The organism is Lactobacillus delbrueckii subsp. bulgaricus (genome assembly GCF_046938665.1).
Taxonomy (GTDB): Bacteria; Bacillota; Bacilli; order Lactobacillales; family Lactobacillaceae; genus Lactobacillus; species Lactobacillus delbrueckii_C.
This window is the reverse complement of the sequence record NZ_JBKZCD010000004.1, coordinates 56,936-114,127: the sequence shown is the minus strand read 5'-3', so window position 1 is coordinate 114,127 and position 57,192 is coordinate 56,936. Positions and strand designations below refer to the sequence as shown.

General features: G+C 48.9%; 51 protein-coding genes, 1 pseudogene and 2 other annotated features (2 of these 54 only partly in view). Of the genes and pseudogenes, 37 read left to right on the top strand and 15 right to left on the bottom strand.

Annotation, left to right across the window (positions count from 1 at the left end):
* The 3 genes and pseudogenes from ACLUXO_RS04320 to ACLUXO_RS04310 form a co-directional block, all read left to right on the top strand.
* Positions 1-385 carry the 3' end of an energy-coupling factor transporter transmembrane component T family protein gene (locus tag ACLUXO_RS04320; RefSeq protein WP_412136460.1) on the top strand. It extends 443 nt beyond the left edge of the window, so 385 of the gene's 828 nt are visible here — the last part of the coding sequence; the start codon falls outside the window, past its left edge; it ends in the stop codon at positions 383-385.
* Positions 386-820: 435 nt separating this feature from the next.
* Positions 821-2,200 (top strand): annotated as a pseudogene (locus tag ACLUXO_RS04315) (aldehyde dehydrogenase family protein); the annotation flags it as partial.
* Positions 2,201-2,377: 177 nt separating this feature from the next.
* A complete protein-coding gene (locus tag ACLUXO_RS04310; protein ID WP_191669224.1) occupies positions 2,378-2,881 on the top strand; it encodes an ECF transporter S component in 504 nt (167 codons plus the stop codon).
* Between the two features lie 91 nt (positions 2,882-2,972).
* Here the strand turns inward: ACLUXO_RS04310 and ACLUXO_RS04305 are convergent, their stop codons facing one another.
* The 4 genes from ACLUXO_RS04305 to ACLUXO_RS04290 form a co-directional block, all read right to left on the bottom strand.
* Entirely contained in the window at positions 2,973-5,951 is a 2,979-nt protein-coding gene (locus ACLUXO_RS04305) for an EAL domain-containing protein (RefSeq protein WP_412136459.1), read from the bottom strand.
* 194 nt (positions 5,952-6,145) lie between these two features.
* Entirely contained in the window at positions 6,146-7,525 is a 1,380-nt protein-coding gene (locus ACLUXO_RS04300) for an IS3 family transposase (RefSeq protein WP_412136458.1), read from the bottom strand.
* Between the two features lie 43 nt (positions 7,526-7,568).
* Positions 7,569-8,750: an MFS transporter gene (locus ACLUXO_RS04295; protein WP_412136457.1), complete on the bottom strand. Its 1,182-nt coding sequence runs from the start codon at positions 8,748-8,750 to the stop codon at positions 7,569-7,571.
* 166 nt (positions 8,751-8,916) lie between these two features.
* Positions 8,917-10,110, bottom strand: a complete 1,194-nt coding sequence (locus ACLUXO_RS04290) for an MFS transporter (RefSeq protein WP_412136456.1) — start codon at positions 10,108-10,110, stop codon at positions 8,917-8,919.
* Positions 10,111-10,321: 211 nt separating this feature from the next.
* Between ACLUXO_RS04290 and ACLUXO_RS04285 the strand changes: the two genes are divergently transcribed.
* From ACLUXO_RS04285 to ACLUXO_RS04255, 7 genes are all read left to right on the top strand, one after another.
* On the top strand, positions 10,322-11,443 hold the full coding sequence (locus ACLUXO_RS04285; protein WP_412136455.1) for an aminopeptidase P family protein: 1,122 nt from the start codon (positions 10,322-10,324) through the stop codon (positions 11,441-11,443).
* A gap of 293 nt (positions 11,444-11,736) precedes the next feature.
* Positions 11,737-12,939, top strand: coding sequence for an MFS transporter (locus tag ACLUXO_RS04280; protein ID WP_412136454.1), 1,203 nt, complete (start codon positions 11,737-11,739; stop codon positions 12,937-12,939).
* A gap of 19 nt (positions 12,940-12,958) precedes the next feature.
* Positions 12,959-13,828 carry a carbohydrate kinase family protein gene (locus tag ACLUXO_RS04275; protein WP_412136453.1) on the top strand — a complete coding sequence of 290 codons (870 nt, stop codon included), beginning with the start codon at positions 12,959-12,961 and terminating at the stop codon, positions 13,826-13,828.
* 1 nt (position 13,829) lies between these two features.
* Entirely contained in the window at positions 13,830-14,897 is a 1,068-nt protein-coding gene (locus ACLUXO_RS04270; protein ID WP_412136452.1) for a hypothetical protein, read from the top strand.
* 15 nt (positions 14,898-14,912) lie between these two features.
* On the top strand, positions 14,913-15,770 hold the full coding sequence (locus tag ACLUXO_RS04265; protein ID WP_412136451.1) for a sugar phosphate nucleotidyltransferase: 858 nt from the start codon (positions 14,913-14,915) through the stop codon (positions 15,768-15,770).
* Positions 15,767-16,948, top strand: coding sequence for an ATP-grasp domain-containing protein (locus tag ACLUXO_RS04260; protein ID WP_412136450.1), 1,182 nt, complete (start codon positions 15,767-15,769; stop codon positions 16,946-16,948). Before ACLUXO_RS04265 ends, ACLUXO_RS04260 begins: the two co-directional genes overlap by 4 nt.
* Entirely contained in the window at positions 16,945-18,165 is a 1,221-nt protein-coding gene (locus ACLUXO_RS04255; protein WP_412136449.1) for an ATP-grasp domain-containing protein, read from the top strand. The genes ACLUXO_RS04260 and ACLUXO_RS04255 overlap by 4 nt, the downstream gene beginning before the upstream one ends.
* Positions 18,166-18,205: 40 nt before the next feature.
* On the opposite strand, the gene ACLUXO_RS04250 is transcribed toward ACLUXO_RS04255, so the two are convergent.
* On the bottom strand, positions 18,206-18,730 hold the full coding sequence (locus tag ACLUXO_RS04250; protein ID WP_412136448.1) for an NUDIX domain-containing protein: 525 nt from the start codon (positions 18,728-18,730) through the stop codon (positions 18,206-18,208).
* 131 nt (positions 18,731-18,861) lie between these two features.
* Positions 18,862-20,481 (bottom strand): peptide ABC transporter substrate-binding protein, encoded by a 1,620-nt coding sequence (locus ACLUXO_RS04245; protein WP_412136447.1) that lies wholly within the window; start codon positions 20,479-20,481, stop codon positions 18,862-18,864.
* Positions 20,482-20,854: 373 nt separating this feature from the next.
* On the opposite strand from ACLUXO_RS04245, the gene ACLUXO_RS04240 reads away from it, so the two are divergent.
* From ACLUXO_RS04240 to gltX, 4 genes are all read left to right on the top strand, one after another.
* Complete coding sequence (locus ACLUXO_RS04240) at positions 20,855-21,223, top strand: GntR family transcriptional regulator (protein WP_412136446.1); 369 nt, start codon at positions 20,855-20,857, stop codon at positions 21,221-21,223.
* Position 21,224: 1 nt separating this feature from the next.
* Complete coding sequence (locus tag ACLUXO_RS04235) at positions 21,225-21,923, top strand: ATP-binding cassette domain-containing protein (RefSeq protein WP_412136445.1); 699 nt, start codon at positions 21,225-21,227, stop codon at positions 21,921-21,923.
* The gene (locus ACLUXO_RS04230; RefSeq protein WP_412136444.1) at positions 21,923-22,759 is read left to right on the top strand and encodes an ABC transporter permease; all 837 of its coding nucleotides are present in this window, start codon (positions 21,923-21,925) and stop codon (positions 22,757-22,759) included. The genes ACLUXO_RS04235 and ACLUXO_RS04230 overlap by 1 nt, the downstream gene beginning before the upstream one ends.
* Positions 22,760-22,903: 144 nt before the next feature.
* Complete coding sequence (gene gltX / locus ACLUXO_RS04225) at positions 22,904-24,406, top strand: glutamate--tRNA ligase (RefSeq protein ID WP_412136443.1); 1,503 nt, start codon at positions 22,904-22,906, stop codon at positions 24,404-24,406.
* 82 nt (positions 24,407-24,488) lie between these two features.
* Here gltX and ACLUXO_RS04220 read toward each other — a convergent pair whose 3' ends face one another.
* Positions 24,489-25,514, bottom strand: coding sequence for a YeiH family protein (locus ACLUXO_RS04220; RefSeq protein WP_412136442.1), 1,026 nt, complete (start codon positions 25,512-25,514; stop codon positions 24,489-24,491).
* 117 nt (positions 25,515-25,631) lie between these two features.
* Here ACLUXO_RS04220 and ACLUXO_RS04215 point away from each other — a divergent pair, with 117 nt between their 5' ends.
* Entirely contained in the window at positions 25,632-26,507 is an 876-nt protein-coding gene (locus ACLUXO_RS04215) for a LysR family transcriptional regulator (RefSeq protein WP_270449158.1), read from the top strand.
* 45 nt (positions 26,508-26,552) lie between these two features.
* On the opposite strand, the gene pepV is transcribed toward ACLUXO_RS04215, so the two are convergent.
* The 3 genes from pepV to ACLUXO_RS04200 form a co-directional block, all read right to left on the bottom strand.
* Positions 26,553-27,971, bottom strand: coding sequence for a dipeptidase PepV (pepV, locus tag ACLUXO_RS04210; protein WP_412136441.1), 1,419 nt, complete (start codon positions 27,969-27,971; stop codon positions 26,553-26,555).
* A 21-nt stretch (positions 27,972-27,992) separates the two neighbouring features.
* Complete coding sequence (locus tag ACLUXO_RS04205; RefSeq protein WP_412136440.1) at positions 27,993-29,612, bottom strand: peptide ABC transporter substrate-binding protein; 1,620 nt, start codon at positions 29,610-29,612, stop codon at positions 27,993-27,995.
* Positions 29,613-29,849: 237 nt separating this feature from the next.
* Positions 29,850-30,129, bottom strand: a binding site (T-box leader).
* A gap of 101 nt (positions 30,130-30,230) precedes the next feature.
* On the bottom strand, positions 30,231-30,797 hold the full coding sequence (locus ACLUXO_RS04200; RefSeq protein ID WP_412136439.1) for an NUDIX hydrolase: 567 nt from the start codon (positions 30,795-30,797) through the stop codon (positions 30,231-30,233).
* A gap of 143 nt (positions 30,798-30,940) precedes the next feature.
* Between ACLUXO_RS04200 and cysS the strand changes: the two genes are divergently transcribed.
* The 6 genes from cysS to ACLUXO_RS04170 all read left to right on the top strand — a co-directional run bounded on the left by cysS (position 30,941) and on the right by ACLUXO_RS04170 (position 35,421).
* Positions 30,941-32,365 carry a cysteine--tRNA ligase gene (gene cysS / locus ACLUXO_RS04195; protein WP_412136438.1) on the top strand — a complete coding sequence of 475 codons (1,425 nt, stop codon included), beginning with the start codon at positions 30,941-30,943 and terminating at the stop codon, positions 32,363-32,365.
* The gene (locus ACLUXO_RS04190; protein ID WP_003612316.1) at positions 32,358-32,801 is read left to right on the top strand and encodes a Mini-ribonuclease 3; all 444 of its coding nucleotides are present in this window, start codon (positions 32,358-32,360) and stop codon (positions 32,799-32,801) included. Before cysS ends, ACLUXO_RS04190 begins: the two co-directional genes overlap by 8 nt.
* Positions 32,788-33,537, top strand: a complete 750-nt coding sequence (gene rlmB / locus ACLUXO_RS04185; RefSeq protein WP_412136437.1) for a 23S rRNA (guanosine(2251)-2'-O)-methyltransferase RlmB — start codon at positions 32,788-32,790, stop codon at positions 33,535-33,537. The genes ACLUXO_RS04190 and rlmB overlap by 14 nt, the downstream gene beginning before the upstream one ends.
* Before the next feature lie 111 nt (positions 33,538-33,648).
* Complete coding sequence (locus ACLUXO_RS04180) at positions 33,649-34,218, top strand: sigma-70 RNA polymerase sigma factor region 4 domain-containing protein (protein ID WP_412136436.1); 570 nt, start codon at positions 33,649-33,651, stop codon at positions 34,216-34,218.
* 67 nt (positions 34,219-34,285) lie between these two features.
* A complete protein-coding gene (locus ACLUXO_RS04175) occupies positions 34,286-34,501 on the top strand; it encodes a P8 family protein (RefSeq protein ID WP_270449146.1) in 216 nt (71 codons plus the stop codon).
* A 137-nt stretch (positions 34,502-34,638) separates the two neighbouring features.
* The gene (locus ACLUXO_RS04170) at positions 34,639-35,421 is read left to right on the top strand and encodes an alpha/beta hydrolase (protein ID WP_412136435.1); all 783 of its coding nucleotides are present in this window, start codon (positions 34,639-34,641) and stop codon (positions 35,419-35,421) included.
* Positions 35,422-35,530: 109 nt separating this feature from the next.
* Here the strand turns inward: ACLUXO_RS04170 and ACLUXO_RS04165 are convergent, their stop codons facing one another.
* On the bottom strand, positions 35,531-37,282 hold the full coding sequence (locus ACLUXO_RS04165; RefSeq protein ID WP_412136434.1) for a 1-deoxy-D-xylulose-5-phosphate synthase: 1,752 nt from the start codon (positions 37,280-37,282) through the stop codon (positions 35,531-35,533).
* 175 nt (positions 37,283-37,457) lie between these two features.
* Between ACLUXO_RS04165 and rpmG the strand changes: the two genes are divergently transcribed.
* The 7 genes from rpmG (at position 37,458) to ACLUXO_RS04130 (ending at position 42,132) form a co-directional block, all read left to right on the top strand.
* Positions 37,458-37,607, top strand: a complete 150-nt coding sequence (gene rpmG, locus ACLUXO_RS04160; protein ID WP_002876495.1) for a 50S ribosomal protein L33 — start codon at positions 37,458-37,460, stop codon at positions 37,605-37,607.
* 6 nt (positions 37,608-37,613) lie between these two features.
* The gene (gene secE / locus ACLUXO_RS04155) at positions 37,614-37,784 is read left to right on the top strand and encodes a preprotein translocase subunit SecE (protein ID WP_412136433.1); all 171 of its coding nucleotides are present in this window, start codon (positions 37,614-37,616) and stop codon (positions 37,782-37,784) included.
* 91 nt (positions 37,785-37,875) lie between these two features.
* Complete coding sequence (gene nusG / locus ACLUXO_RS04150; RefSeq protein WP_270449138.1) at positions 37,876-38,430, top strand: transcription termination/antitermination protein NusG; 555 nt, start codon at positions 37,876-37,878, stop codon at positions 38,428-38,430.
* Positions 38,431-38,635: 205 nt separating this feature from the next.
* Positions 38,636-39,613, top strand: coding sequence for a hypothetical protein (locus tag ACLUXO_RS04145; RefSeq protein ID WP_412136432.1), 978 nt, complete (start codon positions 38,636-38,638; stop codon positions 39,611-39,613).
* Between the two features lie 147 nt (positions 39,614-39,760).
* Positions 39,761-40,186 (top strand): 50S ribosomal protein L11, encoded by a 426-nt coding sequence (rplK, locus tag ACLUXO_RS04140; RefSeq protein WP_002876501.1) that lies wholly within the window; start codon positions 39,761-39,763, stop codon positions 40,184-40,186.
* Between the two features lie 83 nt (positions 40,187-40,269).
* On the top strand, positions 40,270-40,965 hold the full coding sequence (rplA, locus tag ACLUXO_RS04135; RefSeq protein WP_050890514.1) for a 50S ribosomal protein L1: 696 nt from the start codon (positions 40,270-40,272) through the stop codon (positions 40,963-40,965).
* Positions 40,966-41,127: 162 nt separating this feature from the next.
* The gene (locus tag ACLUXO_RS04130; protein ID WP_412136431.1) at positions 41,128-42,132 is read left to right on the top strand and encodes a glycosyltransferase family 2 protein; all 1,005 of its coding nucleotides are present in this window, start codon (positions 41,128-41,130) and stop codon (positions 42,130-42,132) included.
* Between the two features lie 94 nt (positions 42,133-42,226).
* On the opposite strand, the gene ACLUXO_RS04125 is transcribed toward ACLUXO_RS04130, so the two are convergent.
* Positions 42,227-43,477, bottom strand: a complete 1,251-nt coding sequence (locus tag ACLUXO_RS04125) for an ammonium transporter (protein ID WP_412136430.1) — start codon at positions 43,475-43,477, stop codon at positions 42,227-42,229.
* A 224-nt stretch (positions 43,478-43,701) separates the two neighbouring features.
* Complete coding sequence (locus ACLUXO_RS04120; protein ID WP_279189315.1) at positions 43,702-44,103, bottom strand: hypothetical protein; 402 nt, start codon at positions 44,101-44,103, stop codon at positions 43,702-43,704.
* Positions 44,104-44,200: 97 nt separating this feature from the next.
* Positions 44,201-44,330: a sequence feature (ribosomal protein L10 leader region), on the top strand.
* A 33-nt stretch (positions 44,331-44,363) separates the two neighbouring features.
* Between ACLUXO_RS04120 and rplJ the strand changes: the two genes are divergently transcribed.
* Both rplJ and rplL read left to right on the top strand, forming a co-directional pair.
* On the top strand, positions 44,364-44,873 hold the full coding sequence (gene rplJ, locus ACLUXO_RS04115) for a 50S ribosomal protein L10 (RefSeq protein ID WP_270449132.1): 510 nt from the start codon (positions 44,364-44,366) through the stop codon (positions 44,871-44,873).
* A 52-nt stretch (positions 44,874-44,925) separates the two neighbouring features.
* The gene (gene rplL / locus ACLUXO_RS04110; RefSeq protein ID WP_002876509.1) at positions 44,926-45,291 is read left to right on the top strand and encodes a 50S ribosomal protein L7/L12; all 366 of its coding nucleotides are present in this window, start codon (positions 44,926-44,928) and stop codon (positions 45,289-45,291) included.
* Between the two features lie 168 nt (positions 45,292-45,459).
* On the opposite strand, the gene ACLUXO_RS04105 is transcribed toward rplL, so the two are convergent.
* A complete protein-coding gene (locus tag ACLUXO_RS04105) occupies positions 45,460-45,987 on the bottom strand; it encodes a hypothetical protein (RefSeq protein WP_412136429.1) in 528 nt (175 codons plus the stop codon).
* Between the two features lie 285 nt (positions 45,988-46,272).
* Between ACLUXO_RS04105 and ACLUXO_RS04100 the strand changes: the two genes are divergently transcribed.
* The 6 genes from ACLUXO_RS04100 (at position 46,273) to ACLUXO_RS04075 (ending at position 52,388) form a co-directional block, all read left to right on the top strand.
* On the top strand, positions 46,273-46,821 hold the full coding sequence (locus ACLUXO_RS04100) for a hypothetical protein (protein ID WP_412136428.1): 549 nt from the start codon (positions 46,273-46,275) through the stop codon (positions 46,819-46,821).
* A 447-nt stretch (positions 46,822-47,268) separates the two neighbouring features.
* Positions 47,269-48,894, top strand: a complete 1,626-nt coding sequence (locus ACLUXO_RS04095; protein ID WP_412136427.1) for a peptide ABC transporter substrate-binding protein — start codon at positions 47,269-47,271, stop codon at positions 48,892-48,894.
* A 104-nt stretch (positions 48,895-48,998) separates the two neighbouring features.
* On the top strand, positions 48,999-49,460 hold the full coding sequence (locus tag ACLUXO_RS04090) for an RpiB/LacA/LacB family sugar-phosphate isomerase (protein WP_412136426.1): 462 nt from the start codon (positions 48,999-49,001) through the stop codon (positions 49,458-49,460).
* Between the two features lie 153 nt (positions 49,461-49,613).
* Positions 49,614-49,886, top strand: coding sequence for an HU family DNA-binding protein (locus ACLUXO_RS04085; protein ID WP_002876514.1), 273 nt, complete (start codon positions 49,614-49,616; stop codon positions 49,884-49,886).
* 157 nt (positions 49,887-50,043) lie between these two features.
* Complete coding sequence (locus tag ACLUXO_RS04080) at positions 50,044-51,171, top strand: serine hydrolase domain-containing protein (RefSeq protein ID WP_412136425.1); 1,128 nt, start codon at positions 50,044-50,046, stop codon at positions 51,169-51,171.
* A gap of 98 nt (positions 51,172-51,269) precedes the next feature.
* Positions 51,270-52,388, top strand: a complete 1,119-nt coding sequence (locus ACLUXO_RS04075) for a serine hydrolase domain-containing protein (protein WP_412136424.1) — start codon at positions 51,270-51,272, stop codon at positions 52,386-52,388.
* Positions 52,389-52,517: 129 nt separating this feature from the next.
* Here ACLUXO_RS04075 and ACLUXO_RS04070 read toward each other — a convergent pair whose 3' ends face one another.
* On the bottom strand, positions 52,518-53,465 hold the full coding sequence (locus ACLUXO_RS04070) for a glycoside hydrolase family 3 N-terminal domain-containing protein (RefSeq protein ID WP_412136423.1): 948 nt from the start codon (positions 53,463-53,465) through the stop codon (positions 52,518-52,520).
* Positions 53,466-53,714: 249 nt separating this feature from the next.
* Between ACLUXO_RS04070 and ACLUXO_RS04065 the strand changes: the two genes are divergently transcribed.
* Positions 53,715-57,192, top strand: partial view of a glycosyl hydrolase 53 family protein gene (locus tag ACLUXO_RS04065; RefSeq protein ID WP_412136422.1) — the 5' portion only. The gene runs 95 nt beyond the window's last position; the window shows 3,478 of its 3,573 coding nt (coding positions 1-3,478); the start codon lies at positions 53,715-53,717; its stop codon lies beyond the right edge, outside the window.

Below are 57,192 nucleotides of genomic sequence, written 5' to 3'. Positions count from 1 at the left end.
GATCGGGATCAGCTACCGCTTCTCTTATGCCTTTTCCCTGGCCCTGCGCTATATTCCAGACATCCAGGAAAGCTACTGGGCGATTTCCCATGCCCAGCAGGCCCGGGGCAATGAGATTTCCAAGAAGGCCAAGCTGGCTGACCGGGCCAAGGGGACGGTCAATATTGTCATGCCTTTGATTCTGTCCAGTTTAGACCGGATCACGGTGATCTCCACGGCCATGGAACTGCGCCGGTTTGGCTCTAAGAAGAAGCGGACCTGGTACACTTCCCAAAAGCTTAAAGGCAGCGACTGGCTGAGCTTGGGGGTGGCAGTTTTGCTGGTTCTCTTGATGCTCTACTTCTGGCAGCTGAACCAGGGCCGCTTTTACAACCCTTTTAAGTAGCAGATAAATTTTAGGACTCGGTTGAGTCCTTTTTATTTGGCAAAAATTAGCTAAAAAACAGAGACTAAGTGAAAAAGTTACTGAACTGCTAAAAGATAAAATGGCTTTTACCCAGTCTTTTTTAGTGAAAAAAGTAAAATACTTAAGGCAAAATCCTGCTCTTGCAGGATAAATGGCCTAAAAATTGCCTTTTAACTTTTGTGATAGAAATCGCTATCTTTTGCAATAGTTCAAAAGGTAAACAAAATAATTATTTCACAATATCGAAAAGAGGTTACCGCTTACATTGCTAATAGGGCAAAATATAAGGAAGATCTGGCTTCTTGTGTCATTAAAAAAGGGGGATTTTATCCTCTTTTCTTTTTGCCAAATGCTGTTATAGTAGTAATTGAGAAATGGATCACAAGAAATAAACAAGAAGCAGGAGACGAGAGAATGCCTAAGCAAAGCACCACTGAAGTGGAAAAGTCAGTTCAAACTGAAGACGAAATCTACCACAATATCGATATTTTGGCTAATAAATCACATGAAGCCTTAGCCCAAATGGACGACTTCAGCCAGGAAGACGTGGACAAGCTTTGCCAAGTCATTGAAAAAGTCGGTGAAGACAATGCCCGCTACCTGGCCCAAATGGCAGTTGACGAAACTGGCCGGGGCAAGGTCGAAGATAAGGTGACCAAGAACACCTACGCTGCCCAGACCATCTGGGAAAGCATGAAGGACATGAAGACGGTCGGGGTGATCGAAGAAAACAAGCAGGAAGGCTTGATGAAGATTGCTGAACCGATCGGGGTCATCGCCGGGGTAACGCCAGTCACCAACCCGACTTCCACGGTTATCTTCAAGGCTATGATCGCCATGAAGAGCAAGAACACCATCATCTTCGGCTTCCACCCGCAAGCCCAAAAGTGCTGCGTGGAAACAGCCAAGCTGATTAAGAAAGCCACGGTTGCCGCTGGGGCACCGGAAAACTGGATCCAATGGATTGAACACCCAAGCCTCACGGCCACGACTGCTTTGATGAACAACCCAAAGGTCCAGATGGTTCTGGCTACTGGTGGCCCAGGCATGGTCAAGGCCGCCTACTCAACTGGCAAGCCGGCCCTGGGCGTGGGCCCAGGCAACGGCCCGTCCTACATCGAAAAGACAGCGGACATTGAACAGTCAGTTAACGACATCGTCTTGTCCAAGACTTTTGACAACGGGATGATCTGTGCCTCAGAAAACTCCGTCGTCGTTGACAAGGAGGTCTATGACCAAGTCAAGGAAGCCTTCTTAAAGCGCCACTGCTACTTCTTAAAGGCTGACGAAATCAAGCTCTTTGAAGAACACTTCATCGACCCCCGCCGGGGGACAGTCGCTGGCCCGATGGCCGGCAAGAGCGCGGTCAAGATCGCTGAAATGTGCGGAGTGACCGTACCTGCCGACACCCAAGTTATTGTGGCAGAATACAGCGGGGTTGGCCCGAAGTACCCATTGTCAGCTGAAAAGCTGTCCCCGGTCTTCACCCTCTACAAGGCGGAAAACAGTGCCCAGGCCTTCAAGATCTGCACCGACCTCTTGAACTACGGTGGCCGGGGCCACACTGCCGGCATCCACACCCAAAACAGCAAGGTCATCCGCAAGTTTGCCTTCGCCATGTCTGCCTGCCGCATCCTGGTCAACAGCCCGGCTGCCCTTGGCGGGATCGGCGGGGTCTACAACAACATGATGCCATCCTTGACCCTGGGGACCGGTTCATACGGGGCTAACTCAGTTTCCCACAACATCACCGCCAAGGACCTCTTGAATATCAAGACCGTGGCCATGAGAAGAAAGCCAATCTTATAAAAAATACCGTCATTAAAAATCAAGAATCCACGTCTTAAATTAGTTAAGCTGAGGCTATTGCCTTAGCTTTTTCTTTCTTCTTTTTTGTAAGAAAAAATGCCTTAAAAAATACTGAAAAAGTGCTAAAATAGAAGGCATAGTTACAAGCTGGAGGAAAATTACATGCAAAAATCATGGTCAGTCAAAAGAACCGCCGTCGTCGCCGTCTTGATGGCAATGAACGTTGCCTTGTCTTCATTCAGCATCCCTGTCCCGGGCGGCCACCTCTACTTCAATGATGTGGTCATCGTGGCGGCAGCCTTGCTGCTGTCCCCATCAGAGGCCTTCGTGGTCGGCGGGGTAGGGGCCTTCTTGGGCGACTTCCTTTTCTACCCGGCGCCCATGTTCGTCAGCCTCTTCTCCCACGGCTTTGAAGCCCTAATCATCTCTTACTTTGCCCACAAGTTTGCTGGTGAGCAAAAGAAGGTCATCTTGGGCATCTTTATCGGCGCTGCCGTGATGGTAACTGGCTACACTTTAGGCCGGGCCTTCATTTACGCGACCCCGGCCATCTCCCTGGTCAAGTTTCCTTTTGAATGCCTGCAGGCAGCCGTTGGGGCGGGCTTAGGCTACAACCTGGTCTACCACGCTGGCATTGAAAAGCAGTTCCAACACCGCTTGCGGTAAACAGAAAACAGCAAGAAATACAGAAGTCATTGCAAGCAAAAATCCACCCGCGAGGGTGGATTTTTTATGTTCATTCAGTTAAAGAAAAGTGCTAATTATAGCGCGACGGCCCGCCGCTGATCTGGTTGCGGCCATTCTCCTTGCTCTTGTAGAGCATGTGGTCGGCTTCCCGGATCATCTCGTAGACCTCATCTGGAGTCTGGGCCTGGCCATAGACATAGCCGGCAGAAATATGGATGTCAAACTTCAAGTCTAGAATCTTGACTTGCTCTAAGTGTTTCCGCACCTTTTGGTCGTTTTTACGGAGCCGGTCTTTGGATTCAAAGTCCTCAATGACCAAAAATTCGTCGCCCCCGTAGCGGTAGCAGTGACCGATCCCGTAAACGTGCAGGAGGGCCTCGCTGATCTTCTTTAAGACCGCGTCCCCGTATAAGTGGCCGAACTTGTCGTTAAAAGTCTTGAAGTAGTCAATATCAATCATCATGACTGAGATGTCCCTTTGAGTCAAGTAGCCGAAGTCCCGGTCAAAGCTGCGCCGGTTCTTCAAGGTAGTCAAAGGATCCCGGGCCGCTTCAACCCGCAGCTGGGTCAACTCGTCCATCTGGCTGGTAACATCCATGATAAAGCCCAGGAGGCCACAGATGGAATTGCCGTCATAGATGGGGGAGAGGAAGTAGTGGAAGGTCCGGTGTTTGTCCTTGTCCGTATCGGTCATGTAGTCGTCCAGGGCAACCCCGTCTTTTAATAGCTGCTCTTCTTGCCCCTGGATTGTCTGCAGTCCATCAGTTGGATCGGGGCAACTGACCTCACCTAGGATGTCCTTCAGTTGTAAGCCAAAGTAATCCAAGAAACGCTGGTTGGCTCCCAGGTATTCAAGCTTGGCGTTCTTCCAGAAAAGACCGACATTGCTGTTTTCTAAGAGGGCCAGGCGAAGCTTCCCCGGACCCAGCCCCCCGCCGTCCTTGATTAATTGCTGGTAGTCCTTTTGCGGTGTCCGGTTCTTGACCTTGTAGCCATCAGAGAGGAAGGCGGTCAAGTTGTCGGTCTTGGAGATCAGCTGCAGGCGGACTTTAAACTGTTCTTGATCGGTAATCCAGTCAAACTGGGCGATCTCGTTAACCTGCTTGCACTGGCCAATGGCGGTCCAAAGACGGCTGTAGTTGCCAGTCGCAGCCCCGTTGCAGGTCTTAACAAAAGCCTCCGTGTCATTATAGCCCAAGCGGCTGGTCCAGGAGCGGAAGGCGCTGTTGCAGTAGACAAGTTTGCCCTGCCGGCTTTGGATGATGAAGATGGAACTAGGCCGGGGATTTTCAAAGTTATTGTCCAGCCGGTCCTGGGTTTCCAAGTAGGGATCCAGGACGTTGATGTGGCTGAAGCCGGAGAAAAGGGCCCTTTCTTCAGCGATTTCAAAGTTATCTCTTTCCTGGCTTAGTTTTTCTTCTGGCATTTCTTTAGCTAAAAGCCGCCCTTGAGTCAGCATGATTCCTAAGGACCGGATGAAGTTGAGCATGGCCCGGTCCTCAACCCCCTTGACGACCGGGACGATCTTGAGCAGGCGAGACATGTTGATGACGGAAGCCAGGATAATCTTGGCCCTTTGCCGGTTGGTATTAAAGCTGCGGACGTCGACTTTGAGATAGTCGAAATTGTATTCCAGTAAAGTTTCAGTCGATAAGTCGCTGTTGTCGTTGCCATAGCGGTCCAGGCAGATCTGAAAGCCCTGCTTTTGCAGGCTGGCCGCCGCGTCTTTCAAGCGCTGCTGGTCACTGGCCATCGGCTGGGCAATCAAGTCAAAATGGATCATCTTATGGGGGATCTGGTATTTCTGGGTGATCCCGACAACCTGGTCGGTGAAGCCATCAATATTGAAGTCGCTAGGCGAGAGGTTGATGGAGACCGGAACGGTTGGCAGGTTGTCTGCCCGGCTTTGGTTCAGCAAGCGGCAGACATGGTCCAGGACATGGAGGTCCAGCTGGTAGACCAGGCCGCTTCTTTCCAGAACTGGGATAAAGTGGCTGGCCTTTAAGGCCGGCTTGCCTGGTTCCTGCCAGCGGGAGACGGCTTCGAAGCTGCAGATTTTCTTAGAATAGAGGTTGAAAATCGGCTGGTAGTAGACCTTGAGCCAGTTCTGGCTGAGGGCTTCCTCAAAGTGGCCCATCAAGTAGTCCTGCATCTCAAAGCGCTTCTTGACAGAAGTATTGTAGACCTGGTAGGCCTTGTGCCGGTCATCGCCCATGTAGCGTAGGGCCAGGTAGGCCTTGTCGACGGCGCTGGTGGCTGATTCCATTTCTTTGACCTGGTAGACGCCGGCTCTGACGGTCGTGACCTTGTCAGCGGAAAAATCCGCGACTTTCTTCTGGATCTCCGGCAGCAGCTTCTTAAGCTGGCTGGGAGCAGTGATGGTCAAGAAGGAGTCGTCGACATAGCGCAGGGTCAGCCCTTCCTGGAAGCTGGCCCGGATGATTTCCCCGCACTTCTTGATGAGCTGGTTCCCCTGCAAGAAGCCAAAGTGGTCGTTGTAAGAGTGCAGGGAGGAGATATCGAAGTAGATCACGTCAACTTGCCCGGCCTGCTTTAAGAGCTTTCTTAAAAAGTCATCCCCAAACTTGCTAAAGTAGCTGACATTGGGCATGCCTGTCAGCAGGTCTATGTTGGGGGACTCACTTTGTTCCTTGCTCTGCTGGCTTTGGTCGTTGCCCAGGTCAAAATAGGAGACCAGCAAAAGGATCGTGCCGTCCTCAGTCTTGATCCGTTTTGAGTGGGCAAAAAGGGTGTGGTATTCTCCCTTGATGGACAGGCGGTAGGTTAGGTGGCACTCCGGATACTTGATTGCTGAAGCTGAAAAAGTTGCCAGGCGGACAACGTCAGCCGGGTGGACCCGGCCAAAGCTGTGGTGGTTGAGGTATTCCAGCATGGACTCCCGGTCAGAGCCCACCATCTTGCAGTATTCGTCAGAAGCCAGCAAGACATGGTACTCCCCGTCGATGACCTGCAGCACTAAAAGCGGCAGGGGGGTAGTCTCATATTGGACGCGTTCTTGGTCGGTAAATTGGTAAAGGGCTTCTGCCATAGTTCTTCCTTAATTGATTGAACGATAATCAAGTGGGTGATTATCAGCTTAAATTAATAGTACTTTCGTGAAAATTATAACACTGATTGTTTCTTGCAAGGGACGATGAAAAAACTTTCAAGCAAGGGAAGTTCTTAAAAAAGTATATTAACTTACTTACTTGATGTGACCCCAAAAATTGGGACAAATTAGTATTACGCCGTTAAAGTTGTTAAAACATGATTCCGATATTCAATCGGGGTCATGTTTTTTCGTCCTGTTTTGATTCGTACGTTGTTGTAGTAATCGATATATTTGTGAATAGCTTGTTCAAGCTCATTTAGGTCCTTGTATTTATGTTCTTGACCGTAGAACATCTCCCGCTTAAGAATGCCGAAGAAGCCTTCCATTAAGCCGTCATCTAGAGAATTACCTAGTCTGGACATACTCTGATCGATCCCTCTGTTAGCCAGAGCGGCTTGATATGCATAGTGCTGATATTGCCAGCCACGGTCTGAGTGGAAAATAAGCCCATTAAGAGCCGGATGTTTCTCAAATGCATCATCTAGCATGGTCATCACTTGCTTAAGGTCTGGGTGCCTAGAAATGTTGTAGGAGATGATTTCTTGGGTACAACCATCGATAATTGGAGAGAGGTAGAGCTTTTGATCTTTAAGATGGAATTCTGTCACGTCGGTAAACCAATGTCTGTCGGGAATAATTGCGTAGAAATTGCGCTTGATTAAGTCTGGCTTGATCTTGCCTTGAACGCCGTAATAGCTGCTATATTTGCGTTTCTTGCGGATTGAGATAGCGAATAAGCCCATCTTTTGCATGAGCCTCTGCACCTTCTTATGATTGATCTCATAGCCTTCACGGCGAAGTTGTCCATAGATTCGCCGGTACCCATAGCGCTGGCTGTGTTCATGATAGATCTCTTTGATTCTATCCATCAGCTTCCGGTTACCAGAATCCTTATCTGGCTTATGGGTCTGATAGTAGTAGTTACTTCTTGAGATATGAGGCAATCCAGGATTGGCATTGATAACGTCGATAATGTACTTAACGCTAAGCCGCAATTCTTGCCTTAATTCAGTGATTGCACGAGCTAATTCTTCTTTTCTTGGCTCTTCCGTTCTTGAATTAAGGCCTCCAATTTTTTTATGTATGCAAGCTCGACTGTAAGCCTCTTTACCTGCTCTTCCAGCTCTTTGATCCGTTGTTTGTCCTTGCTTTTGGGCATTCTTGGGTGGTCTACCTTTCTTCTTGGTAATGACAGTATACCCGTTTTCTTTGAAAGAGCGAAGCCAATTTGCAAGAATTCCTTGATTCGTAAGCCCTAAGTCTAAGGAAACCTGCCTAAGAGCTTCACCACCTAGCAGAACTCTATCAATGGCAGCAAGCTTGAAATCAGCAGTATATTTCTGTTGAGGGCGATCCAAAATGTCTTCGCCATGCTTTTGGATCAAGTCTACCAAATATTGGATTCCTCCACGCTCCATCCCATACTTTCGGCTGAGGTAGGTGCCTCTTCTATGATCGTCTACCCATTCGTGGTAGATAGCGAGTTTGATTTCTTTAGTGTATTTAGTCATGAAAATAACCCCCGAAATTAGTGTCCTAATTTCGGGGGTCATATCAACTATTGTTTAGCTGCTGATTTTTCCTTTTACCGCGGCTGACAGAAATGACGGTAACCAGGAGGCAGGCCAAAATGCCGACAGCCAGGTCCCCGCCAAAGGCCAGGCGGATGTCAATGTCCGACAAGACGCCGGTGATGATTGGGACCGTGAAGGAAGCAGCAGCTCCAAAGAAGTAGAAGATCCCGGTTGCCAGGCCCTTTTTGTCTGGGAAGAATTCCATGAAGGCGTTTAGGCCCGTCTGCATGATCCCGCTGGCCGCCGTCAGGCCAAACATGAAGGAGGCAAGCTCAGACAAGAAGGCGGAATGGCTGACTAAAAGCAAAAGGACCATCAAAGTAGCTAAGACGTTCATGACCATAAGAATGGCGTAAGGGGAGACTTCCCGGCTGAGCAGGCCAAAGAGGATGAAGACCCCGATAATGGAGCCAACGCTATATAAGGAAAGAAAGAGGTGGCTGCTGGCAGTGGAGAAGCCCTGCTTTTGCCCGAAAAGGGTGATCCACTGGGTGAACCAGATCATGAGGGCCATGGAGGCGTAGCCGTAGAGGGCAAAGCAGACCGTGGTCAGCCAGCTCTTCTGGCTCTTGGCCGTGTTTTGTCCTGCTTCTGCCGTCTTTTGGCCAGCTTGCGGGAACTTCAGGGGAGCCAGGAGGATAGCGTTAATGATTAAGATTCCAGCCATAGCCAGGAAACTGTAGCCGTACCAGAGCTGGTGGTGGTGGAGGCTGGACACCAAAAGGGGCAGGATGAATTCGCCCAAGGAGGCGGCGGCCTTGATCAAGATGTTGCCCCGGCTGCCCTTTTGCCCCATTTCGGCGAAAGTTGTGTAGGTCCCGGCGTCCAGGGCGGAATTGGCAATCCCGGCTAAGATGGCCAGGCCGTAAGCCAGGTAGACGTTTTTGGAGAAGGGGATGCCGAGGGCGAAAGCCAGATAACAGGCCATGCCCAGGTAGACGAAGAACTTCCGGCTGATCTTGTCGGCCAGGTAGCCGGTAATCAGGTAGGCCAATAGGCGGCCGATCCCCACGCCGGAGATGACGAAGGAAACCAGCTTCAAGGGTACCGACCAGCTTTTGCCCAGGGCGGTCATGTTCTGGGAGAGGACCAAGAGGCCGAAGCCATGGGCGACGTAGTTGAGGTAGAGGCTGATAGACAGCCGCAGTTTTTGCTTGTTCATAGGCTTTTCCTTTCAGTAAAAGCGCTTTCTTTTTCTATATAATTAATTATATCATTTTAATTGATTTGTTTTTTTGCACAATTGATAGAAAGAGGCTATAAGGAAAGGGCAAAAAGTACTGCAAAAAAGCCGCGGAAAAGATCTCCGCGGCAATACTTTCTGAAAATTAAGCTTTAACTTCTGCGGGCTGGTCAGCCGTTTCCGGCTTAAGGGCCCAGTTGATGGCCAAGGCCAGGCCGGTCGCTAACAAGCCGATAAAGAGGTCGCTGCCAAAGGCCAGCTGGATGCTGGCATCAGACAAGACCCCGGTGATGATCGGGACAGTAAAGGAAGCAATCGCGCCAAAGAAGTAGAAGACGCCGGTCGCCAGGCCCTTTCTTTCCGGGTAGAGGTCCATGAAGGCGTTGAGGCCGGTCTGCATGATCCCGCTGGCCGCGGTCAGGCCGAAAATAAAGGAGGCCAGAGCAGTCAGCCAGGCAGTCTGGCTGACCAGCATGACGGCAATCGCGCAGCTGGCGGCCAAGTTCATGAAGATGAGGAGCCTTTGCCCGGAGATTTTACCCAAGATGGCAAAGAGAAGGAAGACCCCAGCGATGGAACCGGTGCTGTACAAGGACAGGAAGAAGTGGCTGCTGGCCGCGGAGAAGCCCTGCTTTTGGCCAAACAGGGTGATCCACTGGGTAAACCAGATCATGAGGGCCATGGAGGCGTAGCCGTAAAGAACGAAGCAGACGGTAGCGAAGAGCTTCTTCTTAGACACTTGCTGCTTACCGGCAGATTTTGCGGCATTATTTTGCCGCGGGGCCGGGAACTTGAGGGGGGCCAGCAAGATGGCATTGACGACCAGGATGGCGGCCATGGTCAGGAAGCTGATCCCAAACCAGCGGCCGTTTAAGCTGGCAACTTCGATTGGGAGGATGAATTCACCTAAAGAAATGGCGGCCTTAAGCAAGATATTGCTCTTTTGGTTGCCCATCTCGGCAAAAGTCGTGTAGGTCCCGGCGTCCAGGGCGGAGTTGGCAATCCCGGCCAGGATGGCCAAGAAGTAGGCAAAGTAGACGTTTTTTGCAAAGGGGGTAGCCAGGGCGAAGGCCAGATAGCAGGCCATACCCAGGTAAACAAAGAATTTGCGGCTGAACTTATCAGCAAGATAACCAGTGATCAGGTAGGCTAAGAGCCGGCCAATGCCGATGCCGGAGATAACGAAAGAAACGATTTTTAAAGGAGCCTGCCAGGCTTGCCCCAGGGCGGTCATGTTCTGGGACAGGATCAAGAGGCCAAAGCCATGGGCGACGTAGTTGAGGTAGAGGCTGAGGGACAGCCGGTTTCGTCTGATCTGATTTGGTGGGTTATTGTTCATGTGTGTTATCCTTTCTAATAAGCCAGTGCTTATGATGCAAAATTTTTGTTTCCCCAAAATCCAAAAATAGATCAATAGAATGATTTTTTGGATTTGATAGAAATTATATTATGATCGAGCAGCTTTGCCTAGCTAATTCATTAAAAAAAGCCTAGAAAAAGGAAAGAAATATGAAAATAAAGCAAAAACACTTTCTTAGGAGTGAAAAAGCATGAAAGAAGAAAGAAAATTAACCTGGGAAGAGCATTTAGCAGCCTTAACGTCCTACTTGGATGAAAAAGGCATTGACCTGGCCTATGTGGCCGATCCAGTGGACATTGCCTACCTGACGGGCTACAGCAGCTGGACGGAGGAGCGGGTCTTCGCCTTGCTGGTATCCAGAACAGGCCAGGCCCTCTTGCTGGTTCCGGCGATCAATGAAGGAGAAGTCAAGCAGACTTCTTGGGCGGACCGGGCCTGCTTTTACCAAGATGGGGAGAATCCATGGGAGAAGGCAAAAGAGAGAATAACCGCCTGGCCAAAAGGATATTGGGCCCTGGAAGCGCGGGCGGTGACCCTCAGCCACTACCGGGCGATTAAGGCAGTTTTCCCGGAAGCCAATTTAGAAGCAGACATCTCTTCCTGGCTGGCCAGACAGCGGATGATCAAGTCGCCGGCGGAAATTGAAAAGCTGCAGGCGGCTGGCAGGCTGGCTGACCAGGCATTGGACTTGGCTTTTGCTCTTTTAAAAGCGGGGCAGGGGATGAGTGAAAGCGAGCTGGCTCTTGAACTGGACTACCAGCTGAAGAAAAAGGGGATGGGGGACTTGAGCTTTCCATTGATCGTCCAGGCCGGAGAAAGCGCGGCCAGTGTTAGCGGTCTGCCCAGCCAAAAGGGGGTTCAGGCTGGGGACATGGTGATTTTTGACTTGGGGATCATGAAGGATGGCTATGCTTCAGATGTCAGCCGGACGGTAGCCCTGGGCGAAATCAGCCCGGCAAAGCGGGAAATCTATGAGACGGTCCGGTTAGCCCAGGAAACGGCGGCTAAGGCGGCCAGACCAGGGATGACGGCAGGTGAGCTGGACCAGGTGGCCCGCGGGGTTATCGAAGAAGCGGGCTACGGGCAGTATTTTCCCCACCGCTTGGGCCACGGGATCGGGATGCAGGTCCATGAGCCGGTGAATCTGGAGCCGGGAAGCAAGCAGAAGCTGGAAGCAGGGATGTGCTTTTCCATTGAGCCGGGGATCTATTTGCCGGGTGTTGGCGGCGTCAGAATTGAGGACTGCGGGTGTCTTGATGAAGATGGCTTCCACCCCTTTACCAAGACCGGGAAAGATTTGTTGCTTTTGTGAGAAAACAGTTAAAAATTGAGCTATTTGGTCATACCCAAACACTTTTTGTGTTTGAGCATGGCCTTTTTTCTTTCAAAAAGAAAGAGTAAGAAAACAGATTTCTAATTTATACGGATTTTATATTGTGATGAAAAACTCTGAAAAAAATTGGCGATAAGTAGGCGATCACCTTGAATGACAGAAGTTTAGAAAATGAAAAAAACGAAAAAATAATTGACAATACAATGAGAAATGCTACTATTTTTAATATATTTTCAATCTAAAAAGCAAGGGGTGTGCTAGTGAGGTGAAAAATGAAATTAAATGAAAGAGAGCTAGCTAATACCGTCAAGCTTGTAACAAGCAATGGTATTTCCAAGCTTGGGGACATCTTGTTCGATTATGTTAATTCTGTCTGGCTATCGAAGCTGGGGAACGGCAGTTTTTGGATGGCAGTGTATCAGAGCAGTGAAACGATCGTCAGTGTTTTCGTCAACTTTATAGGCGGAATCTTGTCTGATACGAAGCAGCGGAAGAGCATTATCTGGATTTGCGATATTATTGCCGGTCTCTTGTGTATCGCGCTAGCAGTATTTGTTCCTTCTTTTCTGTTGTTATATGCAATTATTGGTGTAAACATCGCACTATCAGTCCTGTCTTCAATCAGAGATCCGGCTTATAAAGCGGTTTTCGGTGAAATTGTCCGCAAGGAACAGATTGGCCGGGTCAATTCTTTGCTTGAAAGCTGCAAGCAAACTATCAAGGTTGCTGGTCCCGTGCTTGCCATGGTGATCGCTAAATTTGTTGGCAGCAAGATGGCTTTGCTGCTGGATGGACTTACTTTTATTATTTCTGGTTTGTTGATCAGACAGCTGGATATTTTGTTTGAAACAGAGCCGCCGGTAGCTAAGCAAAGCAGTTTTAGCAAGATCAAGGATGCATTTAAGTATCTGCTGGCCGAAAAAAATATTTTGATCGTAATTGCTTTTGCCAGCGTAATCAACTTTATTTTGGCAGGTTACGAATTGATTCTTCCTTTTGCTAGTTTTGCTTTTAGCAAGAATGCTTATGCTTTCTTTTTAACGGCTGAATCAGTTGGTGGCTTGCTGGGAGCAGTGGCTTCAAATTTGATTCGGAAGGAATTGTCCAGCAAGTATCTGTTCTGGATTATTGCTGTGGCTGGACTGCCGCTGGCGGTGATGAGTCCGTTGTATCAAGTTAGTCATTGGCTTTTTGGGCCGATAATTTGCATTACCTTGTTTAATTTCTGCGTTTCGGTTTTTAACATTCAGTTTATGACTTACATTCAGACCAACGCGGATATGACTTACATTGGCCGGGTATTCAGTATTGTCTTTACGGCGGCAATCATTTTCGTGCCGCTCGGTTCTTTTTTCTTCCAATTTGTCATGGACGTAAAGGACAGCGTGGATTATTTGTGGCTGGGGGGATTGCTGATGTTTGTAGCAGGCCTTGCCAGTGTAATTTACTCGCTGAATCAGCGGCGGGCAGAATAAAGTTAGATGGAGATGAATTATGAAGATTGATGTATTAGGAACAGCGTTTATGGATGTAGTATTTCAAACACCAGAATCTGGGTTTGAAGCAGATAATGTTGTATTCTCAAATATGGCCAGAATCTCGGCTGGTGGCAATGGTTGTAATTTAGCGATTAATTTGGCCCAAAAGGAAGTTGAGACAAAATTCTATGGTTATATCGGGGATGATTATCCGGGCAGTGTGATCATAAAGGATTTTGTTAAGAACAATGTGACTTGGAACCAAAACTGTCATGAGTCAACTGGGATTTCCTTGGTATTGGTAGATCAGAGCGGGGAAAGATCGGTTACAAGTTATCAAGGGATGAATGATGAATTCGAATTATCCGCAGCGGAATTAGAAGCTTTGGATAACGATATCGCGGTATGTGGACTAGGGCTATTGCCTCAACTTGAAACGGATTTGAAGCCGCTGATTGCTAGAGCTCACAGTAATGGTCATACCATATATGCAGGAACAACGGGAGATACGAATCACTTGTATCAATTTATCAAAGAGGGTAAGTATTCGGGATTAGACTTTCTGTTTATGAATAATTTGGAGGCACAGAGATTGTGTCAATTACCTAATTTGATCGATTGTGGTAAAGAGTTAGTTAACGAATGTGGCATAAAAAATGTGATCATCACTGAGGGAGAAGGCGGAGCAACTATGATTTCTCAGAATGATGTATATCATGTAGATGCAAATAAGGTAAACTGTGTAGACTCAACAGGTGCGGGGGATGCCTTTATGGCAGGATTTATTGCCCAATATTCCTCTGACCATGACAGAATAAAGTCACTAATTGCAGCAAATAATTCTGGAGGTGAAAACGTTCAGTTCTTTGGAGCAGTGAGGTCTTAATATGAGTACCTATAAAAAATTTGTTCGGATGTTGCGGGAAAAATGGCAGATTGAAGAATTACCGGAAAGTCCGCTTTTGCGGCCCGATGATGGATACTTCACTTTTTCACCTTTCCAAGATACAGAGGAAAATTTCGACAGTTTAAAAAGTACGTCCAGTATCTTTGTAAAATATCAGCCAACAATCAGAAAACTAAACGCGCTAGATTTGACGAACCCTTTAAATCTGAATTATCAGACGACGTATGCTGTACAAAAATATCAACGAGCCAATCAAATCGAATTGATTATGCAGCTAATTGAAGTCAGCCGTGAAAAGCTATACCCACAAATTGCTGCTTCTGAAGTAGAAATTACCTACCCAGACATCTTGCACGATTACTTTGCACAACGAAAATTTGATTTTAAACTCAATGAAGTTGAAACAACTGATAGATATCTCTGCAAGTTGGATATACCAGGAAAGCACTATTACATTAAAGTACGAATGAAGTTTAAGACTGGGTCAATCAATGTTGTTGATTTTGTATTGGTCGATTATGACTCAAGTGACTTTTCTTCACAACTTGATTCTATTTGGGTAGAAAACTTGATAGATTTGTTGACTGAAGATAAACGTTTTATCTTTGATGAGGCTAAATATCAAGCAGAGAAAGCTGTAGTCGCTAAGTATACGGATGAACCTAGAGACCAACATGTGATTATTAATGATGTTCGCACCGTGCTAAAAGTCATGTCTCTAGGGATTCTTCCAGCTGCCAAAGGGATTAATAGTGAAGTAAAGCGGAAGATACGCCACCTCTATTTTTACTACGTCTATTATGTCAACAATGACGTTGATGAGCTAGTGTCAGTAGTTGAGCAGATCGGTAAAGCTGAAAATTATTCTGCTGATATTTTTACTATTTTTACTGATAATCTGCGGGCAACACAGAAAAATTACCGGACAGCAGTTAAAACTGTTGAGAAAAAGAACTTAACTAGAGAAGTAGCACAGAGCTCCTTAGGATTGCCAGATGAGTATTATGGTGACTATTTACATAACTGGCATAGCGAATACGATTTTTAAGGAGGTGAGCCAGCAATGAAGGGCGTAATTATTGCTGCAGGATTTGGTAAGAGAATGTGGCCAGCTACGGAAGCATATCCCAAAATATTTCACCAAATTTACGATAAGCCGACAGTGTTTTACAACTTGACTAATTTGATTGCAATGGGTATTACTGACATATGTATTGTCGGTACGCCAGAAATGAATAGACAGTTCAAAAAGTTGTTTTCAGATAGTCTTTTATTGAAATATTTAACTTTTGTGGACGAACAAGAGGATGATGTTCAAGGTACAGCAACTAGCATCAAGAAAGCCGAAAAATTTGTAGGCACAGACTCATTTGCACTTTTCATGGGAGATTGCTTGTTTGTCGATTTGACAAATAGTATATTTAACGATTTGCGAGAAGAATTTGAAGAACGTGGTGTATCGTTGACAATAACAGTTCCTGTAAAAGATGCACGCGCTTTTTCGTACTTTGACGGAGATTATATTATTGAAAAAGGCAGTGATCCTACAAGAAAGAATGCAGTTCCTGGCTTTTATATTTTCAAAAATGATGTATTCAGCTATATTGACAAGATCTCAAAATCCGAGAGAAACGAATACGAAATAGTTTCAGCAATAAACTTAATGGTTAAGGACAAGCAATTTATCAATGCCGGACATAAGCATTCTTTGGTTTGGATGGATACTGGTTCAATGGACGGCTTAAAAAATGCCTCAACTTTAATTGCACTGCTAGAGAATATCACTGGCCGTATTATAGGATCGCCGTATTTGGAATTGCTAAAACGGGGAATATTGTCTAAAAAAGAAATTTTAGACAATATAGAACATCGGTCTGGTCAATATGCGGAAGCCTTAAAAAAGGAGGTGAGCCAGCAATGAAATACTTTATTTGGGCCTACAATCCCAAAGTGGTGGGCATTCGTCCTAGTCAGGGAATTTCCTTCGTTGTTCCAGAAACTAAAAAAGAAGCCTATTTAGAATTGGAAATCAATCAGATTATTCCTGTCAAAAGGATTGATTTTCAGACCATCTATCCAATTTTTCAACAAAAGCAGGCTGAAGGAGAAAAAATTGAGGATATTTTTACCCTTCAAGAAGAAATCATGGACTGGGTGGGAGTGCTAAAGGCAATCTTTGTTCCTGGAAAAACGGGCGTGAGCGATATTTTGTTTAAGGATAAATACTATATGCGGTCGGTTTTAAAGCAGGAAGTAGCTGAGCCTGATTTTTATGAATTAACGGAAAATTCTGCTGTTGAAAGCATCAATGAAGGGATGGTCAAGCCAAGACGCGCGGACTCAACCAAAGGAATCAGTTATTTTAAAGCGCCTCTGCCGCTATCTTCTTTAAAGAATCAAAGTGGTTATCTGAGCGATAAAGATTTATTGGTAGAAAGTTTCGTTCACTATGACCGGATGTTTACCGTTGACGGCTACACCGATTTTCAGGGGCATTCCCGTTTCTTTAGCCATGAGTACAACAATAAACTGAGTGAGTTTAAAAAGACTGGTTATTTTACCCTCCATACCAGCTCACTTTACTACCAGGATCAGCAGCTGCTACAGCAACTATTCGCCTTAAGCCAGAAGGCACTTCAAGCATTGAATGTTGAAAGGGACATTACTCCATTTCACTTTGAATGGTTTTATTCTGATAAAGACCAGAGCTTTGTCTTTACCGAGGTTGGCAAGCGTTTTGGCGGAGCGAAGATTCCAAAATTGGTTAAGCAGTCATTTGGCGTCGATCTCCTGGAAGAATATTGGAAAATGCAAGAAGGACGTGCAGAAGAGATTGATTGGGAGCAGCCACTTTTACCGCGGGTCTGCTCAAGCTCTTATGTTCAGCTGACCAATGGAAAGACGATGATGGAAAGTTTAGAGGGACAAATCCCAGACCTTTTCACTTACGAGCAAAATCATCCTGTTGGCAAGCAGTCTCAAGAAGCTGAGTCTATCGGGGATGCTTTCTTCATTGCCCAGTATACTAGCAAGGATGCGACAGCTTCAGATATGGTCAGCACCCAAATCAACAAGGCTTTTAATGAGGTTTGCCGATGAAAAAGATTGTAATTTTAGCCCCGATCAGCAACAACTACATTAACTATTTCGATGCTATTAGCGGGGATAAAGATAATCGCTATCTGATTTTTGCCATGGAACGGCACCGTGACAATTATCCAGAAACTTTGCCAGAAAATATCAAATTTGTTTTCTTGAAGATCTGGAATGAAGATTATATTGACTACGTGATCAGTCAAACTTTTGACCAGCGGGTCGACTACATTTATGCTTATTCTGAAGAAGAGATCATCTTTGCGGCTAAATTGCGGGAAAAATACCAAGTCACCTTAGGGCAAAGCCTGGAGAGCGCAGAAGAATTCCGCAATAAATTAACTATGGTCAAAGCAGCTGAGCAAGCGAACGTAGCTGTTCCCCATTACTGGCCTGTCGATAACGTGTTTGATCTGATTGAGGCAGAAAAGAATCTAGGCTTCCCCTTTGTGTTAAAGCCAATTGCCGGCATGGGGTCGATGAATACTTTTGTAGTTCATGATCATGCTGGACTAGAAAGGCTAGCCGCTGATAAAATTCTTCGTGGCTATTTGGCAGAAGAATTTATCCCGTGGCCTTTATACCACGTAGATGGCTTTGTAAAGCAAGGCCACTTTGTCTACTTGATCAGTTCTAAGTATTTTGCCAATACATTAGAAGTGAAAAATGGAAAATCAGTTGGAAGCGTGCAGATAAGCCAGACCGCGGCAGAACAGAAGTTGATCCGCTCTTACGTGACAGACCTACTCAAAGGAATGGATACGCCGGAAAACTATCTCTTTCATCTTGAAGTCTTTTGCGACGGCCGCGAGGTAAAATTGTGCGAGATTGGTTCAAGATTGGGTGGAGGGAGGATCTTGCAAGAGCTTGAGCAAGGGCTGGGCTTTAGTCCTATTCAAGAATTGCTGAAATTGGATCTAGGCCTGCCGACTAAGGTGGATCTTGATAAGGAACACAAGCCAGCCGGAATCCGTGGTTTTGTGATGGTTGAACCAGGTCACGGAATTTTACGGGAAATGCCGGATGCAGCTTCTGTGCTAGTAACTAACCCGGAAGTCTATGACTACTATCAGTATGCAAAGCTCGGCCGGACCTATAATGGCGCGGCCAGTAGCATTGAGGCCCTTGCAGCAATTTCCGTTTGTGGGAAAGATAGTAGGACCGTTGAAGAAAAACTGAAGGAGCTGGATGCCTGGCTGAAAAAAACAGCAGTATACAGCTAAAAAGCAGGGAAAGCTAGTTTATAGCCTTCCCTGCTTTTTCTTATCTTCTTTCATTAAGCAGCCGCCACTTGAGCCAGGCTGCCTGGCCAGCCCCGTGGGCGAATTCACCTTTGACGATCAAATCTTCCAGCTGGTCGACAGAAACTATTTCCATCTTGATTTCTTCCAGAATCTCTCTTTTTGGCTGAGCCATTTTTTTAGCCCGGCAGGCAAAAAGGGTGATCTTCTCATTGGTTGAACCAAAAGAAGGGTAGGTGAAACCGAGTTCTGTCAGCTGGCTGGCCTCATAGCCCGTTTCTTCCAGCAGCTCTCTTCTGGCTGCTTGACTGGGCTCTTCTCCCTCATCAATGCCGCCGCTGGGGAATTCATATTGCCAGCTGCCAACGGGATGCCGGTATTCCTTCAAGAGCAAGACGTGGTCATCATCAACGAAGGGGATGATGGAAATCCCGAAGCCGATCGTAACGTAGGAATATGGGGCGATTTGCCCGTCCTTGGCCACCTTCTCTTGAATGACCGTGAAGCGGTCTGCCTTGATAGTTTCTTTCTTGACTACTTTGTACATTTTTTGCCTGCCACCAATCTCTTTAAAAATCAGTTCAATTGTAGCAAGAAAAACAGTTAAAGTACAAAAATAGCAGACCAGGCGGTCTGCTATTTTCAGTGATTCAGTTTGTTAGCCTCTAGGGACAGACACTAGTTAACAGAAGCGTACTTGAAGTCCCAGTGGTCGCGCAGGTTTACCAAACCCTTGATGCTTGGACGGACGATCCAGGCACTGGTGCTTGAGTAAAGTGGTGAAATACCAACGTCCTTCAGCAGAACGCCTTCAGCCTTGGACAGGTCGCTCCAGCGTTCAGAGTCTGAGCCAGTAGTCTTTGAAGCCGCGATCAGCTTGTCGTATTCCTTGTTGGACCACTTGCCGCCGTTTTGAGCGTTGGTGGAAGTCATCAAGTCCAGGAAGGAGATCGGGTCGTTGAAGTCGGCACCCCAGGCAGAAACAACCATGTCGAAGTTAAGCGCGTCAGTTCTGGCCAGACGGGTCTTGAACGGCAGGTTCTGGGTGGTGATGGAGACTTGCGGCAGAGTTTCCTGGATGTTTGATTGCATTGCTTCAGTAGACTTCTTGGCACCATCGGTGTCGTCTGACAAAAGCTTGAAGCTCAGCTTGGAAACGCCAAGTTCCTTCATACCTTGCTTAAGGTACTTTTGGGCTTCCTTCTTGTTGTAGTAAGTGTAAGCTTCGTCACTCTTGGAAATCAGGCTGGTGTAGTCCTTGCCGTTAACCGTGGTCAGCTTGGCTGGAGTGAAGGTGTGAGATACAGTGTTGCTGCCGCCCAGGACCTTGGTCAGGCTTTCCCGGTTGATAGCCATGGAAAGGGCCTTGCGGATGTTGGCGTTTTGCAGGTACTTGTTCTTAGCCTGGTTGAATTGGATGTAGAAGGTAGTCCCACGTGGGTAGAGAGCATAACCCTTTACGCTCTTAAGCTGCTTGCTTTGTTCAGCGTCCAGGGAAACAGCATCAAGCTTGTTTGACTGGTAGAGGTTGTAGGCAGTTGACGGGGTCTTTTGCACGCTGTAGTTGACCGCGTCCAGCTTGACATTCTTCTTGTCCCAGTAGTATGGGTTCTTCTTGAGCTTCCAGGACAGGTTTGACCCGCTCCAGCCGCTCATCACGTATGGCCCGTTGTAGACCATGTACTTGGAGGCAGTACCGTACTTGGAGCCGTACTTCTTGACTGCCTTTTCGTTTTGCGGGAAGAAGCTCCCGAAGGCCATCAGGTTGTTGAAGTAAGGAATCCGCCGGTCCAGGGTTACGACCAGCTTGTACTTGCCAACGGCCTTAATCCCCAAAGTTTCCGGCTTCTTCTTGCCGTTTTGGATGTCCATGGCGTTCTTGATGCCTTCAAACAGGTAAGCGTATTGAGAAGCAGTCTTTGGGTCAACCGTTCTGCGCCATGAGTAGACGAAGTCTTGCGCGGTTACCGGGTCACCGTTTGACCACTTGTTGTCCTTACGGAGAGTAAAGGTGTAGGTCTTCCCGTCCTTGGACACCTTTTCGCTGGTTGCCATGGCCTTTTCCTGGCTGCCGTCAGACTTTGCCCGGTACAAACCTTCCATGGTGTTGATCAATTGGGTAAAGCTGGCAGAGTCAGTAGCCTTGGACAGGTCCATAGTTGGAATTTCAGCTGATTCTTCCCAGTTCAGTTCTTTTTTGTTAGATGAAGAAGATGAAGAGTTGCCGCCGCAGGCCGTCAAGGCTAATGCAGCCGTCAAGATGCTGCCTGCAGCCAAAAAAGTCTTAGTCTTTTTCATGTTGTCCTCCTTGAAAAGTTTACATTATCAAACACTAATTGTAGTCTAACAGAAAATACACAAAAAGAAACGCTTTCTTACGACTATGAGCTGAAGATGAGACAGGGCTGAAACCGTTGTTAAAGCAACTGGGAAGAAATCAAAGATAACTTTAAGTATTAGTTCATTTGCAGGAAAACAGTCTAGTCTAACTTAAAAGTGGAATTGGCTGATTATTTAAAGGAAGAAAGGTAAGTAAAAAACATAGGAAAGAACTAGGCCAAAGATAAAGGGACAAAATTTTGCTTTTTCTCTGTTTTTGCCTTGACGAAAGGGGCAATCCGTTATACACTAGCAGTGTATTAGATGACTAGTACAGCGAAGAGGTGTGCAAATGAAATTCAAAGACAACCTGCCGATCTACTTGCAGATTGAAGACTATATCTACTTGCAGATCGCCCAGGGCAAGCTGAAGGCTGGCGAGAAACTACCTTCAGTCAGAGCCCTGGCACTTGAATTGACGGTCAACGCCAATACGGTTCAAAGGGCACTTAGAGAAATGACGGCCAAGGGTTATATTTTTACCAAGCGCGGCGAAGGCAACTTCCTCACGACTGATGAAGACCGCTTGGAGGAAATGAAGGCTAAACTGCTGAAGCAGGAGCTGGCGGCTTTTGTCAGCCGGATGGAGAAACTCGGAGTCGAAAGGGAAAGCTTGACTGGACTATTGGCCAGCTATTTAGATGAAACAAGGGAGGAATAGCATGAAGGCTTTGGAGATTAAGGATTTAAGCTACCACAAGAATTCAAAGACGATTTTGGAACGGGTCAATTTGACTTTGGAGGCCGGTAAGATCGTGGCCTTAGTCGGGGCCAACGGGGCCGGCAAGACCAGCTTGATGCGGGTGATCGCGGGCCTGGCCAAGCAGTACAAGGGCAGCGTGGAGGTTTGCGGGGAAGCAGACGAAGACCGCCGCAAGCAGTACATCTCCATGACCGACAGCCTGGCCGCCTTCCGCGACTCCAGAAAGATCAAGGATGTCGCTAACTTTTACCGCCTGGTCTACCCGGACTTTGACAACAAGCAGTTTGCTGACATTCTGGAATTTATGAACTTGAATGAAGATGAAAGACTGGGCAGCCTGTCCAAGGGGATGAAGGAGAAATTAATCATCGCCCTGGTCTTCTCCCGCAAGGCCAAGCTCTACCTGCTGGATGAACCTTTCAGCGGAGTTGACGCCATGAGCCGGAAGAAGATTATCAAGTCCATGCTGCTTTGGAAGCCGGAAGAGGCGACCCTGGTCATCAGCGACCACGTCTTAGATGAAATCGCTCCGGTGATCGATGAGGTCGTTTTGATTAAGAAGCACTCAGTCTTAGAGCAGCGCAGTGCTGAAGAAATCCGGGCTGAACACGAAAGCATCGAAGAGTGGTATGAAGGATTTTACGAGGGGGAAGAGTAATGATCGGTTTTAAGCAGATTTTTGCGGCTATGTTCAAGGAAAAGAGCCGGACGACCTGGCTCAGCCTGGGCATCGAGGCAATTTTTATCCTCTTGATCAGCTTGTACTTTGGCATCAGATACGGTTTTGGCAGCGAATCAGCCGGAGTTGGCATCGGGATTGCCGCGATGGTGATCTTCTGCGTGGGCATTTGGTATCAAATTGACGTGATCATGGCGGCTTACCGGGTCAACCGGTCCCAGACCTGGCGGCAAGTGCCGGTAACGGCCGGCAATTTCCTAACGGCCAACGTGCTGACCGGGCTTGTGACCGCGGTTATCTTTGCCTTAGCTAACCTCTTGATCTTCGTAATTATCTTGCTGCCATTTAATTTTGGCGGGGAGATGCGGATCGATTCCCAAGCAATGGCAACTTTCCAGCCTTACGTCTCCAGCATCATCAACTGGTTGCTCTACATGGCCTTGTTTGCCCTGGTCAGCTTTGCCGGCGGCATCTGCTTCTGGCTGCTCATCACTGAATCAGCCAGCGTTCTGGGCGACTTCCTGCCTTTGAAGGGGAGAACGAGCAAGTTGGCCAAGGCAGTTATCCTGCTGGCCCTGCTGGCTCTCTTGTCCTGGGGCAGCAGCAGCATCTTGGGCGCGGTCATCCGCATGGTTTCAAATTCCGGCTTTGACTTCAACTTTGTCATCGATAATACCGGCCTGCACACGTCCCATACCGACCTGGGCTTGCCGGTTATCAGCTGGCTCTACATGCTGGCTGAGATTGTCTACGTGGCCATCTTGTGGGCAGCGGAATACTTCGTCTTCAAGAAGGGCGTTGAAGCCAAGAAATAAGCAAATCAGATTAAATGAAAAATGCCTGCCTTTGGCGGGCATTTTTGCTTGCCGGCAGGGCCCGATTTGCCGGTAAAGATTGAATTTTTTCCTTATTGCTAGTAAACTTAATAAGTTGAAGAATAGTAAGAAAGAGGCATAATTTTGGCTAATAAGAAAATCCGCGTGAGATACGCTCCGTCACCAACTGGCCACCTGCACATTGGTAACGCGCGTACTGCTCTGTTTAACTATCTGTTTGCACGTCACAACAAGGGGACTTTGGTTCTGAGAATCGAAGACACTGACACCGCCAGAAACGTTGAAGGCGGGGCTGAATCTCAAATCGAAAACCTGCACTGGCTGGGGATCGACTGGGATGAAGGTCCGGACGTCGGCGGGGACTACGGCCCTTACAAGCAGTCCGAAAGAAAGGACATCTACCAAAAGTACATCGACCAGCTGCTTGAAGAAGGCAAGGCTTACTACTCCTTTGAAACTGAAGAAGAACTGGAAGCCCAGCGTGAAGAACAGCGGGCCATGGGGATTGCTCCGCACTATGTCTACGAATACGAAGGCATGACTGCTGACGAAATCAAGCAGGCACAAGACGAAGCCCGGGCCAAGGGCTTGAAGCCAGTTGTCCGCATTCACATTCCAGAAGGCGTGACTTACGAATGGGACGACATCGTTAAGGGCCACTTGAGCTTTGAATCCGACACTATCGGTGGTGACTTCGTCATCCAAAAGCGCGACGGGATGCCAACTTACAACTTTGCCGTCGTTATCGACGACCACTTGATGGAAATCAGTCACGTGCTCCGGGGCGATGACCACATCTCTAACACGCCAAAGCAGCTTTGCGTTTACGAAGCTTTGGGCTGGGAAGCTCCAGTCTTCGGCCACATGACTTTGATCATCAACTCCGCTACTGGCAAGAAGCTGTCCAAGCGTGACGAATCAGTCCTGCAGTTCATCGAACAATACAGAGAACTTGGTTTCCTGCCAGAAGCCATGTTCAACTTCATTACTTTGCTGGGCTGGTCACCGGTTGGCGAAAGTGAAATCTTCTCCAAGCGGGAATTCATCAAGCAATTTGACCCGGCCCGTCTGTCCAAGTCCCCAGCTGCCTTTGACCAAAAGAAGCTGGACTGGGTCAACAACCAGTACATGAAGACTGCTGACAGAGACGAACTTTTGGACCTGGCCCTGCACAACTTGCAAGAAGCTGGCCTGGTTGAAGCTAACCCGGCTCCAGGCAAGATGGAATGGGTAAGACAATTGGTGAACATGTACGCCAACCAAATGTCCTACACCAAGCAAATCGTTGACTTGAGCAAGATTTTCTTCACTGAAGCAGAATACCTGACTGACGAAGAAGTGGAAGAAATCAAGAAGGACGAAGCTCGTCCGGCAATTGAAGAATTCAAGAAGCAACTCGATAAGCTGGACAACTTCACGGCTAAGAAGATCATGGGCGCTATCATGGCTACCCGGAAGGAAACTGGCATCAAGGGCCGCAAGCTCTTCATGCCAATCCGGATCGCTACTACCCGGTCAATGGTCGGCCCGGGCATCGGCGAAGCTATGGAATTGATGGGCAAGGACACGGTCATGAAGCACCTGGACTTGACCTTGAAGCAGCTTAGCGAAGCTGGCGTCGAATAAGATAAAGAACAAAGGAAAAGACTTTTACCGTTTTGGTAAAAGCCTTTTTTCATGCAATCGATTAAATTGTTTGTTTTATTTTTTACCACAGGCCTAAGACTCGCTGCAAAAGCAGGCTGACGGCTGTGATTCCGGCCCAGCAGGAAGCGCCGAGCAGGAGGGGCTTGGCCCCGGACTTGACCAGCTTGACGATGTTGGAGTTAAGGCCGATCGCGGCCATGGCCATGACGATCATGAACTTGCTCAGCTCCTTTAAAGGCAGGAAGACATTGGCATTTACTCCATTAGCCAGGGCAAAGGTTGTGATTAAGGAAGCCAGGACAAAGTAGAGGATGAAGGCAGGGAAGGCCCGCTTCAAGCTGAAGCTGTTGCCTCTTTGCTCCTTTTTGGCAGTGAAATAGCCTAAGGCCAGGGTGATAGGGATGATGGCCAGGGTTCTGGTTAATTTGACGGTCACGGCCTTGTCCAGGGTCTGGCTGCCCAAATGGAACATGCTGTCCCAGGTTGCCGCCGCGGCAGTGACGGAAGAAGTGTCGTTGATGGCTGTCCCGGCAAAGATGCCGAAAGAAGTTCCCGAAGTCTGGTCAAAGCCCAGGAGCTTGCCGAAGATGGGGAAGAGGATAGCGGCCAGGACGTTGAAAAAGAAGATAACGGAGATGGCCTGGGCCACTTCTTCGTCGTCAGCGTCGATAACCGGGGCGGTAGCGGCGATGGCGCTGCCCCCGCAGATGGATGAGCCGACCCCGATCAAGGTTGAGATCTTGCCGGGGATGTTTAAAGACTTGTGCAAAAGCCAGGCGAGCAAGAGCGAGGTCGAGATGGTGCAGATGATGATCGGCAGGGACTGGCGGCCGGTCTTGACGACTACCTGCAGGTCCATCCCAAAGCCCAAGAGAACGACGGCCGTTTGTAGGATATACTTAGACGTCCACTTGATCCCGCTGGCCGCGCCTTTCTTGTCTTCCCAAAAGAGGGTGATGATCATGCCAAACAAGATGGCGAAGACGGCGCCCCCGATGACTGGCAGGGCCTTGCCTAAGAGCCAGGCAGGGGTAGCGATGGCCAGGCAGACCAGGATGCCGGGCAGATTCTTTTTAATCCAATTCATTTCTTTTTGCCTCCAGATATTTTTTAAACATGCTTTAGTATAGTAGTAAAATGGTAGAAAATAAAATTATAGATTATTATCTGTTGATAAAGCAGGATTATTGTAAGGAGGCAGGGGATGCTGGATTTTCGCGTCAAAACATTTTTAACGGTCTGTGAGACCATGAACTTCACCCGGGCGGCTGACCGCCTGCACGTGACCCAGCCGGCGGTGTCCCAGCACATCCGCTATTTGGAGAAGGAGTACCAGGTCAAGCTTTTCAGCTACCAGGGCAAGAAACTGACCTTGACCGCGGCGGGAGAGAAACTCCGCCAGGCCATGCGGCAGATGCAGAGCGATGAGCGCCTGCTCAAGGCAGAAATCAAGCAGGCTGACCTGCCGCCGGTCCGTTTTGGGGTAACCATGACCATTGGGGAATACGCCTTAGCCAGGCCCCTCAGCCGCTTTTTAAAAGACCATCCCCAAACCAATGTCGAAGTCGTCTACGGCAACACCCAGTTTTTGACCAAGAAATTGGATGAGGGGGACCTGGACTTTGCCCTGGTCGAAGGGGACCCAGCCCGGGGCTATGCCAGCCTGCGCTACCAAAGCGAGGACTTCATCGCCGTCTGCTCGCCAGATTTGGCTTTTGCCAAGGAGCCGGACCAGATCGCTGACCTTTTTGACCAGCGCCTTTTGGTCAGGGAACCAGGCTCAGGGACCAGGAAGATCCTGGAGGACAGCTTAGGTGCCCAGGGGCAGGAACTGAGCGACTTCAAGCAGTATGTCCAGGTCGGCAACATGCAGATGATCACCCAGCTGCTTTTGGCCAACTGCGGGGTCTCTTTCTTGTACCAGACTGCCGTCAGTGACCTTTTAAAGGCAGGAAAGCTGCGGAAGTTGAATTTGCGGGACTTCCAGATTCGCCATGACTTCACCTTTATCTGGGAGAAGAGCAGCCTCTACGCTGACCGCCACCAGCAGATCTGCGCGGAACTGAAGGCAAGCAGATAAGAAAAGACTTTTACCTTTTTTGGGTAAAAGTCTTTTTTGCATATTCTACTTGCTTAATTCGTAAATAGCTTCAGCGTAGATGGCCAGGCTTTTTTCCAGTTCAGCCAGGCTGACGGATTCGTCGATGGCGTGGGCGGTGTCCAGGCTGTCCGGGAAGGCAGGTCCGTAGCCGACCCCGTTTTTAAAGAAGCGGCCGTAGTTGGCCCCAGCGGAGATGATGGTCTCGCCGGCCTGGCCAGTCTGCTTTTCGTAGACGGAAAGGAGGGTTTTGACGAAGGGATTGTCGCCAGCAACGAAGTGGGGCTTTTCAAAGTCTTGGTAGGGCTGGAAGGTCGTCTGGGAAAAAGCGCCGAACTTGCCGTTTAGCTGCTGGCACATTTTTTCCGGGCTGGTTCCCCGGCTGTAGCGGATGTCGCTCTTGATATAGGCTTCGGCTTGGCCCTTTTGGTAGCGGAAGACGGCCGGGCAGTTGATGGACTTGCCCATCTCGGAGTCAGTATTGGCGATCCCGATCTTTTCCCCGTAGTAGTCTTCCAGCTCAAGGTCACCGGCAAAGTCCAGGAAATTTTTAGCCCGGCCGGTGAAAGGGAAGGCCCGTAAGAAGCTGGCCAGGAGGCAGGCCCCATTTTTCCCTTCCCAGGGAACAGAGGCGTGGGCGCTGACGCCTTCTAAACTGATCTTTAAGCAATTACCATTTTCGCTAACGGCTTCTTTGATTTCCCCAGTCAAGCCCTTTTTGGCCAAAAAGTCCGGGAAAGCTGCCGCAATTTTCGCAAGATTCTCACCAGAGACGACGGCGGTCGCGGCGGCCGGGATCATGTTGGTGGCCTGGCCGGCAGTGAAGGAGTCAAGGACTAAGCCAGTAGCTTCTTTGCCAGTAAAATCTGTCTGCAAAACCGCCAGACCAGCCTGGCCAGTCACGATCGGAAAAGAGGAGTCGGGGGAGAAGACCCAGTCAGGAGCCGGGCGCTTTTGGAGGTAGTACTTCATCCCCACCCAGTCAGTTTCCTCGTCAGTGCCGATAATCAAGGAAATCTTCTTTTTCGGCTGAAAACCGGCTTCCTTTAAAGCCAGGAGGGCGTAGTAGGCAGCCAGGGCCGGACCCTTGTTGTCGCTTGCTCCCCGGCCGAAGACTCTGTCGCCTTTAACCCAGGGGGTAAAGGGATCCTGGCTCCAGCCTTCATCCGGCGGGACAACGTCGACGTGGACGGCCACGCCTAATTCCTGGTCGCCTTGGCCAAAAGTAATGACCCCGGCATAGTTGTCGATGTTTTCAGTTTGAAAGCCGTCCCGGTCAGCAATATCTAGAAATTTCTCCAAGGCCTTGACCGGACCAGGTCCCACTGGAAACTCAGGAGTCGCCAGGTCCATGTTGCGGACAGAGTTGATGGCGATCAAGTCTTTTAAGTCAGCCAGGAGGGCTGGCATTTTTTCACGGGCGAATTCTTGGTAGGGAAAAGTCATCTTATGCTCCTTAGTAGTTAATTACTTGCTGATGTAAGCACCCTTGAAGTTGTAAGCAAGGCCTGCGCCTTTGAGGGTGATGTTCTTAACCTTCGGGTTGATCAAGGTCGCGGTGTTGCCGTAGTAAAGCGGGGTCACGCCCTGCTGGGTGAGGAGGATGCGTTCAGCCTTGACCAGTTCTGCCCAGCGCTTCTTGCTTGAAGTCGTGGTCTTGGAAGTTTCCATGGCCTTGTTGTAGGCCGCGTTTTCCCATGACCCGTAGTTGTTGACGTTGGTCTTTTGGAACATTTCCAGGAAGGTGTTCGGGTCAGCGTAATCCCCGCTCCAGCCGTCCAAGATGACGTCAAAGTCGCCGGCTTCTTCTCTGGCAAAGCGGTTCTTGAATGGCATGTTGCTGACTTCAACCTTCATGCCCAGGCTGCTTTCCAGGGCGCTTTGGATGAATTCCGTGGTCTTCTTGGCGTCGTCAGTGTCATCGCCTAAAAGCTTGATGGTGATCTGCTTTTTGCCCAGCTCCTTCAAAGCCTTCTTGTAGTAAGCCTTAGCCTGGGCCTTAGTCCCGGACTGGATAGCCTGGGTCTCTTTGGTTACGACTTCCTTGCTGAATTCCTTGCCGGTAACCGGGTCAGTGATCCCACTTGGGGTTAAAGAAGTCGCGGCGATGTCAGCCAGGTTCAGGGTCTTGGCCAGGGATTCCTTGTTGATCGCAGCGGCGATGGCCCGGCGGAGGTTGACATTTCGCAAGTTCTTGTCAGTCTTGAAGTTGTACATGAGGTACTGGGTCCGGTTGCTCTTCTTGATCTGCCAGCCCTTTTGCTTTTTGAGACTCTTGCTTTGGGAAGCGGACAGGGTGGTCATGTCCAGTTTGCCGGCCTGGTAGAGGTTGTAGGAGGTGCTTTGGGACTTTTGCACGCTGAAGTTGATCTTGGTCAGCTTGACATTCTTCTTGTCCCAGTAGTACTTGTTCTTGACCAGCTTCCAGGTCAGGTTGGACCCGGTCCAGCCCTTCATGACGAATGGGCCGTCGGCGAGGGTGTATTTAGCGGCCGTGCCGTATTTTTTGCCAGCTTTTTCAATGAACTTCTTGTTTTGCGGGGCAAAGGCAGAGCCGGCCAAAAGGAGCTGGAAGTAAGGGATCTTTCTTTCCAGGGTCACGACCAGCTGGTATTTGCCTACGGCCTTGATGCCTAAGCTGGAGACAGGCTTTTTGGAGGCAACGATGGCGTCAGCGTTTTTGATGCCGGAGTACTTGTTGGACTGGGTTGAGGCGGTCTTAGGGTTGACCTGCCGGCGCCAGGCGTAGACGAAGTCCTTGGCCGTCAAGGCTTCCCCGTTGGACCACTTGGCATTTTTCCTAAGCTTAAAGGTCCAGGTCATTCCGTCCTTGCTTTCCTTCCAGGACTTGGCGATGCCGGGCAGGACCTTGGAGTTGTTGCCCAGGCGAACCAGGCCTTCCATGGTGGCGTCCAGCTGCTCGCCGCCGTAGACGTCATTGTTTAAAGCGGGGTCCATGGTGGAGATTTCCCCGGCGGAGAACCAGTTTAAGACTTGTTTGGTCTTTGAGCTGCTGGCAGAAGTGTTGGAGCAGGCGGAAAGCAGGCTGGCGGACAGGGCTAAAGTGATGATGGCTGATTTTTTCATGATCTTTTCCTCGGTGTTTTTTAAAAAATGAATTGATCTAGAAGTAATTGTTTTCTTTTTTAAAAAGCAGCGAGGGGATGTCGGCCACTTAAGGCAGACGGGGTGTTTTTGAACATGTTTGACTCTTTCATGGCGGACTCCTTTACAAAATCATTTTTAAAGCTGGCAGAAAAAAGAAAGATTAAAAAAGAGCAAGAAACGGAGAGAAAGAAAAAATCGCCCCCAAGGAATTGCTTCCTTGAAGACGATTGTTAGTCGTGGTCCCACTTCATTTCATCAGCTGTCTCACGGCAACTGACCTTACACTGCCGCTGACTAGTCGCCGGAAAGGGCAAAGAAGGCCAGTTTCCAGGAACAGCCAGGGCAGCCGTGGTAACGCTCGCTAGCGGGAAGGCCTACTTTATTTCGGCCAACCAGTTCTTAGATGTGTTTCGCCAGGCGGCTTTTGCTCAATCGCACCAACTTGAGCTCTCTGGAAAAAGCCGGACCTGGTTACTCTTCTAATCGATACTTTTCTTAAACTGTTTTAATTTTTAATTAATGTAATCTTAAAGCGGAAATAAGCTTCTGTCAAGCGGCTTTTTGAAAAAAACTTTTTTCTCTTTTGCCTTATTCTTTTTACCTAGCCGGATAGTCCTGGAGCTTGGCGTTCAGCTTGGAGTAGATCCGGTCGACAAACCAGGGCTCAGTTGACTTTTCCAGGGCTTCATCCAAGCCAAACCAGGCAACAGCCTTGTTTTCGTCTTCTTTAGGCCGGACAGGCAAGCTGTCATCTGCTTCCAGGAGGTAGGTCACATTTAAGTGCAAGTGTGAAGGGACGTATTTGCCCTTTTTTTCATGTCCGTCCACGGTCAAAATCTCAACAGAATAGATCTGGTCAGTGACTGGAGTTGCTTTAACTCCGCTTTCTTCCTCGACTTCTTTTAAAGCCACATGCAAAAGGTCCTGGTCGCCGTCCGCGTGCCCGCCCAGCCAGGCCCAGGAGTCGTAGATCCGGTGGTAGGCCATCAAGACTTTGTTCCGGGCCGGGTTAACCACCCAGGCTGAAGCGGTAAAGTGCTCGGCCAAATTGGACCGCAAGAACAGTTCTTCCCCGGTCTCCAGCCGGTAGATCATCTCTTTGACGTCGGCTGCTTCTTGCTCGTTAAAAGGGTGGTAATTTTTTAAATCAGTCAGTAAAGTCATTATTCTCTTCTCTCTCTTCTTTCTGTTTCTCTCTGTTTCCTCAGATTTTACCACGGGCGCTGATTGTCTGTTAAAATGTAGAGTGTTAAGTACTGAATTATTGCAGGTAAGGAAAAACTTGTAAAAGAAAGCAGGAAAATATCGTGAAGCTTTTCAACACTTTAACTAGGCAAAAAGAAGAATTCAAACCCCTGGTTCCCGGCCAGGTCAGCATGTACGTCTGCGGGCCGACGGTCTACAACTACATCCACATCGGCAATGCCAGAAGCGCCATCGCTTTTGACACCATCCGCCGCTACTTTGAATACAAGGGCTACAAGGTCAACTACGTTTCCAACTTTACTGACGTCGATGACAAAATGATCAACGAAGCTAGAGCAGAAGGCACGACCGTGCCGGAATTAGCTGAACGCTACATCCAGGCCTTCCTGGAAGACACCCGGGCCTTAAACATCGAAGAAGCTACCCTCCACCCGCGGGCAACTCACGAAATCCCGGCCATCATTGACTTCATCCAAACCCTGATCGACAAGGGCTACGCTTATGAAGCAGACGGGGATGTCTACTACCGGGCTAAAAAGTTCGCTGACTACGGACACTTAAGCGACCAAAACATCGACCAGCTGGAAGAAGGGGCCTCCCAGCACGTAAATGATGAAGAACAAGGCCGCAAGGAAGACCCGATCGACTTTGCCCTTTGGAAGGGGCAGAAGGCCGAAGACGAAATCGCCTGGGACTCCCCATGGGGCAAGGGGCGGCCTGGCTGGCACATTGAATGCTCAGTCATGTCCACCAAGTACTTAGGTGACACCCTGGACATCCACGGGGGCGGGCAGGACCTGGAATTCCCCCACCACGAAAACGAAATCGCCCAAAGTGAAGCCAAGACGGGCAAGAAGTTCGTCAACTACTGGCTGCACAACGGCTTCGTGACCGTGGGCAAGGATGAGGAAAAAATGTCCAAGTCCCTGCACAATTTCGTGACCGTCCACGATATCTTAAAGACCGTTGATCCCCAGGTTCTCCGCTTCTTCATGGCCAGCGTCCAATACAGAAGCCAGATCAACTACTCGGAAGAAAACTTGGAGCAGGCCGCCAACATCCTGGGCCGCTTCAAGAACACCCTGGAAGGGATCAACTACCGCCTGGCTGACGAAACTGAAGGCTTGCCGGACCCAGACCTGGCCAAGCTAATTGCTGAAACCACGGCCAAGTTTGAAGCCGCCATGGACGATGACTTCAACGTGCAAAACGCCTTGACCGCCATCTACGAAGCCCTGCCAGCCGTCAATTCTAACGCCAACGGGGAAAAGGCTGACAAGGAGAGTTTGCAGCTTTTTGCTGAAAAATTAGCTGCCTGGCTCAGCGTCTTTGGCCTGGATGTTGACAAGCTCCTGGCCAAGGAAGCCGGCGATGATGACGCCGTAATCGAAGAATTGGTGGCCCAGCGGGCAGAAGCCAGAAAGAACAAGGACTGGGCCAAGAGTGATGAACTCCGGGACCAGCTTAAGGAAATGGGGGTAGTCCTCAAGGATACCCCGCAAGGAACCAGGTGGAGCCGTGAATAAAGCACAGAAGTTAACTGAAAAGAAGATTGATCCCAACACCTTGAGCGGGCAGACTCTGGCCTACTTGGGCGACGGGATCTATGAAGCCGCCATCCGCCGGCATTTGATCAAGGGCGGGATGCTGAAACCGCAGAACTTGCAAAGAGCAGCAACCCATTACGTCTCAGCCAAGGCCCAGGCGGGCCTGATTGCCAAAATGCTGGACACCGGCTTTTTGACTGAAGAAGAAGAAACGGCCTACCGGCGGGGCAGAAATGCCAAGACCCATACCAAGGCCAAGAACACCAGCCTGGCCACGTATGAAATGTCAACTGGCTTTGAGGCAGTCTTTGGCTACTTGGACCTGGCCGGTGAAGAAGGCAGGGTCAAGGAATTGATTGCCTGGTGCATTGATGAGGTGGAAAGTGAAGGGACAAGGGAATATGTCTTCAACTAACAAGGATTTTGTCTTCGGCCGCCATGCCGGAATCGACTTTTTGAAAACCCAGGACAGCGAAAAGATCAACAAGGTCTTCCTGGCTGAAGGGGTCCAGGAGGACTTTGCCAGAGAAGTCTACCGCTATGCCAAAAAGAAGCATCTGATCATCCAGCGGGTGCCGAAAAACAAGCTGGACAAGCTGACCGGCGGGGAAAACCACCAGGGCCTGGTTTTGGCTGTCGCTTCTTTTGAATACGCCGACTTTGACCAGCTCTTGGACAAACTGGACCAAGAAGAGGCCCCTCTTTTGCTCATGCTGGACAATATTGAGGACCCCCACAACCTGGGCTCCATCCTCCGCAGCGCCGACGCGACCGGGGTCAGCGGGGTGATCATCCCTAAGCGCCGGGCCAGCGGCCTGACCAGCGTGGTGGCGAAGACCTCAACCGGGGCCATTGACCACGTGCCAGTTGCCCGGGTGAACAACCTGGTCCAAACCTGCCAGACCTTGAAGGACCGGGGCTACTGGATCTTCGGGACGGCCATGGAAGGCGATGACTACCGGAAGTGGAATGCCAATGGTAAGACCGTTTTAGTTATCGGTAATGAAGGCAAGGGGATCTCCCCGCTTCTTCTTAAGCAAATGGACCAGACTTTGACCATTCCGATGATTGGCCATGTCCAATCCCTGAACGCTTCAGTAGCAACCGGGGTCCTGCTCTACCAGGCCTTTAACAGCCGCCACCCTTTGTAAAGCAAATCGTTTACAGTTCAAGAGAAGTGATTGAATCAAACAATGGTTCGATTCTGTCAAGGTAAAAAGTCCTTTATTCTGTGGGCAAACAGAATGAAAGGGCTTTTTATAATGGGATTGACAAAGGAAAGAGAGCGCCTGCTGATCAGCCGGATTCAAAAAGATGACGATGAGCAGGCCCTTAAAGAACTGTATTACAGCTGCCTGCCTGTGATTGGCGGCACCATCAAGCAGTATTTTGTGGAGCTATATGACAGCCAGGACTGGGAGCAGGAGGCCTTGATCCTCTGCTATAAGACGGCCAAGCGCTTTGACTTAAAGCAAGGAAAGCCTTTTGTCGGCTTCTATAAGGTCAGCCTGCACAACCGGGCCATCAACTTGATTAGACGGGGCAAGCGGAAAAAGCGCCTGGCTGCCAGTGACCAGGTCTATTGGGAAGATGTGGCTCCCGAACTTGAGCAGGCTTCCTGCTTGATCGCGAGTCCGCCGGCGCCTGTTTTGGACTGGCAGGATTTGGTTGAGTCTTTGAGCATGCTGGAACTGGAAGAATTGCTTTTGGAACTGGGCTATAAGCAGGCCGGGGAGATCAAGCGCCAGTACCAGGTCAATGAGATGGGGCTCAGACGGGCCAAATACCGGGTGAAGGAAAAAATTAAGCTAAAATTGCGGATAGGTGCGTAAACATTTTAGCCAAATGGGACTATAATATAGGCGTAGGATGAAAAAATTGTTTAGGAGGTAATCAAAAATGTCAGAAATTGTTAAGACAGCTTTGCTGGATCGTTCAATGAAAGAAGTTTTTGATTGGAGTGACTCAGACACCCCTGTAAGAGATGCCCTTTGGGACTACTTCATGGAGTCAAACGGCCACAACACCGACAAGACTGAGGAAGCCATGCTTCCATTCATGAGCGACTCTGACGACAAGATCATCGCATTTGTCAACGAACACCTTAAGAAATAATCTTTTCCCTACATTCCTGACCTCTTGTCTCCCATAAGGGAGGGGAAGGGGCGAAAAACGACGGCTCTACGAGTCGCCGTTTTTTTCTGTTAAAATAAGAATCTGGCTATAAATTTGACAAGGAGAAATTTGGAAATTTGGAAAAGAAACAAGAAAAAACAGAGAAACAGAAAAAGCAAAAGAAAGAAAAGAATAAGATGTCCAAGAAGCAAAAAGGACTGCTGGCTCTGGCGGGGATTTTAGCCGCCTTGCTGCTTGCCTTTGGTCTGTATTTTGGCAATTACTATCATGCTGACAAGACGGCCCAGCAGGCAATGAAGAGCAGCCGGACAGTCAAGGTCAAGCAGACAGCTGAGGGCTATCTGTTTGACGGCCCTGCAAAGAAGAATGCCATTATTTTTTACCCGGGAGCGAAAGTGGAAACTACTGCCTACGCGCCCCTCTTAAAGCAGATCGCCAGCCAGGAGGCGGATGTTTTCTTAGTTGATATGCCCTTGCACATGGCCTTCTTCGGCCTCAATAAGGCAGACAAGATTCGGGCCAGCTACCATTACCAAAACTGGTACATGTCGGGCCACTCGCTGGGGGCGGCCATGGCGGCTAGGTATAGCGCGGACCACTTGAAAGACTACCGGGGCTTGATCATGCTGGCCGGCTACCCAACCAAGGACCTGCACGCGGCTAATTTTTCCGTGCTCAGCATCTATGGGTCAAAAGACGGGAACGCGAAGATGCTGCAAAAGAATCCCCAGTACTTGCCAAAAGACTACACTAAGCAAGTCATCAAGGGCGGCAACCACGCCCAGTTTGGCAATTACGGCCGGCAAAAAGGGGACGGCCAGGCAGCCATCTCCAGAAAGGCCCAGCAACAGGCAACCGCCCAGGCGGTTAGGCAATATTTACTTGCTCATAACAAGTAATGAGTTAAATAGTAAAAAGAGAAAAAGAAAAAAGAGAATAAAAAGAAATATGATAGTACAGAAAAAGCTGGTCACCTTGCGTGATCAGCTTTTTGCTTGTATCTGCTTCTTAGTTAAATAATTGCTTGACGTTTGTAACGATTTGCTCAGCCGTCAATTGGTTGCGGACCAGGATCTGGTCATAGCTTTGGTCAACGTCGGTATATTCCCGCTTTTCGCCGAAAGTCTTGACTAAAACCGGCCGGTCAGCCAGGTAGCCGGCCACCTTTTGCCCGAAGCCCCCGTCCAGGATGTTGTTTTCCAAAGTAATTACGGCCTGGTAGTGCCGGCCTAAGTGGTCCAGGCAGTCAGTATCCAGGATATTAGCTGCCAAAGGATTGTAGAGGGCAGCGTCAAGTTCTTCTGCCACTTGGCTACCCAATTCCTGCATGTCGCCTAAAGCCAGGATAGCGATCTTCGTGCCGGCCCGCCGCTTTTGGTAGTGGATGTGCCGGTAGCCTTCAAGAACAGCCCCGCCGGCTGGAACTGGCCGGACTGGCAGCTTGATAGCTACAGGGCCGTCTTTTTGCTTTAAGGCCCAGTTGATCATGGCCGCCTCTTCAGTCAAGCTGGTCGGGACCAGGTACTTCCAGTTAGGCAGGTTGCTGATCATGACCTGGTCAAAGACGCCCACGTGGGTCTTGGAGTTAGCCCGGATCCCGCCGCCAGCCACGATCATGACGACTGGCAGGTTGTTAGCCGCCACGTCATGGCTGAGCTGGTCAAAGGCCCGCTGCAGGAAGGTGGAGTTTTCAAAAAGGACTGGCCGGCCGCCGGCCTTGGCAAAGCCTGCCGCGAAGGCCACGGAATCCTGCTCGGCGATCCCGACGTCCAGGTAGTGGTCCGGGTAAGACTTTTTAAAGGGGTCCAGGCCAAAGACGCCAGGGATAGCGGCAGTGATCGCCATGATGTTTTCCTGGCCCCCGTCAATAGCGCTGGCCACGGTCTTAACGGCAATTTCCGCTGGGGTCGGGCCCGTAGTAATGCTTTTTGGCGAATCATCGCTTAAGTTGAAGGGGCGGACCCAGTGGTGCTTTTCTTCATCCTCAATAGCTGGCTGATAACCCTTGCCCTTTAAGGTGTTGACGTGCAAAACCAGGGGGTGGTCGACGTCACGGATTTCGCTGAAGGCATTAATCATGCTCTCCAGGTCATTGCCGTCAGCCACATAGCGGTAGTCAAAGCCGAAGGCCTTAAAAGGATTTTCCGGATCCTGCCCCTGGCTGTCTCTCAGCTTCTTCAAGGCCGTGGTCAAGCCGCCGACATTTTGGTCAATGGACCATTGGTTGTCATTGATGACGATGACCAGGTTGCCCTTTTCCAGCGCGGCGTTGTTTAAGCCTTCATAGGCCATCCCGCCGGTCAAGGAGCCATCGCCAATGACGGCCATGATCCGCTCGCTGCCGCCTAAAAGGTCCCGGGCCTTGGCCATGCCGGTGGCTAAAGAGATGGAGGTGGAAGTGTGGCCAACGGCGTAGTAGTCGTAGGGACTTTCATCAGGATTAGTGTAAGGAGTCACCTTGCCGTAAGCTTCCGGGTCCAGCCAGGCATAAGCCCGGCCCGTCAGCATCTTGTGGGGGTAGGTCTGGTGGGAGACGTCCCAGATAATTTTGTCGCCGGGGGCGTCAAAGACATAGTGGTAGGCGATGGTCAGTTCCACGATTCCCAGGTCAGGGCCCAGGTGGCCGCCAACCGCCGCGTCTTTCTCGATGATCAAGTGGCGGATTTCTGAAGCCAGCTGCTTCATTTCTTCCAGATCCAGGACCTTAAGGTCAGCTGGTGACTTGATCTTGTTGAGCAAATATTCAGGGTGTTGGTTCATTTCTTCTCCTCATGGCCGGCTAACCGGCAATCTTGTAAACTGCGTTTTTGCTAGTTCCATTATGACACAGGGGCCGCTTAAGATGTGAAAATAAAGCCCGGCAAAGTCAGTCATATAATAGTTGCTTTTAGGGCGGATTTTTGCTAAAATCAAATGAAGTTTGAAGGTGAATATTATGGCAGTAAAGAAAGCAGCTTTGGCCTGTAGCGTTTGCGGGTCACGGAACTACTCAATCACTGCAAACAGCAACCGCACCAAGCGCTTGGAACTGAACAAGTTCTGCAAGCACTGCGGCAAGAAGACTTTGCACAAGGAAACGAGGTAGACAGGGATGATTAAGTTTTTTAAGAGCGTTGGTCAGGAAATGAAACTGGTTCATTGGCCAAGTGCTAAGGAAAACCGGCGCGACACGGCAAACGTGATCGTAACTTCTCTGCTTTACGCGATTTTCTTGGGCGCCTTGGATTGGGCCTTTGCAAAATTGATTCAATTAGTTCTGTAAGAGCGACAAAGTATGTTATAATCATGCTAGTTTCAAGGAAAACCTCTTTAGCGAGGTTTTTTTGTTTGCCAAAAAGGAGATTAAAGAAATTATGGTAGAATCCGCCAAGAAGCAATGGTACGTCCTGCACACTTACTCTGGTTTTGAAGACAAGGTTAGATCCGACTTGCTGTCCCGGGCCCAGTCACTGGGGATGCAGGACTACATCTTCCGGGTTGTCGTTCCGCAAGAACCAAAGATCGAAGACGTGCGCGGCAAGAAGGAAGAAGTTAACGAAAAGGTCTTCCCTGGTTACGTTTTGGTTGAAATGGTCATGACTGACGAAAGCTGGTTTGTTGTCCGGAACACTCCTAACGTTACTGGTTTCGTAGGCAGCCATGGCGGTGGTTCCAAGCCTTCCCCGCTTTACGAGGAAGAAGTCAGAGCCATCCTGCAGATGCAAGAAGGCGAAGCAACTGAAAAGGTTGACTACGACTACGAAGTCGGCGAAAACGTCATGATCACCGAAGGTGCCTTCAACGGTATGGTCGGCAAGATCGCTGAAATCCAGGACGACAAGCAAAAGCTCTTCTTGACCATCGACATGTTCGGCCACGCTACCACGGCTGAACTGGACTTTGACCAAGTCAAGAAGATGGAAGACTAGTAAATTAAGTGCAAATCAGCATTTTGTTGATTTGCACTTTTTTTGTTCTTATAATTCGTGAATTACTAGTAATTTATGAATTTATAGGTATCTCCCTGTAAAAAAACTTTAAAACTATAATTATTAGCCTAACTATTGACATACCTCTGTAAAAAAATATTATGTAAGGGAATTCTTTTTACGAATAGAATAGGTGGTTTGTCTAATGAAAAGAAGAACATTATTTGCTTTGCCTGTTGTTTCGATGGCCCTGCTGCTTACAGCCTGTGGTGGCTCAAGCAGTAGTTCCTCTTCAAGCAGCAGCCAGAAGAAGACTATGGAAGTATACACGACCAAGGTTACTAGCGTTAAAGTAATGCCCGATGATTCTGATTGGAAAATAACTGGTACAACCGATGCACCAGATGGGTCTAAGATCGCTGTGACCCGGCTCTCTGATGATCCACTTGACATGGAGAATTCCTGTGAAGGTATTGATGGAGAAGATGGTACCGGGAATGCGTCATGGCCGAAGGTAAAGAACGGAAAGTTTACTGCACTTGTAGATGCAATTGATTTAGTTGGTGATCCAGATAATTACACTAAGGTAGGCTATACGCAGAAGGCAGCGGTAGTGGCTATAAGCAACTACTCCAAGAGCTGGCCGGATGGACTTACCAGTAAAGCTGCAAAAGCCATTAACAAAGCGAACCCAAAGACGGTTAAATTTACCTTGAGCTCCAGCCAGGTAAAGTATATTGATTCCTTGGATGATGACGATTCAAGTGATAAGTCGTCAAGTTCAAGTTCTAGTTCTAGTTCTAGTTCTAGTTCATCTTCATCAAGCAAAACTAAAAACTATCGTACAGATGTAAGCTATGACTCATTAGCTAGAGACCCTAAGACATACAAGGGTGAGTACTTGCAATACACTGGTGAAGTTATGCAAGTCTTAGAAGATGACTCTTACACTGATTTGCGTATTGCCGTAAATGGCAACTATGATGATGTTTTGTATGTAGAACTCGATAACAGCATCTTACATGGCAAGCGGATCTTGGAAGATGACCTTGTCACAGTTAAAGGCGTAAGTGCAGGTATTATCAGCTACAAAGCAACGTCAGGTACAAAGATCAGTATCCCTGGTTTGGCAGCTACTGAAATTACGGACAGTGGTACCGCGCCGGACGACTACGGAGAATAAAGTCAAGAAGATGGAAGACTAAGCATAAAAAAGTCTTGCATTCTGCCGCTTTTCAGAGTACTATATTAAACGTACTTTATTATTGTGGGAGGAGAGTGTGGAAACTCTCCATTTTAACCGCATCACGGAATCAAGGAGGTTTTGACCGTGGCAAAGAAAGTTATTAACGTTGTTAAGTTACAAATTCCAGCTGGCGCTGCAACCCCTGCACCTCCAGTAGGTCCTGCTTTGGGTCAAGCAGGTATCAACATTGTTGGCTTTACTAAGGACTTCAATGCTCGTACTGCTGACCAAAAGGGCATGATCATCCCTGTAGTCATTACTGTTTACGAAGACCGTTCATTCGACTTCGTAACTAAGACCCCTCCAGCACCAGTCTTGTTGAAGCAAGCTGCTGGCATTCAAAAGGCTTCAGGCGAACCTAACAAGAACAAGGTTGGTTCAGTAACCACTGCTCAAGTTAAGGAAATCGCTGAAACTAAGATGAAGGACCTTAACGCTGCCTCAATCGAAGCTGCTATGCGCATGGTTGAAGGTACTGCTAGAAGTATGGGTATCGAAGTAAAGGACTAATTTGTTAATTTTTACCAATTAACAAGTCAGGTGGGAGAGCAAAGAGAAAGCTCGTTTGACCACACATACAAGGAGGATTTTTCATGCCAAAGCATGGTAAGAAATACGTAGAAGCTGCCAAGAAGGTTGACAGCAACAAGTTGTACTCAGTAGAAGACGCTATCAAGCTGGTTAAGGAAACTTCATACGCTAACTTTGACGCTTCCGTAGAAGTATCTTACAACCTGAGCGTTGACCCTAAGCAAGCTGACCAACAAATCCGTGGCTCAATCGTTTTGCCAAACGGTACTGGTAAGTCTGTTAAGGTTATCGTATTTGCTGAAGGCCCACAAGCTGAAGCAGCCAAGGCTGCCGGTGCTGACGAAGTCGGCGCAGACGACCTGGTAGAAAAGGTTCAAAACGGTTACCTGGACTTCGACGTTGTCATCGCTACTCCAATGATGATGGCTAAGGTTGGTCGTTTGGGTCGTGTGCTTGGGCCTAAGGGCTTGATGCCAAACCCTAAGACTGGTACTGTTACTATGGACACTGCCAAGGCTGTTCAAAACGTTAAGGCTGGTCAAGTAGAATACCGTGTCGACCGTCAAGCTTCAATCCACGCTGCTATCGGCAAGGTTTCATTCACTGAAGAACAATTGACTGAAAACTTCCGCGCTTTGCAAAACGCTATCCTGCGTGCAAAGCCAGCTTCAGCTAAGGGTCAATACATCAAGAGCTGCGCAGTTGCCGCAACCTTTGGCCCTGGGATCAAGTTGGACCCAATCGCTTTGATGGCCTAATTATCCCTAAGTTAAGCTAATTAAGCTCCTCGCCTTTTGGCGGGGAGTTTTTCTTTGCCCTAATTTTACCTTAAGAAATTTTTAGTCTTGGAAAAGGCTTTCTTGTAAAAAATCTTGTTATACTAGTAGAGACAAATAGCGAACTGAAAGAAGTGTATCAAGGTGGAAAAATTACTAACTCTCATCGTTCCCTGCTATAACTCAGCTGAATACTTGAACCGCTGCGTCGACTCCCTTTTGCCTGGCGGTGACCGGGTACAAATCATCTTGGTTGACGACGGGTCAACTGATGAAACCGGCCGGATGCTGGATGACTACCAAGCTGAGAATTTAAACTTGGACCTGGAAGTCGTCCACCAGGAAAATGCCGGCCACGGCGGGGCCATTAACAATGGCCTGAGACTGGCCAAGGGCAAGTACGTCAAGATCGTCGACAGCGATGACTGGCTGGACCAGGAGGCCTACAAAGAGGTGCTGGATTACCTGGAAAGCAATCCGGAAGTCGACCTCTTTTTGGCCAACTATGTCTATGACAAGCCAGCGTTAAATCGCCAGCGGGTGATCAAGTTCCCGCATTTGCCGGTCGGGCGGACCTTCTCCTGGGATGAGGTCAAGCTGCGGATGGGCCAGTACTTCATGCTCCACTCTGTCATCTACAACCGGAAAGTCCTGGACCGGGCCAAGGTAACCCTGCCAACCAAGGTGTCTTATGACGACAATATCTTTGTCTTTGAGCCGATGGTGCAGGTGCAGACCATGCGCTACCTGCCGGTCAATCTCTACCACTACTTTATCGGCAGAGATGACCAGTCAGTCAACGAAAAGGTGATGTTGAAGAAGATTGACCAGCAGATCCTAATCAACAAGCAGCTGATCGTCTTCTACGCCTCCCAGGTCAACAAGCGGGCGCCTTACGCCAAATACATGAAATACTTCTTAGAAGCCGTTACAGGCGTGACTAGCGTCATCTTGATCCGGGGCAAGAAGAAGGAGTATATTGCCAAAAAGGACGAGCTCTGGCAGTTCCTGAAGACTTATGACCTGGAGACCTACAAGTCCTTTAAGCACCGCCTGGTGGGCCATTTTGTCTCCCGGGACGTCCTGCCTATGCGGCAGATGGTTAGCGGGGCCTACTTGATCCTGCAGCGGCTGTATTCGTTTAATTAGCCTAAAAACAAAACATGTAATACAAAGAAAAAGCTTTGGCAAGAACGCCAAAGCTTTTTTGATTTGGTGAATAGGATTTTGAGAAAAAATGCTGCTACTTGCCAAAGATAGCCTGGCTTGCGCTGATTTGGCAGTCGGCGAATTCCCCGTGCTCGCTGAGGTCCAGGCCAACTTCTTCGTCGCGGGCGGAGACCCGCATGTTGACGAAACGCTTTAAGACGGCCGTGATCAAGCTGACCAGCAAGAGAGTAAAGATGATGGTGAAGAGGGTGCCGGCTGCCTGCTTGCCTAAAAGCTCCCAGCTGCCGCCGTAGAAAAGGCCGCTAGTGGAAATCCCCGGGTCAACTTTTTGACTGGCAAAGAGGCCGACGGTTAAAGAGCCAACGATACCGGAGATGCCGTGGCAGCCAAAGGCATCCAGGGGGTCGTCAAAGCTGAGCCGGCCTTTGACTTGGCTGATAAAGAAGTAGCTGGCCAGACTGCAGAGGATGCCGGTGAAGAGGGCTCCAGCGCAGGTCTCATAGCCAGCCCCTGGCGTGATACCGACCAAGCCGCAGAGGGTACCGGTGCAGATCCCGTCTAAGCTGGCCTTGCCGCTGAAGGCTTCTTCCAGCAAAAGCCAGGTCATCATAGAGGCCGCTGCCGCAACCGTACTGGTCAAGCAGGCCGTCAAGGCCGTTTGGTTCATGCCGAAGGCACTGCCGGCGTTGAAGCCGTACCAGCCCAGCCAGAGGATGGCTGTCCCCAAGAGGACCCAGGGCAGGCTGTAGGGCCGGGTCTGCTTTTGGTAGCGGGGCCCTAAGAAGATGGATAAGACCAGGGCGGTGATCCCGGCGTTGATGTGAACGACCGTGCCGCCGGCAAAGTCCAGGATTCCCCAGCCGGCCAAGAGCCCGCCATTCCCCCAGACCATGTGGACCAGGGGGTAGTAGACCAGGACTGACCAGAAGAAGACGAAGACCAAAAGGAAGTTGAACCGCATCCGGCCCACCGTGGCTCCAACGAAGAGGGCGGGGGTGATGATGGCAAACATCATTTCAAAAAGCAGGTAGCTGGCGGCGGTAATTCCCTGCTCCTTTAAAACGACCTTAGTCAAGTCACTGCCGGAGAGGAAGATATGCTGGACTTTACCAAAAATTCCAGCGACATTGCCGTTGAAGCAAAGCTCATAGCCAAAGGCCACGAATAAGACGATGGCTAAAGCACAGATGATAAAGACTGAGAGCATGGTGTTGACCACGTTTTTCTTGGAGACCAGACCCCCGTAGAAAAAGGCCAGGCCCGGGGTCATCATCAAGACCAGGACGGCGGCGATAATTAAGAAAACGGTGTTTGCTGTGTTCATCCTTATTTCCTTTCTGCTTCTATCTCTATACCAATTGTTTGCTCAGATTTATGTTCTTAGTTATACCATGCAGGCTCTTTTTGTAAAACTCTAGACCAATTTAGAAAGAGAAGAAATAGCCTGGAAAAGTTGGGAAAAAAGGGCAAAAAAAGAGCCTGCTTTTTCAAAAGGCAGGCTGCAAGCGTTTGCTAGTTTAGTTAATTAAAAAATACTAAAAAACAGGCTTAATTTTTGTCATCAAAACCGGTCTCGTCCCGGCGCTTGACATGGAAGTTCTTGTCGTTAGCCTGCTCGGGCACGACGAAGCAGCAGAGCAGGAAGAGGACGAAGCCGCCCCAGCCCAGGCCGTGGATGCCCAGTTTGTAGCCGGTCAAGGTCAAGATGACGCCCAAGAGGAGCAGGCACCAGGCGATCCAGGAGAGGATCTGCCAGTTCTTGCTCAGCTTCTTGTTTTCAGATTCGATGTCCAGGAAGCCGCGGACAATGAAGTAGGCGCTGATAATGAGGAATAAGACGTCCATGGCGATGCTTGCGGCGGAATGGTCCTTGAACATGCTGAAGACGGCCAGGGTGCCGGAAATGCCGGCTAAGAAGAAGTAGAAAATGTCGATCAGTTTACTCTTCAAAATGTTACCTCCTAAAAGTCATTACAGTAAATTTTAGCAGATTTTTGCAAAAAGTGGCGAAAAAGGTTTGACAGATCTTGTTTCAGATGGTAATCTAAATAAAGTAAATTTCTAACCTAAGACGTGGGTGGCGTAAAGCCTTAATACAATCCCGCCGAGGCCAGAAGATAATGAAGATTATTAAATTCTCCATGTCTTTCTTGGCATGGAGTTTTTTAGGCCTTGTAGAATTTTACAAAATTTTATGGAGGTGAATAATTTTGAGTCAAGCTATTATCGCTGCTAAGGCTAAATTCGTTGAAGAATTTGCAGAAGAACTTAAGTCAGCTAAGTCCATCGTAGTTATCAACTACCTTGGTTTGACTGTTGACGAAGTTACTGCGTTCCGTGCAGAATTGCGTGAAAGCAACGCCAAGATGAAGGTTGTCAAGAACACTTACCTTCGCCGCGCTGCTGCTCAAGCCGGCTTGGAAGATTTGGCACCAGTATTCGTTGGTCCATCAGCTGTGATCTACACTGATGATGAAGACAACGTTACTGCACCTGCCCGGATCGCTGCTGACTACGCTAAGAAGTTCGACGTTGTTGAAATTAAGGGTGGTGCACTTGAAGGTCAAGTTGCTACCAAGGAACAAGTCGAAGAACTGGCTGCAATTCCAGGTCGCGAAGGTTTGCTTTCAATGCTTCTTTCTGTATTGCAAGCACCTGTACGCAACTTTGCATACGTTGTTAAGGCTGTCGCTGAATCAAAGGAAGAATCAGCTGAATAGTCTGGTCATTTTAAACTAGATATTAAATTCCAAATTTTCGGAGGATATTACAATGGCTTTGGATACTGCTAACATCATTGAACAATTGAAGGGTGCTTCAATTCTTGAATTGAACGACCTTGTACACGCTATCGAAGAAGAATTCGGCGTTACTGCTGCTGCTCCTGTAGCTGCTGCTGGTGCCGCTGGTGGTGCTGAAGAAGCTAAGTCAAGCTTCGACGTTGAATTGACTTCAGCAGGTACTGAAAAGGTTAAGGTTATCAAGATCGTTAAGGAAGTTACTGGCGCAAGCTTGCTGGACGCTAAGAAGACTGTTGACGGTGCTCCAGTTGTTCTTAAGGAAGGCTTGTCAGAAGACGAAGCTAACGAACTTAAGGCTAAGCTTGAAGAAGTTGGCGCAACTGTTACCCTTAAATAATTACGGCCTTCGGGCATTAATTATTAACGAAGAACGCGTTTGTGGACATCCACAGGCGCGTTTTTTGTTTGCTTTTTTACTTTTTGCCCAAAAAAGAGGCCTTTTGGCCTCTAACTCAAAATTTCTCTAAGAAAAAACTGCAATATTTACTGCAATATTTTTGACCTGCTACAAGGGAAAAGGTGCACCGTTATCAGCAATGCCAAGCGGGGCAGCGCATCTTCTCAGCCAATCTGCAGTGGTCAGTTCCGGGATTGGGGCAGAGGAGAGATTCTTTTCAAAAATCTCCCGGACATTGCTTACCAGAGAATCCATTTGGAAGTTGACTTGCTCAAAAATCTGCCATTGGTCATCCGGCAGGTGAAGGAGGGAGATTTGCGTGTGACCCTCTGCTTCATAAACATCCAGTACGAGGAAATGTGCTCCTCTTTGGGCAACGCACAGGCCCCAGTTGGTTCCTTGCTCAAAGGAGGCCAGGTCGGCCATATGGTTTGAGAGGATCGTAAAGCGGTGGCTGGTAACCATCCCACCAACCCGGTGGCTGGCATCAGTGTAACCCAGTTCATGGATGAGCATGCCAGTCTTGTATTTGCCTGCGATCTCCTTAGGCAGGTTGACGTCCCGGACAAACATCTGCAGGCCAGATACGGTGCTGTTGATGACCTTGTTGAACTCAGCTTGGTTGAACTTCTCCATATTTTTACCTCATTTTTGCTATAAATACTTTTTGGATTAATGCTCTTTTCTCCATTTTACCTTTTCCAGCAATAATTTTATAGATAATGTTTGAGGTAGAGTTGCACATTATAGAGCATGAAAAAAGAGGCCCTTCGGCCTCTGAATTAAGATAAACGACAATATTCTTGACCTGCTACAAGGGAAAAGGTACACCGTTATTTAGCTTGACAATGCAAATCTTTTGAACGAAAATAAAATTGTGTAAATGTTTAATATTATGTAAATGCATGAAAGGTCGAGAATATGGACAAGAAACTGAAAGCAATCAGCACGGTTTCAGTAGCCCTGGCACTTTTAGGGGTAGCTGCACCAACAATGACAGCAACGTCATCAACTGTATTGGCAGCTAAGAAGAAGAACGTCAAAACGTCGGATAAGAAAGCAAGGGCAAATATCAAAACGTTTTGTAATGCGAGATACGTTTATGATACTAAAAAAATGACGTCCAAAAAGATCAAGCAGCGGGCCAGAAAATTGTATAAAATCGCGAGTCGCAGCGCTGTTCAGCAGTGGGTTGTAGATGATGAAATGTACATGTTATCTGAAAGTTCACGTAACCACACACGATACGTTTCTGCCTACAATAATTATGGATCTTCTCGTAATAAGGTTCTGAACATTGAACCTCTAAGTAAGCATAGCTACAACGTCGCAATTATTTACAAAGCAATCTATTATAAACACGGCCACAAGAGCGAGGAAAAACACTACTGCAACGTGTTAAGAATGTTTACTGACAGCAAAGGCAAAATCAAGAAAGTCAAGGGTATTTCAACAAGCGTTATGGAATAAGTCGAAATCTAGTCATTAATTTGAATAGAATCGTATAGAGAATAGATTTTGAAGCTTGCATCGTTTGGTGCAGGCTTTTTTGTTAGCTAATCTGAGCTAAAAGAGAAAGCACGTTGACTTAACTTGAGCAGCTTATTATTTGATCTTGGAAATAGCGCCGAGCTCATATTCTTTATCTAGCTAATGCTTTTGTTATTTTTGCCGGCAAAAAATACCGCAATATAATATAAACATTATTTTTTCTCAAAAAGATGCTTGCAATTTCCGTCTCAACTGATAGAATGAAAAATAACTTAAAAGTTAATTTATACCTCAATAAAAGGAGCGTGACAAGCGATGAATCAGGAGAGAAACTACAGGCGACATGCAGGTTTAGGAATAATGGCAGTAGTGCTGGTTCACCGCGCGTCCTTGAACCAGTCTGGTTTGATTTGAGGCAAAAAATAAATGAAAAAGAGCAAAATTATCCTGGGCGGCCTGGCCGTCATGACATCAACCCTTTTGGCTGCCTGCGGGGCAAGTTCCAGCAAGACCGCGGCCAAGCAAAAGCTGAACTGGATGGAAGAGGCGGAACTGTCCACCATCGACGTGTCCAAGATCATGGACGACGTTTCTTTCAACCAGGTCAACCAAGTCATGGAGGGCCTCTACACCCTGGGCAACAATGCCAAGGTGAAAAACGCCCTGGCAAGCAAGGCAACCGTCTCTAAAGACGGCAAGACCTGGACCTTCAATATCCGCAAGAATGTCAAATGGTCCAATGGTCAGGCCCTAACCGCCAAGGACTTCGTCTACTCCTGGAAGCGGACGGTTGACCCCAAGACCGCGTCAGAATACTCTTATCTTTTTTCCGGGATTAAAAACGCTGACGCGATCGTCGCCGGTAAGAAAAAGGCTTCCACCCTGGGCATCAAAGCCGTGGGCAAGTACAAGCTGGTCGTCAGCTTAGAGCGGAAGATCCCATACTTCAAGCTCTTGATGGCCTTCCCGCTTTTCTTTCCGCAAAATGAACAGGCAGTCAAGAAGTACGGGTCTAAGTACGGGACCGCTTCTAAATACATGGTCTACAATGGCCCATTCGTGCACAAGGGCTGGTCTGGCTCCAACCTCTCTTGGAAGCTGGTCAAGAACAAGTACTACTGGGACAAGAAGGATGTCAAGCTGACCCAGATCAACTACTCTGTCCAAAAATCCCCGTCAACTGCCTACAACCTCTATCAGGCAGGAAAATTGGACGGGACCATCCTGGACGCCCAAGCCTCCAAGCAACTGACCAAGTCCAAGGGCTACACGATCAGAAAAGTGGCCAACACCCAGTACCTCCAGTTCAACCTAAAGAAGTACAGCAAGTTTAAGAGTACTAACCTCCGCCGGGGGATTTCCATGGCCATCAACCGGTCCAGCCTGTCCAAGACATTAGGGGCCACCTACAAGGCCGCAACGACCTTTACTTCCAGCGGTTTGACTACTGTCAACGGTGAGGACTTCACCAAGCTGGCTGCCAGCAGCGAGGCTAAAAAGTACACCAGCTACAACAAGCAGCTGGCCAAGCAGTACTTCGAAAAAGGCTTGAAGGAAGAGGGCCTGAGCAAATTGTCCTTTACCCTGTTAGCTTCTGACGACGATACTTCCAAGAAACTGGCGGAATTCGTCCAGAGCCAGCTGGAAACTGCTTTTGGGAGCAAGATCACCGTCAAGGTGCAGAGCATCCCTTCCAAGACCAAGCTCAACCGGGTCCTGGCCGGCAACTTTGAATGCACCCTGTCCGGCTGGATCGCCGACTACGCTGACCCGATCTCCTTCCTGGACTGTGAAACGACTGGTAACTCCTACAACTACGGTAACTGGAGCAACAAGGAATACGACAAGCTGATCGCGGCATCGAAGACCAGCTCCGGGACAGCCCGCATGAAGCTTTTGGCCAAGGCTGAAAACATCTTGATGGTCAACCAGGGGGTAACTCCGCTGACTCAAGCCAACAAGGCCTGGATGATCAAGAGCAAGGTCAAGGGCATTATCTACAATAGTGCCGGCGTCTGCTACAACTTCAAGTATGCCTACATCGCTAATTAACATGAAAAGGACTGTTTCTGAAAGGAAGCAGCCTTTTTCTTTGGAAATGGTAGAATAGAGGCGAAAGAAGTTTTAAAAAAATAGAAATAGAAGAAGGCATAAACATGAAGATTGCAATGGCAAACGACCACGCGGGCACCCGCTTGAAGAACGAAATCAAGGCCTACCTGGAAGAAGAAGGCTATGAAGTCGTGGACTTCGGGACCGGCAATGAAGAATCCTGCGACCTGTCAGACTTTGTCTACCCAGCCAGCCTGGCTGTGGCCAAGGGCGAATGCGACCGGGGCATTTTCGTTGACGGGGTTGGCTACGGCAGCGCCTTGATTGCCAACAAGATCAACGGCATTTACGCCGCGGTTTGTCAAGATCCTTTCTGCGCCAAGCTTGCCCGTCAGCACACCGACTCCAACGTCCTTTGCTTAGGCGCCAAGATTATCGGGGACATGATGGCCGGCGAAATCGTCAAGACCTGGCTGAACACGGATCCTTTGATGGAAGAAAAGTACCGCCGGCGGGTGAACAAGGTCAAGGCGATCAACGACAAGCACTGCGTGCCAGTAAAATAGGTGGATTCTGCTAAAACGTTTTTGTAATTTCAGTATTTTTTCTCAGCCATTTCACAGAAAGGCTGTTGCAGCGGCAAAGTTTTGCTATAATTAAGCATATGACTAAGCTTCGGCATATTGCTGAGCCTTTTAATAGAAAGATGAGGAAACAAGATGAACAAGACTGAACTTGTCTCAGTTGTAAGTGAAAAGACTGAATTCAGCAAGAAGGAATCTGCTCAAATCGTTGACGCTTTGTTTGCATCAATCGAAGAAGCACTTGCTAAGGGCGAAAAGGTACAATTGATCGGCTTTGGGACTTTTGAAGTTCGTGAACGTGCTGCTCGGAAGGGCCGCAACCCGCAAACTGGCGCTGAAATCGAAATCCCTGCAAGCAAGGTTCCAGCCTTCAAGCCAGGCAAGGCCCTGAAGGATGCCGTTAAGTAAGCTTGACCACTTCTAAAAGACTGCTGGTTATTTCCAGTAGTCTTTTTTTGTGGAAAAATCCTGTAATTAAAACGTAACACAGCTTCCCTTGTTTTTAATAAATATTAGGGCTAACATAATTTGTAGTTATGCTTATGATGAGAAAGGGAAGAGCAAATTGAATTTTAAAGATTTCTTTTTGAAAAAATCCGCGAAAACTGCCGGTAAGCTGGCTTTAGCTGCCAGCCTCCTGCTTCCAGCCTTGGCGCCAGCTACGGTCCAGGCGGAAGCGACCAAGAGCGACGTCAACCGGGTAATGCGGGACAACCACCTGGCCGGGTCAGTTCTTTTAGTTCAAAACGGCAGCGTCAAGACCGTCAACTATGGCTATGCCTGGTTTGGCCGGCGGATGAAGAACGGATCTTACAACGTGACCTATCCAGCCGCTTCCCTGCAAAAGGTGGTAACCGGGGCCATGCTGGTGCAGATCATGAACGAAAAGAATCACACAAAGCAGCAATTCAGCCAGTACACCAAGATTTCCCGCTGGTATCCCAAGCTGAAGAATGCCCGCTACGTGACGGTTGGCAACCTTTTGACCCACACCAGCGGCTACCGGGCAGTTGGCTCAGAAAGCAACCGGCGGAAGAACCTGTCAGAAAACAAGGCCATCAACTGGGTGAGCCAGAAGATCAACGGTAGCTGGCAATACCAGATCGGCAGCTTTAACTACAACAATGCCAACTACATCTTGCTGGTGGGCATTATCCGCAAATTGACCGGCCACTCTTACGCTTACAACTTTAAACACCGGATCGTTCAGCCGCTGGGTTTAGCCCACACCAGCCTCAGACACGACATCCCTTGGACCCGGAGCCAGGCGGTCTCTTATGCCTACCTTTGGCAGAGAAAGTACCAAAGACCGGTTTCTCTACCTAAGACCGTGGCTTCCCAGATCCCAGGCGCCGGCAATATGTGCACCACGCCGGTTGAATATTATGAGATCATGCTGGCCTTGCAGAACGGGGCAATTTTGAACCAAAGCGACTTCAATTACCTGACCCAGCTCAAGGCCAGAAAGACCACCTATAGCGGCGGCATGTACATGAAGCGGGACGGCAAGGTCAAGTCTGCCTTCGGCGCGATTAGGGATGAGCACTACGGGACTTACGTCCAGCTGACGGCGGACAACAGAAACGGGATCATTATGTTCGTTAACGAGCGCAGCCAGACTGAACAGCAGCTCAAAGGCCTGGCCTTCGGCCTCTTGCAGAAGATCCAGCCGGGAACCTTCAGTTTGAATTAGTGAGTATTTTTTAATTCTTTAAAATTATAATAACTTTTTCCTTTTTCCTGGAAAAGAGCTTATAATGTTCCTATGTATTCTAGGAGGGAAAAGCAGACTTGTTCAAAAAAGGTAAGAAATTAATCGTTGCCCTGCTTGTCTTAGTGGCCGCTTTGGCGGTTTGGCCAGAAGAAACGGCCCCTGATCTGGTAACGGCGGCCGATATGCATGTTTTTGTCGAGAAGCTTTTTAAGAAGAAGCATGTGACCGGCAGCGTGGCTATAGTGCGAAACGGGCATGTCCAGGTCGTTAACTACGGCTTGGCTAATGCTCAGCAGAAGGTCAAGAACGGGGCCAGCCAGGTCGTCTACCCGGCCGCTTCCATGCAAAAGGAAGTTACCGGGGCCATGATCATGCAGCTGATGGAAGAAAAGAAGGGGAGCTCAAGTGCTTTTGGCCAAAACACGAAGATCTCCCGCTGGTACCCGGCCTTGCGGAATGCCAAGAAAATCAGCGTGGGCAACTTGCTTTCCCACACTTCAGGCTTGCAGATTCCGGAAGTCGAAGTTGACCGCCATATCAACTACAGTGAAGATCAGGCAGTAAACTGGATTGTGACCCGGGCCAACCAATTGCCACAGGACAAGGTGGGGAGCTACCACTACAGCGACGTCAATTATGTTTTGCTGGCGGGCATCATCAAGAAGGTGAGCCATAAGTCATATGCCTGGAACTTTAAGAAGCGGGTGGTCCAGCGGCTGGGCCTCAAGTCAACTTATGTAAGCAGCCAGCTGCCGAAGAATAAGATGCTGGCCGTATCTTACGCCTATAAGCATGGCAAGAACTACCAGCAGGCGGCAACTTTGGAAAAGACACAGTTGTCTCAGCTGGTTGGGGCCGGGAACATGCTGACGACAGCCAGCGACTACTATCTTATCCAAGAAGCTTTGGGGACAGGGCAGTTCCTGTCGCCGAGCGCCTTTCACAAGCAGACCCACCTTAAGAGCAAGATCAACCAATATAGCGGCGGGGTTTACCTCAAGAAGGGGGAAAAAGTCAAGCTAGCTTACGGGGCAATTGGCAGCGCCCACTATGCTGCTTACTTCCAGCTGACGGCTGACAACAAGAACGGGATTATCCTGCTTCTCAACCAGCGCAGCTTTGGTGAAGACAAGGTCAAGGATGTTGGCTACCAGATCTTGAAAGTGATCATGTTTGCTACTTTCTCTAAGACTTAAACCAAGTAACAAAGAAACAAAGTAAAAAGTAGACAATAAATTGCAAGCTAAAAAGGTAGATCTTCGGGTCTGCCTTTTTTGTTGTTAATTGCTGGTTAATTCTGAAATGTTACAGAGCTTTTTAAAAGCTTAAAGGGAATAATCGTCCTGCAGGGTCTGGACCCGGATCAAGGCGTCATTGATCCGCTCTTTTGGCAATTCGCCGCTTTCTGCGGCTGCTTCCAAAATTGGCAAGTTTTCCAATTTGCCGCCTAAAAGGAGGTCGGCTCCGGCCTTTAGGGCCAAAAGTTCCGGGCAGCTGCTTTCTCGCGCCGCCGCCATAGCTAAGTCATCGGTGATGGCCACGCCGGAATAATGAAGGTCTTCCTTGAGCAGGCGGTAAATTTCCGGGGAGAGGGAGGCAGGGCCAGAGCTATAGCAGGCAACTTCCAAGTGGGCCACCATGATGGTCGGTACGCCCGCCGCGATTGCTGCTTTAAAAGGTAAAAGATCCAGCTGGGCTTCTTTAAGGCTTCTAAGGTCTTTAGCCGGAGCCTGGTGGGTGTCGCCGGCATCCCCGTAGCCAGGAAAATGCTTGGCGCAGGAGGCGACTCCCAGCTGCCGGTAGAGCTTGATAAAGGCCGCGATTGCCGGCCCGGTTTCCTCAGCTCCTGCTTGCAGGGTCCGGCTGTAGATGAAGCTGGCCGGATCAAGCGAAAGATCAGCCACCGGAGCAAAGTTTAAGTTGATACCTAAATCTTTTAATTCCAGGGCTGTCTTTTGGCTTTCCGCCAGGAAAAAGTCAGCCCCCTTTTGCAAAAGTTCAGCCTGACTGGGGTAAGACCGGTTTGGGTAAAGGGCGGACAAGCGGCTGACTAAGCCGCCTTCCTGGTCAATGGCGAGCAGCAAACCCGGCCGGGCCTGCCGGTAAATCGCCAGCCGCTCTTTAACTGCTTTTTCGCTTAGGCCTGCCAGGTCTTTGGCAAAGAGGAGGAGGCCGGCTGGCTGGTACTGGTCCAAAAGGCGGAGGTTTTCAGTAAAATCGCCAGTGCTGTCAATTAGGAAAAGGCTGGCTAGTTTTTGACTAAGTGAAGACATGATGCACCTGCTTTCTAAATTCAGTTAAAGTTAAGATAAAATGGATTTTTTGTGAATTTTACAATCTGTTTATAAATAATATTATTGGTCTTTTCCGGGCGTCAGGCAAGGAAAAAGAGGCGAGAAAGCATAGAATTAGATAGTTTTTTTGATATTTTACCGCTTTCTCGAAAAAGACTGAACAACTTAATTGAAAACGGTATAATAAACTAAGATAGAAATTTAATGGAAAAAATGGGAAGGACCTCTATGAAAAAGAGACAGATCAAGCATTTTAAGAGCAAGAAAATCGTAGCGGCCAACTTGGCCCTGTTAGCCACGGCAACTGGCTTGGCCTATGCCAACCAAGCCAAGGCTGACGTAACCGACAGTCAGGCTAGTGACCAGCAGACTGCCAATACTCAAGCAGCACAAGCTGAGCAAACGCAAGCCGTTCAAAGCACTGATACCCAGGCAAAGCAAACCGCAGCGGATACAACTAAGACCGCGGATACGGCAACTGACAGCAAGACTAGCGCAGATACTGCCGATACTGCAGTTACCACGGCAGATACTACTAAAACGACTGCGGCAACTACCACTGCAGCTACTACTAAAACTACCGCAGCCAACACCGTGCAGACCAAGACCAGCGCGGTAACGGCAACCAAGGCGGCAGCCACTACCACGACCACTACTGCTACTAAGAACGCCTTTAAGACGACCAGTGGCAAGACTTCCTACTATGACGCAAACGGCCAAGTAGTCAAGAACCAGGTCTTCACTGTCAAGGGCAAGCAGTACTACGCTGACGCCAATGGCCAGATTGCTAAGAGTACGACCAAGAAGGTTAACGGAATCACTGCTACCTTTGACAATACCGGTGCCATCAGCAACAATCTGGACTTCGGCCAATTGCTCCGCGACCAAATCGAATTTTCAGCCGCAAGCAAGCTGAAGAAGTCAGTCAAGTATGACTGGACTGAAACTAAGAACAAGTACCAGGAATCAGCTACCCACGAAATGGCCCAGCTTCTGGCCCAAGGCGACGTCAAGAACAACAATGACTTGATCGCGACCTTGATGGAAAACAACTCCTCCATGTCCGGCAAGGTTCTGGCCAGCTTGACCTTGAACATCGGCCAAAGCGGGGCAACCGCCAGCCAAGTAGCCGCTGCCCTGGTTTCTAAATTAGGCAACGCTGATGCTACTGGCAGCGTGATCGGGGCCGGCTACTACAATGGTGTCGCATCAGCCTTGATCTACAAGGTTGAAGAAGTAAAGAAGGCCGCTGAAGCTGTCTCTAAGATCGACCCAAGCGTCAGCGCTGTTTACAGCGACGCCGGCAAGGTGACCAACCCAGTTACCACTAAGATGAGTGATGAAGATGCCAAGACTCTGACTGACGGCGTTTCATCAGCTCTCTTGAAGGGCAAGGCCGGTACGGCTATCAGCCAAGAGGTCCTGCAAACTATCTTTGCCGGTCTGGCAGGTGACCAAACTGCCTTTGAAGGCAGCAGCCTCTACTATGACGCGAATGGCAAGGCCTACCACTACCAATACTGGCTCAGCGGCAAGGACAGCGCTGAGAAGCTGGCCAACTTCCTCAAGGCCAATACCGGCGTTAAGTACGGCGACGCCTTGAAGGCTGTCTACACGGCTACCTTGGTTGCCGGTACGGGCACTAATACCGACGCAGTTGACGAAACGCCAACTAGCAAGAAGACGGCTGATGAAATCACCGCTGCTTACCAGACCGGGTCTGAAACCGGCCTTAAGTACGAAAGCGTCAAGGTGGAAAAGATCCCTGGCATGACTGACGATATGATCCGCGGGGTCGACATCTCAACTTACCAAGCTTTGGTTAACGCCGGCGTTAAGTTCTACGACTTTAACGGTAAAGAAGCCAGCCTGATTAAGGTTCTGGCTGACGCCGGGGTCAACTGGGTCCGCCTGCGGATCTGGAACGATCCATACAACGCTGACGGCATGGGCTACGGCGGTGGTAACACTGACGAAGCCAGCGTGATCAAGATGGCCAGCGAAGCCAAGAAGTACGGGATGAAGGTCCTTTTGGACTTCCACTACTCCGACTTCTGGGTTGACCCGGCCAAGCAGATCCTGCCAAAGGCCTGGAAGGACCTGTCAGTCAACGCCTTGGACGAATCAATCAAGCTCTACACGGAAAAGGTGCTCACCGACCTGCGCGAAGCCGGCGCTAGTGCAGACATGGTGCAAGTCGGCAACGAAATCACCAACGGGGCCTTTGGCTTGTACACTGACCGTGACCACGGCGGCAACTGGGAAACTCTGTGGAAGAGCACTGACGGTGACCAGGTAGCTGAATACCTGGCAACTGCGGCCAAGGCAGTCAGAAATGCTGCTCCGCAGGCTAAGATTGCCTTGCAGCTGGAAACGCCAAACATCTACAAGTACCGGACGATCATGACCGTCTTCAAGAAGCACGGGATCGACTACGACTACCTGGGGACTTCTTACTACCCATTCTGGTCAACCGGTAACGACAACGGGACTTACAATGGCCAAAGCCTGGGCAAGGGTGCCAACACGCCAAACAACCTGCTGGCTGTTGAAAAGATGGCTAAGGAAGAATTCGGCAAGACGACTGTCATTCTGGAAACCGGCTGGCTGAACAATCTGAACGACTCAGACGGTACTGGCAACTCCATCGGGCAAATGCCAACCATGCCAGACGGCGTTTCCTACACGGCTGACCCGCAAGGGCAAGTTGACGCGATGGCTGACATGTACAAGGCGATTATTGCTGGCGGCAGCGTTGGTGCCTTCTACTGGGAACCAGCCCAAATCGCGGTTAAGGCCGGCTGGAACAACTGGAACTACAACAAGGAAATGTCCAACGTCTACGGGACTGGCTGGGCTGCCAAGTACGCCATCGGCTATGCGCCAGAAAACGTAATGTACTACGAAGGCAAGGAAACTTGGGGTGGCTCCACTTGGGACAACGTAGCCCTCTTTGACGACCACGGCTACCCGCTGCAATCCTTGATGATGTACAAGGGCTTCTTAACTGGCTATGAATCAGCTGAAAACACTACTTCAACTGTTACGCCAAAATTAGCCGCTCTTTACGGGGCAGATCAAGCAAGCCTTAAGGCTGAAAACCAGTTGAAGGTCGGCCAGGACTTGACTTTGACTAACTACCTGGACGGGGCTGTTTCCAAGTACTTGAACGGGGTCAAGGGGACCAAGATCAGTGAAGCTTCGCTGAAGGCCCTCTACGCCGGCTTGACTGACGGCTTGAAGAGCGATCAATTTAAGGACGAAGCCGGCAACAACTACCACTACGAATACTGGCTGGAAGGTAATACTTCTGCCGAAAAGCTGGCCAACTTCCTTAAGGCGAACGTTGGCGCAACTTACGGCAGCCCGATCACGGTCAACTACACGGCTACCTTGGTCAAGGATGAAAAGGTGATCGAAAAGGCAACTTCCACTGTTGAAGCAACCGCTACGACTGTCTGGGGCCTGGACAATGTCACCATCGACAGCCCAATGACTGTTGGCCAAAAGCTGTCAGCTGAAGACACAGCCTTGATCGAAAAGGCCGCTAGTCAATACCTGACTGGTGAAAAGGGGACGGAAATCTCTACTGACAACTTTGCTAAGATCGCTGAAGCCGTAAATGCCGGCATTGCTTCAAGCAAGGAATATCAAGTCAAGTTTACTGACGCAACCAGTGTTTACCACTATGTCTACTACCTGGATG

What these genes read in the sequence shown, in the direction of transcription:
- ACLUXO_RS04310 (WP_191669224.1), top strand. Translation starts at nt 2,378, where the DNA reads ATGCAAAAATCATGGTCAGTCAAAAGAACCGCCGTCGTCGCCGTCTTG.
- ACLUXO_RS04305 (WP_412136459.1), bottom strand. Translation starts at nt 5,951, where the DNA reads ATGGCAGAAGCCCTTTACCAATTTACCGACCAAGAACGCGTCCAATAT.
- ACLUXO_RS04300 (WP_412136458.1), bottom strand. Translation starts at nt 7,525, where the DNA reads ATGACTAAATACACTAAAGAAATCAAACTCGCTATCTACCACGAATGG.
- ACLUXO_RS04295 (WP_412136457.1), bottom strand. Translation starts at nt 8,750, where the DNA reads ATGAACAAGCAAAAACTGCGGCTGTCTATCAGCCTCTACCTCAACTAC.
- ACLUXO_RS04290 (WP_412136456.1), bottom strand. Translation starts at nt 10,110, where the DNA reads ATGAACAATAACCCACCAAATCAGATCAGACGAAACCGGCTGTCCCTC.
- ACLUXO_RS04285 (WP_412136455.1), top strand. Translation starts at nt 10,322, where the DNA reads ATGAAAGAAGAAAGAAAATTAACCTGGGAAGAGCATTTAGCAGCCTTA.
- ACLUXO_RS04280 (WP_412136454.1), top strand. Translation starts at nt 11,737, where the DNA reads ATGAAATTAAATGAAAGAGAGCTAGCTAATACCGTCAAGCTTGTAACA.
- ACLUXO_RS04275 (WP_412136453.1), top strand. Translation starts at nt 12,959, where the DNA reads ATGAAGATTGATGTATTAGGAACAGCGTTTATGGATGTAGTATTTCAA.
- ACLUXO_RS04270 (WP_412136452.1), top strand. Translation starts at nt 13,830, where the DNA reads ATGAGTACCTATAAAAAATTTGTTCGGATGTTGCGGGAAAAATGGCAG.
- ACLUXO_RS04265 (WP_412136451.1), top strand. Translation starts at nt 14,913, where the DNA reads ATGAAGGGCGTAATTATTGCTGCAGGATTTGGTAAGAGAATGTGGCCA.
- ACLUXO_RS04260 (WP_412136450.1), top strand. Translation starts at nt 15,767, where the DNA reads ATGAAATACTTTATTTGGGCCTACAATCCCAAAGTGGTGGGCATTCGT.
- ACLUXO_RS04255 (WP_412136449.1), top strand. Translation starts at nt 16,945, where the DNA reads ATGAAAAAGATTGTAATTTTAGCCCCGATCAGCAACAACTACATTAAC.
- ACLUXO_RS04250 (WP_412136448.1), bottom strand. Translation starts at nt 18,730, where the DNA reads ATGTACAAAGTAGTCAAGAAAGAAACTATCAAGGCAGACCGCTTCACG.
- ACLUXO_RS04245 (WP_412136447.1), bottom strand. Translation starts at nt 20,481, where the DNA reads ATGAAAAAGACTAAGACTTTTTTGGCTGCAGGCAGCATCTTGACGGCT.
- ACLUXO_RS04240 (WP_412136446.1), top strand. Translation starts at nt 20,855, where the DNA reads ATGAAATTCAAAGACAACCTGCCGATCTACTTGCAGATTGAAGACTAT.
- ACLUXO_RS04235 (WP_412136445.1), top strand. Translation starts at nt 21,225, where the DNA reads ATGAAGGCTTTGGAGATTAAGGATTTAAGCTACCACAAGAATTCAAAG.
- ACLUXO_RS04230 (WP_412136444.1), top strand. Translation starts at nt 21,923, where the DNA reads ATGATCGGTTTTAAGCAGATTTTTGCGGCTATGTTCAAGGAAAAGAGC.
- ACLUXO_RS04220 (WP_412136442.1), bottom strand. Translation starts at nt 25,514, where the DNA reads ATGAATTGGATTAAAAAGAATCTGCCCGGCATCCTGGTCTGCCTGGCC.
- ACLUXO_RS04215 (WP_270449158.1), top strand. Translation starts at nt 25,632, where the DNA reads ATGCTGGATTTTCGCGTCAAAACATTTTTAACGGTCTGTGAGACCATG.
- pepV (WP_412136441.1), bottom strand. Translation starts at nt 27,971, where the DNA reads ATGACTTTTCCCTACCAAGAATTCGCCCGTGAAAAAATGCCAGCCCTC.
- ACLUXO_RS04205 (WP_412136440.1), bottom strand. Translation starts at nt 29,612, where the DNA reads ATGAAAAAATCAGCCATCATCACTTTAGCCCTGTCCGCCAGCCTGCTT.
- ACLUXO_RS04200 (WP_412136439.1), bottom strand. Translation starts at nt 30,797, where the DNA reads ATGACTTTACTGACTGATTTAAAAAATTACCACCCTTTTAACGAGCAA.
- rlmB (WP_412136437.1), top strand. Translation starts at nt 32,788, where the DNA reads ATGTCTTCAACTAACAAGGATTTTGTCTTCGGCCGCCATGCCGGAATC.
- ACLUXO_RS04180 (WP_412136436.1), top strand. Translation starts at nt 33,649, where the DNA reads ATGGGATTGACAAAGGAAAGAGAGCGCCTGCTGATCAGCCGGATTCAA.
- ACLUXO_RS04175 (WP_270449146.1), top strand. Translation starts at nt 34,286, where the DNA reads ATGTCAGAAATTGTTAAGACAGCTTTGCTGGATCGTTCAATGAAAGAA.
- ACLUXO_RS04165 (WP_412136434.1), bottom strand. Translation starts at nt 37,282, where the DNA reads ATGAACCAACACCCTGAATATTTGCTCAACAAGATCAAGTCACCAGCT.
- rpmG (WP_002876495.1), top strand. Translation starts at nt 37,458, where the DNA reads ATGGCAGTAAAGAAAGCAGCTTTGGCCTGTAGCGTTTGCGGGTCACGG.
- secE (WP_412136433.1), top strand. Translation starts at nt 37,614, where the DNA reads ATGATTAAGTTTTTTAAGAGCGTTGGTCAGGAAATGAAACTGGTTCAT.
- nusG (WP_270449138.1), top strand. Translation starts at nt 37,876, where the DNA reads ATGGTAGAATCCGCCAAGAAGCAATGGTACGTCCTGCACACTTACTCT.
- ACLUXO_RS04145 (WP_412136432.1), top strand. Translation starts at nt 38,636, where the DNA reads ATGAAAAGAAGAACATTATTTGCTTTGCCTGTTGTTTCGATGGCCCTG.
- rplA (WP_050890514.1), top strand. Translation starts at nt 40,270, where the DNA reads ATGCCAAAGCATGGTAAGAAATACGTAGAAGCTGCCAAGAAGGTTGAC.
- ACLUXO_RS04125 (WP_412136430.1), bottom strand. Translation starts at nt 43,477, where the DNA reads ATGAACACAGCAAACACCGTTTTCTTAATTATCGCCGCCGTCCTGGTC.
- rplL (WP_002876509.1), top strand. Translation starts at nt 44,926, where the DNA reads ATGGCTTTGGATACTGCTAACATCATTGAACAATTGAAGGGTGCTTCA.
- ACLUXO_RS04105 (WP_412136429.1), bottom strand. Translation starts at nt 45,987, where the DNA reads ATGGAGAAGTTCAACCAAGCTGAGTTCAACAAGGTCATCAACAGCACC.
- ACLUXO_RS04100 (WP_412136428.1), top strand. Translation starts at nt 46,273, where the DNA reads ATGGACAAGAAACTGAAAGCAATCAGCACGGTTTCAGTAGCCCTGGCA.
- ACLUXO_RS04095 (WP_412136427.1), top strand. Translation starts at nt 47,269, where the DNA reads ATGAAAAAGAGCAAAATTATCCTGGGCGGCCTGGCCGTCATGACATCA.
- ACLUXO_RS04090 (WP_412136426.1), top strand. Translation starts at nt 48,999, where the DNA reads ATGAAGATTGCAATGGCAAACGACCACGCGGGCACCCGCTTGAAGAAC.
- ACLUXO_RS04085 (WP_002876514.1), top strand. Translation starts at nt 49,614, where the DNA reads ATGAACAAGACTGAACTTGTCTCAGTTGTAAGTGAAAAGACTGAATTC.
- ACLUXO_RS04070 (WP_412136423.1), bottom strand. Translation starts at nt 53,465, where the DNA reads ATGTCTTCACTTAGTCAAAAACTAGCCAGCCTTTTCCTAATTGACAGC.